This window comes from Streptomyces sp. NPDC007162, assembly GCF_040634175.1.
In the GTDB taxonomy this organism is placed as follows: domain Bacteria; phylum Actinomycetota; class Actinomycetes; order Streptomycetales; family Streptomycetaceae; genus Streptomyces.
In genome coordinates, this window is record NZ_JBEYFC010000002.1 from 1 (window position 1) to 57,671 (window position 57,671).

The 57,671-nt window shown below is 69.6% G+C and carries 47 protein-coding genes and 5 pseudogenes; 24 read left to right on the forward strand and 28 right to left on the reverse strand.

The features are described 5' to 3' along the window. Positions 1-573: 573 nt before the first annotated feature. On the reverse strand, positions 574-1,923 hold the full coding sequence (locus ABZ646_RS00340) for an aldehyde dehydrogenase family protein (RefSeq protein ID WP_360511365.1): 1,350 nt from the start codon (positions 1,921-1,923) through the stop codon (positions 574-576). Between the two features lie 169 nt (positions 1,924-2,092). Between ABZ646_RS00340 and ABZ646_RS00345 the strand changes: the two genes are divergently transcribed. Further along, entirely contained in the window at positions 2,093-2,446 is a 354-nt protein-coding gene (locus ABZ646_RS00345; RefSeq protein WP_360511367.1) for a helix-turn-helix transcriptional regulator, read from the forward strand. Here the strand turns inward: ABZ646_RS00345 and ABZ646_RS00350 are convergent. Both ABZ646_RS00350 and ABZ646_RS00355 read right to left on the reverse strand, forming a co-directional pair. Then, positions 2,422-2,790, reverse strand: coding sequence for a hypothetical protein (locus ABZ646_RS00350; RefSeq protein WP_360511369.1), 369 nt, complete (start codon positions 2,788-2,790; stop codon positions 2,422-2,424). The genes ABZ646_RS00345 and ABZ646_RS00350 overlap by 25 nt on opposite strands. A 345-nt stretch (positions 2,791-3,135) precedes the next feature. Beyond that, a pseudogene (locus tag ABZ646_RS00355) lies at positions 3,136-3,533 on the reverse strand (hypothetical protein). A gap of 394 nt (positions 3,534-3,927) precedes the next feature. Between ABZ646_RS00355 and ABZ646_RS00360 the strand changes: the two are divergent. Further along, positions 3,928-5,643: a CocE/NonD family hydrolase gene (locus ABZ646_RS00360; protein WP_360511371.1), complete on the forward strand. Its 1,716-nt coding sequence runs from the start codon at positions 3,928-3,930 to the stop codon at positions 5,641-5,643. A gap of 204 nt (positions 5,644-5,847) precedes the next feature. On the opposite strand, the gene ABZ646_RS00365 is transcribed toward ABZ646_RS00360, so the two are convergent. Next, positions 5,848-6,678, reverse strand: a complete 831-nt coding sequence (locus ABZ646_RS00365) for an IS5 family transposase (RefSeq protein WP_360511373.1) — start codon at positions 6,676-6,678, stop codon at positions 5,848-5,850. 880 nt (positions 6,679-7,558) lie between these two features. Between ABZ646_RS00365 and ABZ646_RS00370 the strand changes: the two genes are divergently transcribed. The 4 genes from ABZ646_RS00370 to ABZ646_RS00385 all read left to right on the forward strand — a co-directional run bounded on the left by ABZ646_RS00370 (position 7,559) and on the right by ABZ646_RS00385 (position 11,982). Further along, the gene (locus tag ABZ646_RS00370) at positions 7,559-8,506 is read left to right on the forward strand and encodes an SGNH/GDSL hydrolase family protein (protein ID WP_360511375.1); all 948 of its coding nucleotides are present in this window, start codon (positions 7,559-7,561) and stop codon (positions 8,504-8,506) included. 118 nt (positions 8,507-8,624) lie between these two features. Further along, positions 8,625-9,380 (forward strand): response regulator transcription factor, encoded by a 756-nt coding sequence (locus ABZ646_RS00375; RefSeq protein ID WP_360511377.1) that lies wholly within the window; start codon positions 8,625-8,627, stop codon positions 9,378-9,380. A 755-nt stretch (positions 9,381-10,135) separates the two neighbouring features. After that, positions 10,136-11,329, forward strand: coding sequence for a histidine kinase (locus tag ABZ646_RS00380; RefSeq protein WP_360511379.1), 1,194 nt, complete (start codon positions 10,136-10,138; stop codon positions 11,327-11,329). Next, the gene (locus ABZ646_RS00385; protein ID WP_360511381.1) at positions 11,326-11,982 is read left to right on the forward strand and encodes a response regulator transcription factor; all 657 of its coding nucleotides are present in this window, start codon (positions 11,326-11,328) and stop codon (positions 11,980-11,982) included. Before ABZ646_RS00380 ends, ABZ646_RS00385 begins: the two co-directional genes overlap by 4 nt. On the opposite strand, the gene ABZ646_RS00390 is transcribed toward ABZ646_RS00385, so the two are convergent. After that, positions 11,952-12,632 carry a DedA family protein gene (locus ABZ646_RS00390; RefSeq protein ID WP_360511383.1) on the reverse strand — a complete coding sequence of 227 codons (681 nt, stop codon included), beginning with the start codon at positions 12,630-12,632 and terminating at the stop codon, positions 11,952-11,954. The genes ABZ646_RS00385 and ABZ646_RS00390 overlap by 31 nt on opposite strands. After that, complete coding sequence (locus tag ABZ646_RS00395; protein WP_360511385.1) at positions 12,629-13,354, reverse strand: methyltransferase domain-containing protein; 726 nt, start codon at positions 13,352-13,354, stop codon at positions 12,629-12,631. The genes ABZ646_RS00390 and ABZ646_RS00395 overlap by 4 nt, the downstream gene beginning before the upstream one ends. A gap of 131 nt (positions 13,355-13,485) precedes the next feature. On the opposite strand from ABZ646_RS00395, the gene ABZ646_RS00400 reads away from it, so the two are divergent. The 4 genes from ABZ646_RS00400 to ABZ646_RS00415 all read left to right on the forward strand — a co-directional run bounded on the left by ABZ646_RS00400 (position 13,486) and on the right by ABZ646_RS00415 (position 17,501). Next, positions 13,486-14,631, forward strand: a complete 1,146-nt coding sequence (locus ABZ646_RS00400; RefSeq protein ID WP_360511387.1) for a histidine kinase — start codon at positions 13,486-13,488, stop codon at positions 14,629-14,631. Continuing rightward, positions 14,628-15,278, forward strand: a complete 651-nt coding sequence (locus ABZ646_RS00405) for a response regulator transcription factor (RefSeq protein ID WP_360511389.1) — start codon at positions 14,628-14,630, stop codon at positions 15,276-15,278. Before ABZ646_RS00400 ends, ABZ646_RS00405 begins: the two co-directional genes overlap by 4 nt. 615 nt (positions 15,279-15,893) lie before the next feature. Continuing rightward, complete coding sequence (locus ABZ646_RS00410; protein ID WP_360511391.1) at positions 15,894-17,249, forward strand: thioredoxin family protein; 1,356 nt, start codon at positions 15,894-15,896, stop codon at positions 17,247-17,249. Positions 17,250-17,297: 48 nt separating this feature from the next. Then, positions 17,298-17,501, forward strand: coding sequence for a hypothetical protein (locus ABZ646_RS00415; RefSeq protein ID WP_350962262.1), 204 nt, complete (start codon positions 17,298-17,300; stop codon positions 17,499-17,501). Positions 17,502-17,633: 132 nt separating this feature from the next. Here ABZ646_RS00415 and ABZ646_RS00420 read toward each other — a convergent pair whose 3' ends face one another. The 4 genes from ABZ646_RS00420 to ABZ646_RS00435 all read right to left on the reverse strand — a co-directional run bounded on the left by ABZ646_RS00420 (position 17,634) and on the right by ABZ646_RS00435 (position 22,033). Then, positions 17,634-18,014 (reverse strand): hypothetical protein, encoded by a 381-nt coding sequence (locus tag ABZ646_RS00420; protein ID WP_360511393.1) that lies wholly within the window; start codon positions 18,012-18,014, stop codon positions 17,634-17,636. Continuing rightward, positions 18,011-19,369 (reverse strand): pitrilysin family protein, encoded by a 1,359-nt coding sequence (locus ABZ646_RS00425; protein ID WP_360511395.1) that lies wholly within the window; start codon positions 19,367-19,369, stop codon positions 18,011-18,013. Before ABZ646_RS00425 ends, ABZ646_RS00420 begins: the two co-directional genes overlap by 4 nt. Next, positions 19,366-20,652, reverse strand: coding sequence for a pitrilysin family protein (locus tag ABZ646_RS00430; protein ID WP_360511397.1), 1,287 nt, complete (start codon positions 20,650-20,652; stop codon positions 19,366-19,368). The genes ABZ646_RS00425 and ABZ646_RS00430 overlap by 4 nt, the downstream gene beginning before the upstream one ends. Before the next feature lie 67 nt (positions 20,653-20,719). Further along, complete coding sequence (locus ABZ646_RS00435) at positions 20,720-22,033, reverse strand: hypothetical protein (protein ID WP_360511399.1); 1,314 nt, start codon at positions 22,031-22,033, stop codon at positions 20,720-20,722. Positions 22,034-22,320: 287 nt separating this feature from the next. On the opposite strand from ABZ646_RS00435, the gene ABZ646_RS00440 reads away from it, so the two are divergent. The 6 genes from ABZ646_RS00440 (at position 22,321) to ABZ646_RS00465 (ending at position 33,132) form a co-directional block, all read left to right on the forward strand. Then, positions 22,321-22,758: a hypothetical protein gene (locus ABZ646_RS00440; protein WP_360511401.1), complete on the forward strand. Its 438-nt coding sequence runs from the start codon at positions 22,321-22,323 to the stop codon at positions 22,756-22,758. Further along, positions 22,755-25,013 carry an MFS transporter gene (locus tag ABZ646_RS00445; RefSeq protein WP_360511403.1) on the forward strand — a complete coding sequence of 753 codons (2,259 nt, stop codon included), beginning with the start codon at positions 22,755-22,757 and terminating at the stop codon, positions 25,011-25,013. The genes ABZ646_RS00440 and ABZ646_RS00445 overlap by 4 nt, the downstream gene beginning before the upstream one ends. Next, on the forward strand, positions 25,010-27,964 hold the full coding sequence (locus ABZ646_RS00450; RefSeq protein ID WP_360511405.1) for a branched-chain amino acid ABC transporter permease/ATP-binding protein: 2,955 nt from the start codon (positions 25,010-25,012) through the stop codon (positions 27,962-27,964). Before ABZ646_RS00445 ends, ABZ646_RS00450 begins: the two co-directional genes overlap by 4 nt. A gap of 37 nt (positions 27,965-28,001) precedes the next feature. Continuing rightward, complete coding sequence (locus tag ABZ646_RS00455) at positions 28,002-29,384, forward strand: thioredoxin domain-containing protein (RefSeq protein ID WP_360511407.1); 1,383 nt, start codon at positions 28,002-28,004, stop codon at positions 29,382-29,384. 245 nt (positions 29,385-29,629) lie between these two features. Beyond that, positions 29,630-30,373, forward strand: a complete 744-nt coding sequence (locus ABZ646_RS00460) for a GntR family transcriptional regulator (protein ID WP_360511409.1) — start codon at positions 29,630-29,632, stop codon at positions 30,371-30,373. Between the two features lie 416 nt (positions 30,374-30,789). Next, positions 30,790-33,132, forward strand: a complete 2,343-nt coding sequence (locus tag ABZ646_RS00465; protein WP_360511411.1) for an alpha-L-fucosidase — start codon at positions 30,790-30,792, stop codon at positions 33,130-33,132. Positions 33,133-33,411: 279 nt separating this feature from the next. Here ABZ646_RS00465 and ABZ646_RS00470 read toward each other — a convergent pair whose 3' ends face one another. The 5 genes from ABZ646_RS00470 to ABZ646_RS00490 all read right to left on the reverse strand — a co-directional run bounded on the left by ABZ646_RS00470 (position 33,412) and on the right by ABZ646_RS00490 (position 39,232). After that, on the reverse strand, positions 33,412-34,884 hold the full coding sequence (locus ABZ646_RS00470) for an MFS transporter (RefSeq protein WP_360511413.1): 1,473 nt from the start codon (positions 34,882-34,884) through the stop codon (positions 33,412-33,414). 130 nt (positions 34,885-35,014) lie between these two features. Further along, positions 35,015-36,190, reverse strand: coding sequence for an FAD-dependent oxidoreductase (locus ABZ646_RS00475; protein ID WP_360511415.1), 1,176 nt, complete (start codon positions 36,188-36,190; stop codon positions 35,015-35,017). Further along, positions 36,187-36,384 (reverse strand): ferredoxin, encoded by a 198-nt coding sequence (locus ABZ646_RS00480; RefSeq protein ID WP_360511417.1) that lies wholly within the window; start codon positions 36,382-36,384, stop codon positions 36,187-36,189. The genes ABZ646_RS00475 and ABZ646_RS00480 overlap by 4 nt, the downstream gene beginning before the upstream one ends. A 78-nt stretch (positions 36,385-36,462) precedes the next feature. Next, positions 36,463-37,692 carry a cytochrome P450 gene (locus tag ABZ646_RS00485; RefSeq protein ID WP_360511419.1) on the reverse strand — a complete coding sequence of 410 codons (1,230 nt, stop codon included), beginning with the start codon at positions 37,690-37,692 and terminating at the stop codon, positions 36,463-36,465. A gap of 334 nt (positions 37,693-38,026) precedes the next feature. Next, entirely contained in the window at positions 38,027-39,232 is a 1,206-nt protein-coding gene (locus tag ABZ646_RS00490) for a cytochrome P450 (protein WP_360511421.1), read from the reverse strand. 238 nt (positions 39,233-39,470) lie between these two features. Between ABZ646_RS00490 and ABZ646_RS00495 the strand changes: the two genes are divergently transcribed. The 4 genes and pseudogenes from ABZ646_RS00495 to ABZ646_RS00510 form a co-directional block, all read left to right on the forward strand. Next, a complete protein-coding gene (locus ABZ646_RS00495; protein WP_360511423.1) occupies positions 39,471-40,100 on the forward strand; it encodes a helix-turn-helix domain-containing protein in 630 nt (209 codons plus the stop codon). A 403-nt stretch (positions 40,101-40,503) separates the two neighbouring features. Then, positions 40,504-41,226, forward strand: coding sequence for a methyltransferase domain-containing protein (locus ABZ646_RS00500; protein ID WP_360511425.1), 723 nt, complete (start codon positions 40,504-40,506; stop codon positions 41,224-41,226). Positions 41,227-41,231: 5 nt separating this feature from the next. Continuing rightward, positions 41,232-43,052, forward strand: a complete 1,821-nt coding sequence (locus ABZ646_RS00505; protein WP_360511463.1) for a phosphatidylglycerol lysyltransferase domain-containing protein — start codon at positions 41,232-41,234, stop codon at positions 43,050-43,052. Between the two features lie 136 nt (positions 43,053-43,188). After that, positions 43,189-43,399, forward strand: a pseudogene (locus ABZ646_RS00510) (Tn3 family transposase); the annotation flags it as partial. A gap of 185 nt (positions 43,400-43,584) precedes the next feature. On the opposite strand, the gene ABZ646_RS00515 reads toward ABZ646_RS00510, so the two are convergent. Continuing rightward, positions 43,585-44,028: an Lrp/AsnC family transcriptional regulator gene (locus ABZ646_RS00515; RefSeq protein WP_360511427.1), complete on the reverse strand. Its 444-nt coding sequence runs from the start codon at positions 44,026-44,028 to the stop codon at positions 43,585-43,587. Positions 44,029-44,193: 165 nt separating this feature from the next. Between ABZ646_RS00515 and ABZ646_RS00520 the strand changes: the two genes are divergently transcribed. After that, positions 44,194-45,468 (forward strand): ArgE/DapE family deacylase, encoded by a 1,275-nt coding sequence (locus ABZ646_RS00520; RefSeq protein WP_360511429.1) that lies wholly within the window; start codon positions 44,194-44,196, stop codon positions 45,466-45,468. A gap of 124 nt (positions 45,469-45,592) precedes the next feature. On the opposite strand, the gene ABZ646_RS00525 is transcribed toward ABZ646_RS00520, so the two are convergent. Then, entirely contained in the window at positions 45,593-46,189 is a 597-nt protein-coding gene (locus ABZ646_RS00525; protein WP_360511431.1) for a site-specific integrase, read from the reverse strand. A 182-nt stretch (positions 46,190-46,371) separates the two neighbouring features. Here ABZ646_RS00525 and ABZ646_RS00530 point away from each other — a divergent pair, with 182 nt between their 5' ends. After that, entirely contained in the window at positions 46,372-47,604 is a 1,233-nt protein-coding gene (locus ABZ646_RS00530) for an IS4 family transposase (RefSeq protein WP_360511433.1), read from the forward strand. Positions 47,605-47,826: 222 nt separating this feature from the next. Here ABZ646_RS00530 and ABZ646_RS00535 read toward each other — a convergent pair. The 9 genes and pseudogenes from ABZ646_RS00535 to ABZ646_RS00575 form a co-directional block, all read right to left on the reverse strand. Next, positions 47,827-47,937: pseudogene (locus tag ABZ646_RS00535) on the reverse strand (site-specific integrase); the annotation flags it as partial. A gap of 3 nt (positions 47,938-47,940) precedes the next feature. Next, on the reverse strand, positions 47,941-48,447 hold the full coding sequence (locus ABZ646_RS00540) for a nitroreductase family deazaflavin-dependent oxidoreductase (protein ID WP_360511435.1): 507 nt from the start codon (positions 48,445-48,447) through the stop codon (positions 47,941-47,943). 498 nt (positions 48,448-48,945) lie between these two features. Continuing rightward, a pseudogene (locus ABZ646_RS00545) lies at positions 48,946-49,411 on the reverse strand (ISAzo13 family transposase); the annotation flags it as partial. A 54-nt stretch (positions 49,412-49,465) separates the two neighbouring features. Further along, the gene (locus tag ABZ646_RS00550) at positions 49,466-49,924 is read right to left on the reverse strand and encodes an SMI1/KNR4 family protein (protein WP_360511437.1); all 459 of its coding nucleotides are present in this window, start codon (positions 49,922-49,924) and stop codon (positions 49,466-49,468) included. An 81-nt stretch (positions 49,925-50,005) separates the two neighbouring features. Next, positions 50,006-50,359, reverse strand: a pseudogene (locus ABZ646_RS00555) (transposase); the annotation flags it as partial. 8 nt (positions 50,360-50,367) lie between these two features. After that, the gene (locus ABZ646_RS00560; RefSeq protein WP_360511439.1) at positions 50,368-51,846 is read right to left on the reverse strand and encodes a UvrD-helicase domain-containing protein; all 1,479 of its coding nucleotides are present in this window, start codon (positions 51,844-51,846) and stop codon (positions 50,368-50,370) included. After that, positions 51,843-52,322, reverse strand: coding sequence for a hypothetical protein (locus ABZ646_RS00565; RefSeq protein ID WP_360511441.1), 480 nt, complete (start codon positions 52,320-52,322; stop codon positions 51,843-51,845). Before ABZ646_RS00565 ends, ABZ646_RS00560 begins: the two co-directional genes overlap by 4 nt. Continuing rightward, a complete protein-coding gene (locus ABZ646_RS00570) occupies positions 52,319-53,191 on the reverse strand; it encodes a DUF6083 domain-containing protein (protein ID WP_360511443.1) in 873 nt (290 codons plus the stop codon). The genes ABZ646_RS00565 and ABZ646_RS00570 overlap by 4 nt, the downstream gene beginning before the upstream one ends. Positions 53,192-53,366: 175 nt before the next feature. Further along, positions 53,367-53,630: a helix-turn-helix transcriptional regulator gene (locus tag ABZ646_RS00575; RefSeq protein WP_360511445.1), complete on the reverse strand. Its 264-nt coding sequence runs from the start codon at positions 53,628-53,630 to the stop codon at positions 53,367-53,369. A gap of 177 nt (positions 53,631-53,807) precedes the next feature. Here ABZ646_RS00575 and ABZ646_RS00580 point away from each other — a divergent pair, with 177 nt between their 5' ends. Then, positions 53,808-54,839 carry a hypothetical protein gene (locus ABZ646_RS00580; RefSeq protein ID WP_360511447.1) on the forward strand — a complete coding sequence of 344 codons (1,032 nt, stop codon included), beginning with the start codon at positions 53,808-53,810 and terminating at the stop codon, positions 54,837-54,839. 193 nt (positions 54,840-55,032) lie between these two features. Further along, positions 55,033-55,641, forward strand: a complete 609-nt coding sequence (locus tag ABZ646_RS00585) for a hypothetical protein (RefSeq protein WP_360511449.1) — start codon at positions 55,033-55,035, stop codon at positions 55,639-55,641. A gap of 685 nt (positions 55,642-56,326) precedes the next feature. On the opposite strand, the gene ABZ646_RS00590 is transcribed toward ABZ646_RS00585, so the two are convergent. Further along, positions 56,327-57,010 carry a restriction endonuclease gene (locus ABZ646_RS00590; protein WP_360511451.1) on the reverse strand — a complete coding sequence of 228 codons (684 nt, stop codon included), beginning with the start codon at positions 57,008-57,010 and terminating at the stop codon, positions 56,327-56,329. Then, positions 57,007-57,315 carry a hypothetical protein gene (locus ABZ646_RS00595; RefSeq protein WP_360511453.1) on the reverse strand — a complete coding sequence of 103 codons (309 nt, stop codon included), beginning with the start codon at positions 57,313-57,315 and terminating at the stop codon, positions 57,007-57,009. The genes ABZ646_RS00590 and ABZ646_RS00595 overlap by 4 nt, the downstream gene beginning before the upstream one ends. Positions 57,316-57,671: the final 356 nt, after the last annotated feature.

The following is a 57,671-nucleotide window of genomic DNA, read 5'->3' on the forward strand; positions in this document are numbered from 1 at the left end:
GGTCAGTTGCGCACGCGTCACACCAGAGTCCTACCGGACCGACACCCCGCCCGGGGCCAGAACCCGGGTTTGATCACAACTGAAGACAGTCCCTAGGGCGGGAAACGGGATGAAGGTCTGCGGGGCAGGGGGTCCACGCCGTCCCGGCGCAGGCGCGGATGCAGTCCTCGGGCAGGCGCGGGCCCGCTGACGGTGACGCGGTTGACAGGACCGCGATCGGGTGGGGGTGGTGTTGGCGGCAAACGCAGTGAGAGCCTCATGCCGTCGGCGCCGGTGTCGACGCCGACAGCATGTGCAACTACCCGCCGGAGTACGGGAGTTCGCTCCTTGCGCACGATCAGCAGGCGGCCAGGTGGTTGCCGCGCCGGGGTCGGTACGGATCGGTGTCTGCGGGTCGAACGCCGCGACTGACTCCCTCGACGCGCCCCCGCGAAGAGGACCGATACACGGCTTCACCTGGAACGCGCTTGGGGCGATGGGGGGAACAGCGGTCTCAGCGATCCTCATTCTCGGCCTGAGGCACTTCCGCCGGCCGATCACCCATCGGACAGCCTGCTCCACGCAGGCGCGGGCCTAGCTGAGCGGCACGTCCGCGACGGCCTTGAGGTGGCTGAACGTCTCGAGGGTGTACCGGCCGTGGTAGCGGCCCATGCCGCTTGCGCCGACGCCACCGAAGGGCAGGCCGGGCATGAGCAGTTGCATCGCCGGCTGGCCCCAGGCGACGCCGCCGGAGGACGTCTCGTTCACCAGGCGCGCCTTGACGGCTTCGGACTCGGTGAAGGCGTAGAGGGCGAGGGGCTTGTCGCGTTCGTTGATGAAGGCGATGGCGGCATCGAGGTCTGAGACTTCGACGACGGCGAGGATCGGGCCGAAGATCTCCTCCTGCATGATGGTCGATGCGGGGTCGACATCGGTGAGTACCGTCGGTGCGATGAACAGGTCGTCGCGGTCGTGCTGGCCTCCCACCGCCGCCCGGCCGGAGTCCAGCAGACGGGTGAGCCGGTCGAAGTGCCGCTCGTTGATGATCCGGCCGAAGTCGGGAGAGGTCTGCGGGTTGGAGCCGAACTGGGCTTCGACCGCCGTGCGCAGGGCGGGGACCAGTGCGGCGGCGGTGGCAGGATCGGCCAGGACGTAGTCGGGGGCTATGCACATCTGCCCCGCGTTGCCGAACTTGCCGCCGACCAGCCGCTTCGCGGTCTCCTCCACGTCGGCGTCGGGGGCTACGAAGACCGGATTCTTGCCTCCGAGTTCGAGCGTGACCGGGGTGAGGTTCTTGGCGGCTGCGGCCATGACGATCCGGGCGACCGTGCCGTTGCCGGTGTAGAAGATGTGGTCGAAACGCTGTGCCAGCAGGGCCGTGGTCTCCTCGACGCCCCCCTCGACGACGGTGAGCACGTCAGGGTCGAAGTACTCGCGCAGGAGGCGTGAAGTGACCGCCGAGGTGTGCACCGCGATCTCGCTCGGCTTGGCCACCACGGTGTTCCCGGCGGCCAGCGCGCCGATGATGGGGTCGATGAGAAGGTGCAGCGGGGCATTCCACGGAACGATCACCAGGACGACCCCGAGCGGGTCGTACGTGGTGTACGCCGTTGTCGCGGGACCACCGAAGTGGGCGGGAACCTCTACCGGGCGGGGCTGAAGCCAGTTCTCGAGGTTCGCCAGTGCCTCGTCGATGTCACCAATGGTGAAGTCGATCTCGTGCGCCTTGGCCTCGGCGGCGTTCTTCCTCAGATCCTTCCAGAGCGCTTCGATCAGCTCCTGCTCGTTCTCGACCAGCAGGGCCCGCAGCCGCTGCAGCTGGTCGATGCGCCAGTCCAGTGTGCGGGTGACGCCGGTGTTGAACGTCGCACGGAGGCGGCCGATCACCTCCGCGGCCGTTTCGCTCTGGCGCGTCCTCGACTCGGTCGCCTGTGTTGTGGTCATGGGGTGTGCTCCGTTCTTGATGCAGGCCGCGCCGTCAAAGGCGTTAAGGGCATGCCGTGATACCGGTGATGGGCAACCCGGTGGATGACGGATGAAGGGTCAATCCGTGCCCTCACTGTAACCCATGTTCGCATCGACGCGAACATGAGACAGGGGTTATCCTTCCCTCATGGCCAGTCGCACCGCGTCACCCCTCGTCCACCCCGACACGGACGACCTCGACCTCTTCAAGATCATGAGCGCGCTGACCGACGAGACCCGGCTCACCATCGTCGTCACCCTCTCCGTCTCCCCCGGTCTGGCCTGCAGCGGCTTCACCCAGGACGTCACCGCGTCCGTACTCACCCGCCACTTCCGCGTCCTGCGCGAGGCCGGTCTCATCCGGCAGCACGATGTCGGCACCCGCCGTTTCAACACCCTGCGCAAGGAAGATCTGGACCAGCGCTTCCCCGGACTGCTCGACCTCGTCCTCAAGGAGAGCGTCGGCCGCGTGGAGCCCTACGTGAACGGCGAGTGCGCCTGACCCTCCGGGGCGCCCCTCCGTACCGCGACGAACCGGACCCACCACAGCCAGGTGACCAGCTTGCGGCCGGCTTCGATCACCTCGAACGACACCCCGGGTACAACGTCGACCAGGTCACGGCCGAGCCGACGAGGCCGGCCTCCGCCCGCCGAGTGGCCGTAACCCGTGCACCAGCAAGGCGATAGGCCACCCACCCCGCCGTAATGCGGAGTGGACCGGATCGACTCCATCGGCACGAAGACCTGGATCTCGATGGTCTTCGCCGTGTGCAGCGGCAGCTCCCGCAGCAGGTGGCGCGGCACTTTCCAGGACTGCGAGCTGAGCGGGGCGGCGACAATCGTCACCCCTGGCTATCCTTAGTTCCTTCGCGGGTCGGATACCGGCTCACCCCTCTCGGCGAAGGGCTGTGCGACATCCTCAATGCCATGGCTGGCTGAGCCATGGCAGTCCCCGACGACGAACCAGCACGCACCGTGTCACCGTCGGGGTCACCTGACAAGCACACCCGTCCGCTACAGACAGCTCCCCTCCCACACGGGGGGGATCCCGACCCCGCCTGCGTCAACCCTGCGCACCCGCATCCCATCTGCCTGGCCCTGGGTCAGGAGCGCTCGTCCGCGTGCGAGCCGGCCCGACAGCCGAAGACCCCGGCGGATCATCCGCCGGGGCCCTTGTGCGTGCGACCGGTCTCAGATGGTCGCGTTGTCGATCGCGAACCGGTTTTGCACATCGCTCGCCAGCACCCGCTCGTACGCCTCGTTGATCTCGGAGGCGGCGATCCGCTCGATCTCCGCGCCGATCCCGTGCGCGGCACAGAAGTCCAGCATCTCCTGGGTCTCGGGGATGCCGCCGATCATCGATCCGGCGAGGATCTCATTGCCGAGTACGAGGGAGATCGGGTGGAAGGTGACGGGCTCCTCCGGGACGCACCCCAGCCCTCGCGGACCAGGGGGATGTCGGTGTGGCAGATACCGGCGAACTCGATGTCGATCAGCACGTCGAACTCGCGGACCGCGCGGCGCTCGATGGTGGTGCGCTCCAGCGGCGCTTTCGCAGCGGGGGCGGTGTACGCAGCGACAGTGGTCATGCCGTGGTTCTCCTAGCGGGGGTTGCGCGCCCGGCTGCCTTCTTCCTGCCGGGTGCGGTTTTCACTGGACCCATGTTCGCGTCAGCGCGAACATGGGTTACAGTGGCCCTACCCTGACGGCCGCGGGGAGACGTCGGCGGCGACCAGCCTCCGTCGCCGACACCGTTGCCTGCGGCGAATCACCAGAGGTCAGCCCTCTCGCGGTAATTCCCAGCGTACGACCGCACCTCCTAACGCACCCGCTCTTCTCACCTCCGGGGCGGTGAGGGGGCCGGAGTGTTGTCGCGCGTGGGCTGTCTCGTGCCATCGACGATGCCGATGGCAGACCGCCGACGAGTCTGTGGCGTAACCCAGCCTCGCCACCTCCGCCCTCAACGCCCTGAAGGAAGTCGAAATGTCCGATATCCTCATCGAATACGACGCCGAAGTGCCCATGTCCGACGGCACGATCCTGCGCGCGGACGTGTACCGGCCCGGAACAGGCCAAGGCCCCTGGCCCGTCGTGGTGCAGCGCACTCCCTACGGCAAACGTGAGCCCGTCAGCATGACCTTTATCGACGTGCTCAGCGTCGTGGCACACGGCTACATCGTGGTGCTGCAGGACACCCGCGGCCGCTTCGCATCGGAGGGCACCTGGAAGCCGTGGGACTTCGAGGTCTCCGATGGCCGCGACACCGTTGAATGGGCCGCGAAGATTCCCGGCAGTAATGGGCTCGTCGGCATGTTCGGGATGAGTTACACCGGCAGCACACAGTGGACCGCCGCGATCTCCGGCGCACCCGCGCTGCGGGCCATCACACCCGCGATGACGTGGTCGGAGCCCATGGACGGCCTCCACCAGCGAGGCGGCGCGACCGAGTTGGGGCTCAACGCGGTCTGGACGCTGATCACCGGTGCGAGTCACCTGCCGCGCCTGCATTCCGGTATGGAATTGGGGGCGGCGTTCCACTCACTCTTCGCCGACTTCGACGGGCTGCGGGATCGCGGCTATTGGGAACTCCCCACCGGAAAACTGCCGCTCATCGACCGCTACGGCGGTCCGGATATCGGCACCCAGGCCGCCGTGGCCGATCCCGGTGCGGATTTTCCGCACCGCGTCCGCGGCAAGCATCATGACATCGCTGTTCCCTCGCTCACCGTCGCCGGCTGGTACGACGTCTTCCTGCAGGGCACGCTCGACAACCACGTCGACAACCTGGCAGCGGGCAACACCGCCAAGTTGGTGATCGGGCCCTGGCAGCACACCGGCCTGAACACCTCCGGCACCGGCGTGACCGGTGAGGTCAGCTACGGCCTGAGTGCCGCACCGACGGCCATGTTCGGCACATCCCTCACCGACCTGGAGGTGCGGTGGTTCGACCACTGGCTGAAGGACCGTGACACCGGCATACTCGAGGAGCCACCGGTCAAGATCTTCGTGATGGGCACGAACGTGTGGCGCGATGAAAACGAATGGCCGCTCAGCCGGGCCGTGGACACGCCGTGGTTCCTGCAGCCCGGCGGCGGCCTCGCGACCAATGAACCGGCGCCCGAACTGGGCGAGACGCCCGACGACTACACCTACGACCCCGCCGATCCGGTGATCACGCGCGGCGGCAACCTGCTCATGTCCCCCGAGTTCCCGGCGGGACCGTTCGACCAGGCCGCAGCGGAGGCCCGGGACGACGTCCTGGTGTACACCAGCGAACCGCTCACCACCGACCTCGAGGTCACGGGCCGAATCCGCATGCGGCTGTACGCCGCCACCGACGCCCCGTCCACGGACTGGGTCGTGCGGCTGTGCGACGTCGACGAGAAGGGCGTGTCCCGCAATCTCGCCGACGGCATCATCCGAATCCAGGCGGAACCCGATTCCGTCGGCGCCTACGACATCGACCTGTGGTCCACCAGCAATGTCTTCCTTGCCGGGCACCGCATCCGGGTGCACGTCACCTCGAGCAACTTCCCACGGTGGGACCGCAATCCCAACACCGGCGAACCCGCCCACGAGGCGACCACCTTCCGCACCGCCCACCAGCGGATCTTCCGCGACCACGTGCGACCGTCCCACATCGTCTTGCCGGTGATCCCCCAGGGCCCGGGCCTCGGTGATTCAGCTGTCATCGACTGATCTTGTTGAAGATCGAGAAAGGGTGCACCCGGCCTGCAAGGATCTGAGTGTCTACGTCAGAATCTCTGCAGAATTGGGTGCACCCTTTCGGCGTCGAAGACTGACGGACGGGACCGGCGGCTGGCCGTGTCCGCACAGAGATCTGCCGGTCGCGGACCTCCAGACGTGCCAGCAGGGCACCGAGAGTCTGCTGTGGGTCGCCGCTCATGCACCGCGCCAGGACTGGGTGGAGGTGCCGGTCAGTCGACGGGTCATCACATCGCTCATCGCCCAGTACACCCGGGACTCGGAGCTGGCCGGGCGGTGTTCGTAGTCGCGGACCAGCCTGCGGTGCAGCATCAAGATCCCGTTGGTCTGCTCGACTCTCCAGCGGATCGGCTGCGGGACGAAGCCGTGGTCGGCCGGGTTGCGCTCGACGACCTCCACCGCGATGCCCAGGCCGGCGCCGTGGTCGACCACGGTCTTCTTGAACCCCTGGTCCACCAGCGCCTTTGTCACCGTGGAGGTCCCCGCGGCGACCTCGTCCAGCAACGCGATACCGAAGGCGTTGTCGTGCACCGAAGCGGCCAGCACCACCACGGCGATCACCAGGCCCAGCACGTCAACGGCCAGCCCCCGCTTGCGACCCGCCACCTTCTTGGCCGCGTCCCGCCCAGTCGTGGCCGCCGGTACCCCCGCAGCGGCATGCAGACTCTGGGTGTCGAGCACCACCAGGCTCGGGTCGGCTAATCGTCCCCGGCTCTCACGCACCTGCCAGCACAGCAGGTCATGGATGACCTCGTCGGTGCCGTCGTCGCGCCATTTGTAGAAGTAGTACTTCACCGCTCCGGGCGGTGGCAGGTCGTGGGGCAGGTAGTCCCATTGGCAGCCGGTCCGGGACTGGTACAGGAGCGCGTTGACGATCTCTCGCATCTCGTAGCTGCCCTGGTGGCCGCTGACGGACGGGTGCTTCGCCTTCCATGCCGTGGTCACCGGCTCGATCAGCGCCCAGCGTTCGTCGGATAAATCGGTCTTGTAGGGCTTGCGGTCGCTCACCCCGTCACTCCGCACGGCCAAGCCCATCGACCTGCTGGGAGTTCCCACAGTCATACGATCAGGCTATACCGAACCGGACATCAGGTCACGTACCGCCCTCTCATACCCAACACGCCGGTCACCTCGGCTGAAAAGCAACCCGGTTGACACTGTCCGCATCGCCGGAGCCCAGCCCGGCCTGACCGTCGTCGGCGAGGCCGCGGCCTCAGCGAAGCCGTCCCCCCACCGCTGCCGACCGCATCGAGACCATCCGGCACATCGTCGAGCCCAGCGGCCGCCTGCTGGTCCGGCTGATGCCCCTCGGACTGCACGGACACGCCGCCGCGCGCCGGAGCCATCTGCCTGCCGCTCAAGCGCGCCCGATCGCTCGAACTCCTCGCGGGGACCAGGGCGGACGCGCGCGGCGACGCCGTGGTCACATCTGTATGCCTCGCGGTCTGCTGGAAGCCTCAGCGTGCAGATGGCCGTGTCCGGGCCGGGCACCGGCCCTACGTGCGCCGGGCTTGCCTGCCCGGCACCTGCGTGCGACTCCGGCCGGTGTCGCCGCCTGGTCACGATCGGCGTACGACTCACGACAGGGAACTCGTCGGCCGATCTGACCGCGTCTCCACCTGGCGTAGGTGCAGCTTCCTACCGCGGTACTACTCAAGGCCGCCGTATTCGGTCCCTCGGTGCCGATGACATGCGCGTTTCCCCGCCTAGTTTGACAGCAGGTTCGCACACGCCCTCGTCCCCGCTGTGATCCGGGCAAGCCTGCTGCCTCCCCGAGCCGGCCCTGCCGGTTTCGCTCCGGGCACCGCCGCCCATCGCCCCGCAGTCCCCTGCGCCGCGGTGCCCGCCCAGCACTTGGTCAACGGTGACGACGACAGGAGAAAAGCCCATGGGAGCGTATGCACGCGCAGGTCTGGCAGTGATCGTGAGCTGTGGAGTTCTGCTCACCGCCGTCCTCATCGGTCGGCCGGACGGCGCCGGCAACGACGACAGTGCCAAGGACGAGCGGGCCCAGCCGGGGCCTTACGTCGCTCTCGGCGACTCCTACACGTCCGGCCCGAAGATCCCCCGGCAGTCCGGGACACCGGCCGGCTGCGACCGCTCCGACCGCAACTATCCCGCGCTGGTGGCCCGCCAACTCGGCGTCGCGGCTGCCGACTTCCGTGACGTCAGCTGCAGCGGCGCCACCATCACCGACCTCACCGCGGCGCAGGAGACGTCCAACGGCACCAATCCCGCCCAGTTTTCGGCCCTCTCGACGCGGACGCGGCTAGTCACCCTCGGCATCGGCGGCAACGACATCGGCTTCGGCTCCACCGTCACGCAGTGCGTCACGATGGGGGCGTTGTACCGCGCGACCGGCAGCGGCCGTCTCTTCTCCGGCGAGGACAAGGCGCCCTGCAAGAAGCAGTACGTCGACGGCGGCGCCGACGACGTGGCACAGAAGATCCAGGCGACCGGCCGGCAGCTCTCCGCGGAGCTGGCCGAGATCGAACGGCGTGCGCCGAAGGCGCGGGTCTACGTCGTCGGCTATCCGGCGATCGTGCCCGCCGAAGGGAAGGGCTGCGGCAGGGAGCTGCCCCTGGCGCCCGGTGACGCGACCTACCTTCTCGACAAGGAGAAGCAGCTCAACACCATGCTGCGCGGGCAGGCCGAGGCGGCCGGGGCGACGTACGTCGACACCTACTCCCCCTCTGTCGGGCACGACGCCTGCTCCGCGGAGAAGACCCGCTGGATCGAGCCTCTCCAGCCCAGCAGCCCGGCCGCCGCCGTCCATCCGAACGCGCACGGCGAGCAGGGCATGGCCGACGCCGTGCTGCACGCGATGGGCCACTGAACGCCGGCCGGAGACAGGGGACTTCCCACCGCCGGCGACCGGTCCGTCGGATCCACCCGCACTCGCCCGACGCGCTCGTCGCCGGCACTCCCCCACACCCAGGAAGAGTCCCGGCAGCATGCCCACCGTGCTCATCGTCAACGACCAGAAGCTGCAACGCCTCGGCTACCGCCTCCTGCTGGATTCCGAGCCGGACCTGAGCCCGGTCGGTGAGGCGGCCGACGCAGCCGAGGCGGTCCGCATGACCACCGCGCTGCGACCGGACGTCGTCCTCATACACATCCTCAAGCCCGGCACGGACTCGATCGACACCGTCCGCCGCATCGCACGCGGCAGCCCGCCCCCTCCCCGCATACTGGTGGTCGCCCCCATCAGGCCCGAAGGTGATGCCTGGGCCGCGCTGGCAGCAGGCGCTGACGCACTGCTCCCGGACGACACCGCCCCGCACGAGCTGACCGCGGCCATCCGCGCGGTGGCGGCCGGAGGCGCCGTCCTTGCGCCGGAGCTCACCCGCAGGCTCATCGACACCATCCGGCGACGGCCGCCCGCCGTCGCGGCCCTCCCGGCACAGCGGCTCGGCGCACTGACCGAACGGGAACGCCAGGTCCTCGCAGCCGTGGCCTCCGGCTGGAGCACCATCGAGATCGCCGAACACCTGCTCATCGCCCCGACCACAGTCAAGGCCCACGTCAGCCGCATCCTCACCAAGATCGGCGCACGCAGCCGCGTCCAGGCCATCGCCTTCGCCTACGAGTCGGGCCTGAGGGCACCACCCACCACCCGCTCACCGCTCCCGTCACCCGGCCCTGCCCGCTCAAGACCCTCAAGTCAGAGCGTGCACCGTCGTCGCAGCCGCGAGGAGGAGGAACCCTAGTACTCCGGTACTAGTCGGCACCGCCGCATTCCCGCCCGCAGTGCCGTACCCGCAGTCGAGACCACTTCTAGGTTGAAGCCCGGGCCTAGTCAGGCCCGTCCGCGCACAGACCTCTTTCCTGGCGGGAGCAGATTCCGTGGCCACCGTCCCTCACCGACCCGAGCCGTTCGCCGTGTCCCTCACGACCACCGTTGGGCACCTCGTGGATCACCGTTTCGGCATCCGCGATCCCCAGCGGCTCGGCGCCGACGCCCTGGCGGGCCGTGATGGCAGTCCTGAAACCCGCCGGGGCCTCGCACTGCGCCCCGCCCTTGCCGTGTCCGAGGTCGAGAAGCCGCACCGTGCACGCGAAGCCCAGCAGGCCCCCCACCCCGCGGCTGTCCTCCCTCCGAGTCCGGCCCCCGGCTGCGGCGGCACGGACGCCGCCCGGGCCAGGACGACCGCAGACCCCGAGCCGCTGTCAGCCGTACGATCGCGGAAGAGCGGCCGCCCCCGGCCGACGCTCTTCCCCGCTCACCGCTCGTCCGTCCAACCCCCCGAGAGCGTCGAGCGGCTCGCCTGCACCGCGAAGGGCACAGACCTTGACCCCCACACCCCCACAGGGTTCCCGGACCGGCCGGCACGTCCCCGGCCGGCCGGAGCTGCCCGAGGCACTGACGAACGATGCTGAGCAGCATGTGACGGTGTCGATCATCGCGCGGCTGTCTTCCTGGCGGTGGGCGGACCGGGCCCACCCCCGGGTCAGGCGATGGGGCGTGCCACTGTTCTGCGCCGCCGTGAACCTGCCGTCCATACTCCGCCCGGCCGGCGGATCCAGGCTCACCGAAGAGCTGGCTCTCACGGCCGCCCTGGCCGTGCCCCTGGTGTGGCGGGAGCGCAGACCGATGCTGGTCTTCGTACTCACCGCCGCCACCGCCGCGCTGACGGCCTACGCCGGGTCCCTTCACGGCGCCGACGCCAGCGCCGACGTCGCCCGCGTCGTGGCCCTGTTCAACGTCGGCCGCTTCGGCACACCCCGCCAACTGCTCATCGCCGTCGTCATCGCCCTGACGCAACTGGTCGCCTGGGCCACCACACTCTGGAACGACGGTCAGCTGAGGTTCGCCACGAACCCGGAACCCGTCATGCTCCTGGGGATCGTGACGGTGACAGCCGTGGCCGGCCTCGGCCTGGCCACCCGCCTAGTCAATGTCGTCATCGCCGCCCTGCAGAAGGAAAAGGACCAGCAGGCACGCCTCGCCGTCGCCCAGGAACGCGCCCGCGTCTCCAAGGAGATGCACGACATCCTCGGACACACCCTCGCCGTCATGGTCAGCCTCGCCGACGGTGCCGCCGGCCTGACCGAAAGCAAGCCTCAGCGCGGCGCCGAGACCCTGCGGATCATCGCCGACAGCGGCCGCGGCGCGCTCGCCGAACTGCGCCGCCTGCTCGCCGTCATCGGCGACGACAACGACCGGCCGCACGATGCCCCGCTCGCCCCGCAGCCCGGACTCGCGGACCTCGATCCGCTGATCGAACGCGTCCGCGCCGCCGGGCCGAACGTCACCCTCGACACCGACGGCGACCTCACCGCACTGGCCCCCGGCCTCCAGCTCGCCGTCTACCGCATCGTCCAGGAAGCCCTCACCAACACCCTCAAGTACGCCGCCGCCGGCACGTCCATCAGCGTCCGGGTGGCCGTCGCCTCCCAGACGGTCCATGTGGACGTCGAGGACAGCGGCCCCCTGCGCGCTCCCCGCTCCCGGAAACCAAGCGCCGGAAGCGGCCGCGGTCTGGTCGGCATGCGCGAGCGCGCGGCCATCTACCAGGGCCGGGTCACCGCCGGGCCCAACCGCGAAGGCGGCTGGAGCGTCCACGCCCGTCTCCTCACCACCCCGCCCTCCGCTTTCGGCTCCGCCCGGCCGGATAGCCCCCCAGCCACGACCAGAACGGACAGCCCCCGCGCATGACCACCGTGCTCATCGTCGACGACCAGGCCCTGCAACGCCTCGGCTTCAGCATGCTCCTGGAACAGCATCCCGACCTCACCCTCATCGGCGAAGCCACCCACGGCGCCGAAGCCGTCCGCAAGGCCGCCGAGCTGAAGCCCGACGTCGTCCTCATGGACGTCCGCATGCCCGGCATGGACGGCATCGAGGCCACCAGACGGATCGTCGAGTCCGGCGGCCGCTCCCGCATCCTGGTGCTGACCACCTTCGACCTCGACGAATACGCCTACGCCGCCCTGCGCGCCGGAGCGTCCGGGTTCCTGCTCAAAGACGCGCTCCCCGACGAACTCGTCGCCGGTATTCGCGCGGTGGCCGCCGGAGACGCCGTCATCTCGCCCGGTCTGACCCGCAAACTGATCGACGCCTTCAGCAGCCGCCTGCCCGGCCACACGCCCGAACAGCAACGGCAGCTGGCCCGCCTCACCAACCGGGAACGCGAAGTACTCACCGCCATCGCGACCGGCTGGAGCAACCCCGAGATCGCGACACGCCTCTCTCTGGCCGAGTCCACTGTCAAGTCCCACGTGAGCAGCATCCTCACCAAGATCGGGGTCCGGGACCGGGTCCAGGCCGTGATCTTTGCCTACGACACCGGCCTCGTCAGACCTGCGTGAACATGACCGGACGACTCCGCAGCAGGCTCAGGCGCCGGTTCCTGTACGTCAGGAACATGGCGGCGCGTGCGTCGCCACAGCAGCGCGCCCCCGAGCACCGTCAGAGCGACGACGGCGACGGCGGGGCCGCCCAGCGTGAGGACGCGCTGGAGGGAGGTCGCGGCGGCGTATCCGACCCCTGCTTCCGCTGTGGCCCACATGCAGGCGGCGGCGATGCTGTACGGGGCGATGCGCCGGTAGGGCAGGCGGGTGGCGCCCGCGGAGTGCGGGGCGAGGGTGCGCACCACCGGCAGGAAGCGGGCCAGGAAGACCGCGCGGCCGCCGTGGCGCGTCATCAGTGTCTCGGCCCGTCCCCACGCGGCGTCCGGAACGCGGCGGGCCAGGTGGCCGGCGCGCAGCCGGTCCCCGAGGTACCTGCCGGTGCGGTGGGCGAGGAAGTCTCCCGCCACCACGGCTCCGGCCGCGGCGGCGATGACGAGGGGAAGGCTGACCTGGCCGGTGCGGGCCAGCGCGCCGGCGGTCAGGAGCAGGGTCAGCGTCGGGACGAAGGCGCCGATCAGAAGGACCGACTCGGCCAGGACCGCAATGGCGACCACCGTGTACGCCGCGGCCGGCGGGAGGTGGCCGAGGAGGTCGGAAAGCACGTTCATCGCCGCGCCTCGACGGACTGCGGCTCGGGCTGTTCCGCGCAGGCGAGGGGGCGTCGCAGGTGCCAGACGTAGGCGGGGGGAAGGTTGGCCCACACCGTCCAGCGGCCTGTGGCGTAGGTGCGCTGGTAGGCGGCCATGATCTCGTCCACGGCGGCGTGGCGGCGGGCTTCTGCCCGCGATGCCGTCAGGGCGCGGGCTTTGCGGGTGCCGAGGTAGGCGAAGTAGGTGAGGGTGCCGCCGGGGTGGAGGAGTTCCATGTAGCGGGCCATGATCCGGTCGACCTGCGCGGGCGTGAAGTTGGTCAGGGGCAGCCCGGAGACGATGACGTCGTAACGCTGGTCGGTGTCGAGCTCCTCGACGTACGTCTGATGCACGTTCACCTGCGCAGACGTCGCCGTCAAGTGCGGGTGCGCGGTGACGAGATCCTGCAGTCGCGCGGCGAAACGCGGGTTGGCCTCGACGATGTCCAGACGGCTGCCCCGGGACAGCTGCGGTATCAGAGCCCGGGTGACCGGGCCGGTGCCGGCGCCTGCTTCCAGGACTGCCAGCGGGTGGGGCGCCTGAGCCCGTACGGGGTCGGTGAGCAGGCGGGCCAGGGACCTGCCGCTGGGGGCTATGGCGCCCGTGGTGCGCAGATCACGGGCCGCTTCGATCAGGAACATCCAGCCTTCGGCATGGCGCTGCGCAAGGACACGGTTGTGGGAGGTGGTCCGGTCGTTCATGGAAACGACGCTAGAAAGCCGCGCCCGGCATGAAATCCGTCGTTCTGCGACGGCGTCCCCCTACGAAAGTAGGGGATGGACATCGTCGATCGTCAGACGGAACAGCGCACCGGGCTGCCTAGCATGGCCAGGTGAGCAGCAGAGAAAACCGCAGATGGGCGGCCTACGGGCGGGGGGCTTTGGTGGCCCTGTGCGCACTGGATGCCGTACTCAACAACGTGGCGGCCCAAGGTCGCTATCTGGCCCCCATCGTGGTCACGGTCCTGGTGTGCGGAGCGGCCCTGCTCGTGCCCCGGCTGCGATGGCCGGCTTCGCCGCTGCTGGTCACCGTGGCCACGGCATGGTGGGGAACACTGCTGCTGCCCATGCTCGTAGTCGTCCTGTACGACCTGGCCGTGGACCGCCGGGCGCGCATCGCGGTGGGCTGTGCGGTCGCCGCGCTGGGCGCCAACCTGCTCGGCTACCGGCCCACCTCCCTGTGGACGGGCCAGTCCTACGCCTCCACGCTGCTCCTGCCGGTACTGGCCGTGCTCGTCGGACTGTGGCTGGGCAGCCGGCGCCGCCTGGTCCACGCACTGGCAGCCGACGTCGAGCACCTGCGCGTCGAGGCGCAGCTGCGCGAGGAAGCGGCCCGCACCGCGGAACGGTCCCGTATCGCCGCCGAGATGCACGACGTCCTGGCCCACCGCCTGAGCCTGATCGCCCTGCACACCGGCGTGCTGGCCACCAAGAGCGACAAGCTGCCCGCACCGGTGGCCGAACGCCTCGGACTGCTGCGCACGACGTCCGTCGAGGCACTCACCGACCTGCGTGACGTTCTCGGTGTGCTGCGTGACTCCGACGCCGCGCAGACGAGTCCCGCACTCACCCCGGTCATGAGAGACGTACGGGAACTGGCCGACGAGGCCCGCGCCGCCGGCCAGCACATCGGACTGACCATCGAGGGGCGTCCCGAGGACGCTCCCACCACCCACCGACTGGCCGTGTACCGCATCGTCCAGGAGGCACTGACCAACGCCCGCAAGCATGCCGACGGCGCCGTGGTGACCGTACGCATCGACTACCGGCCGCCCGCCACACTCGTCGAGGTCACCAACCCCCCTGGTACTCCCCGCACGGACGCCGTCGGCAGCGGCTACGGCCTCGTCGGCCTGCGGGAACGCGTCACCGCGCTCGGCGGCCAGCTCACCGCCGGCCCGGCCGGCGCGGGCTCCTGGCGGCTGGCCGCCCGCATCCCCCACCCCGCTGCCCTCGAACAGAACGGCACCCGCACATGATCCGCGCCATGATCGTCGACGATGACGCCCTGGTCCGCCTCGGTCTGGCCGACCTCCTGGACGGCGACCCCGGCATCGAGGTCGTCGCCCAGGCCCCCGACGGTCTGCAGGCCGTCGAACAGGCCACCGCCCACCGCGTCGACGTCGCCCTCGTCGACGTCCGCATGCCCCGCATGGACGGCATCGCCGCCACCACCCGGCTGCGAGCCCTGCCCCACCCTCCGAAGGTGATCATCCTCACCACCTTCGACCTCGACGAGTACGTCTACAACGCCCTCGCCGCCGGAGCCGACGGGTTCCTGCTCAAGGACACCGACCCCGCCGAGATACTGCGCGCGGTCCACCTGGTGGCCGCCGGCTCGGCGATGCTCCACCCCACTGCGGCCCGCCGCCTCATCGACCGCTACCACGCCACCAACCAACCCGAGGCAACCGCGGCCAGGGCCCGGCTGGACCGGCTCACCCCCCGCGAACGCGACGTGCTCACCCTGCTCGCCCAAGGCGACACCAACGCCGACATTGCCACCCGCCTCGCCATGCGCGAGAGCACCGTCAAGGCCCACGTCAGCCGCATCCTGACCGCCCTGGACGTCACCAACCGCGTCCAGGCCGCCCTCCTGGCCCGCGACGCGGGTCTCACAGCCTGACGGGCGCAGACGGGAACCACGGAAAGCAAGGTCCGACAGCCTCGACGCGGCGCCGTCCGCGGCCGTGTCTCGCCGCCCTGCTGGTCCGTGGACGCGGCATGGGTGGAGGACCGCGGGCAGCCCGTTGCGAAGGCAGCGTCGGTCGCCTCGGCGTGATCCCCTGACACGCCTGGCGACCCCCGACTTTCGTAGGGGGGTGGCATCACACAACGGCCGATCCAATTGCGGCCATGCATTCCTAGCGTCGGCATCGTGAACACTCGCATTACCGACGCTCATGAACGCGTCATGGTCCGGCGTCCCGCCGGGGGCTGCCCATTCCTGATCGCAGCCGGCCGCTGTCCACGGGCCACGAGCATGATCGCTCCCGCGTGGCACGGCTTCCGCCTGTGCCTCGCGCGAGCCCGCCCGGGGACCAAGAGCCGTGGCAGACGCCGGCGCACCGTGCAGCTCCGGTGCCGCGCGCCCGCCGCCGGAGAGCAAACCCACGCAGGTGGTGAGCACCCACCCGCCGCCTGAAGGGGACTTGGACGGCCGTCAGCCGCCCTGCCGCCGAACGATCGTCCCCGGCTCGCCAAGGGCTCCCCCGTCACCAAGGAACCTCAAGGATGCACCGTGCCCCTCACTACCACCGTCACCGAGCACGAGCTCGATGACGCCCTCGCCGCCTCGCCGGTTCCGGTCGTGCTGTACGTCTACGCCGACTGGTGCGGGCCCTGCAAGGCCCTCGAGCCGGTCGTGGAGGAAGTCTCCGCCGAGCTCGGCGACAGGGTGCGCATACTGAAACTCGACTACGACCAGGCCGAGCGGGCCCGTGGGAAGTACGCCGTCGACGCCGTCCCGGCGCTTGTTGTGACCGTTGGCGGTGTGCCGGTTGCGAGGATCCTCGGCGCCCTGGAGAAGGACGAACTGCTCGCCAAGCTCCGCCCGCTGCTCAGTGTGTGCTCGGTCGGTGAGGGCACACCGGCGGCTCCTCGGGAACCCGAGGTCGTCGACCCGACACCTGAGGGCTGGACCTCCCGCGGCCCGCGCTTGCTCACCTTCCCCGACACGTTGTCGGGCCGGATCGGTGTCTTTCCGGGCTGGATCCCCGACCAGAAACTGGTGGGCCCTGCATACGGCACCGTGCAGGTGCCCGCCGGTCAGATCGTCTGGCTCTTCGTCAGCCAGACCCGGGCAGATCCCGTGGACCTGCGATTCCTGCGGCAGCTGCCGGCCGACGGCGTAGACAGGCTGACGGTCCGGGCCTCGGCCGTCACCGGGTCCGGGCTGGCCGACCTCGCGCACCTGACCGGTCTGAGCAGGCTCTCCGTTCACGCGAAACGGCTGACCCAACCCGCCTCCTACGCAGGCGAGTTGGCCGGGCTCCGGGAGGTCGACGAGCTCAGGCTGGACCTTCCGGAAGCCGACGACAGGATGGTCACCGACGTGGTGGCCCTGCCCCGGCTGCGCGAGCTGTACCTGTGCTCGCAGGCCGTCACCGATGCCGGGGTTGCCCGACTCGCCGGGGCCAGGGCCTTGCGCAGCCTGTACCTGGACACGCACCTGGCCACTGATGCGGCGCTGGCCGAGCTTGCCTGCGCGGACCTTCCCGGACTCACCGATCTCGGAATCTGTCTGCCCGAGACGACGGACACCGGGCTCGGCCGCCTGGCCACGCTCACCGGACTGCGGTCGCTGACCGTCACCGCGCCGAAGGTCACCTCCGCGGGCCTGCGGCTCCTGGCACAGTTGCGGAATCTGACCTCCCTCAGCCTGTACAACACGCCCGTCGACGACGGCGTCCTGGACGCTCTCGGTGCGCTCCGCGCACTCACCTCCCTGACCATCGTGCACGACACCGAAGAGGTCACCTCGCAGGTCAGCGATGCCGCTTGGCTACGGCTGCGCACGGCGGCGCCGGACATCACGATCAACGGTGTCTGGCTGGCACCGCAGGCGGTGCGGCACATCCTGCGCACCGCCGTCTGACCCGTCACACGGAAACCCCCGCCCCATCAGGTCCCGGAAGGTGCGAACATGACGACTTCCCCCGCCCCGTTTCCCGGCCCGGCCGGCCCGGACGACGCGCCCGTGGCAGACGTGGTGCCCATCAGTCGTCGCGCCGAGGGCAGGGCGCCGTGCCGGCGCATCCAGCCGTGGCGGACGCAGGGACGGCTGGCATGCCTGTCCGACTTCGACTGCGATCCGGACAAGCTCTGTGTGGACGGCGAATGCGTCTGACCCGGCCAGGGTGTGAGCAGCGGCCGGGCCCGGCCGCTGCTCACACCCTGACGCCTCCCGGCTGCCGCTCGCGACGCGGGCACCGGACCGGCCTTCACCGCGCGCGGACTTCGGGACCGCTCCTTTCACTCACTACTGGCCCGGGACTGCGTCCGGGGCCGTGACTGCGGCTGTCAACCGCAGCGTCCCCGGGGCTTCGCAGATGACCTTGTTGCAGGCCTGCACGGCGAGGACGAGCGTGACCTCCGGGTCGGCCGTGGACAGCTCGGCCTCCACGGTGAGGCTTCCGGACAGCAGGCCGTCGGCGGTCTGCGGGAACCGGACGTTCTCGGCCTCATGACCGCGTTCGCCGTCGGCGGTGAGTGCGAGCGGCTTCCCCTCGGACGAGTCGGGGCCGTACACGTGCCATCCGGGGTCGACCGAGACCTCGACCGTGGCCCGGACGCGGCCCGGCGCCGTGCGGACGGCTCGCAGCGTGGCGTGCACGTGGTCCGAACCGCGCGGTCTCGTCATGCGGAGATCACCTTGGCTTCGCGGCCTGCGGCGGAGCTCAGCGCGGAGCCGATGACTGCCGCGTCGCCGGCCACGACAAGGGTGAGCTCGGCGGGGTCGACGTGGTCGCGGAACGCGGCAGCGGCGCTGGCCGGGGTCACGGCCCGCAGCGCGTCCTGAAGGTCGTCCAGGTAGCCGTCACCGAGGTGGAATGCGGCCTGCATCGCGGCCGACGCGGCTATCGCCCGGGCCGTCTCGTGCCGTAGCGGGTGGACGCCGGTCATGTAGTCGACGGCTTCGGCGCACTCGGCCGGGGTCGGGCCGTCCACGTAGAACTTCTCGCTCACCGCGAGGACTTCGGCTACGGCGAGTGCCGTCGCGTCGGTCTGCACGGCGGTGTCGACGGTGAACAGACCGTCCCGTCGGAACGACGTGAAGCCGGCGTAGATGCCGTAGGTGTAGCCCTTGTCCTCGCGCAGCGACGCGGACAGCCGGGAGCTGACGCCGCCGCCGAGGGCTCGCGCGGCGACCAGCAGATCCGCCCAGTAGGGCGCGCGCCGGTCCGGGGCCTTCAGGCCGAAGGCGAGTTGGCTCTGTACCGCGCCCGGACGGTCGGCGATGACGAGACTCGCCGCGGCGGCGCGCGGGTGCTGGTCCGGGACGGGGGCGGCCGAAGCCTTCGTGCTCCAGGCGCCGAAGGCGCTCTCCACCGCGCTTTCGACGTCGACCCCCTGGAAGTCGCCGGCCAGCACGAGGGTGGCACGCTCAGGGGCGACCCACCGGAGGTAGAACAGCTCGACGGCGTCCCGCTCGATCCTGCGCACCGTCTCGGCGCGACCGCCGACCGGGCGCGCGTACCTGCTGTCCCGCTCGAAGCACGCCGCCAGCCGCTCCGTCCCGGCCAGGCTCGAGGCGACCGCCCGCTCCTGCTCCAGCTCCCCCAGACGCTGCTGGACGTGCCGCTCGACCTCGGCGGCCGGGAACGTCGGCTCGGCGGCCGCCTCGGCGAGCAGGCATAGGGCGGGGCCGAAGAACCGGGCCGGGGCCTCCAGGTTCAGTTGGATGCCCGCGGTGTTCACCGACGCCGAGTACGAGGCGCCGAGCCGGTCTGTTTCCGCGGCGAAGGCGGAGCCGTCGCGGCGTGCGGTCCCCTCGTCGAGGACGCGGGACATGATGGTCGCTATGCCCTCACGGTCCTCCGGTTCGATCTCCGGTGGCACGTCCAGCACGAGAGCGGCGGCCGCCAGGAGCTGGCCGGGCAGGTCGTAGCGGACGACCCGCAGGCCGGAGCGCAGAGCGCTGCGATGGGCGGCGGGGAACTTCCATGCTGCCGCCGGCCCCGAGACCGGGCGCGGCACCCGGGCCGACAGGGTCATGACTGCTCCTTGCGGTAGATGAGCTGGGCCCGCTGGTGGGGGCGCAGCCAGGTCCGGGTGACGGAGCGGACCTGCTCCGGTGTGACGGCCCGGATCCGTGCGACGGCACCGGAGACGCGGTCGGCGGTGCCGAACAGACACGCGGCCCGGGAGACCTCGTCGGCCAGGCCGGCGAGAGTCGCGGTGCTCTCCAGCCACTCCCGCTCGGCCTGCGCCAGGGCCGCCGTGAACTCCGCCTCGTTCGGGCCTTCCGTGGCGAAGCGCTCCAGCTCGGCGTCCAGGATCGTCTCGATCTCGGCCACGGAGGCGTCCTGCTGCGCCGCCACGACCAGCATGGCGACGGCCGTCCCGCCGGTGAGGTCGTTAGGGAAGGCGTTGATCGACTGAGCCAGCCTGCTGCGTCGTGTCAGACGCTCGACCAGCCGGCTGCTCGCGCCGCCGCCGAGGATCCGCAGCGCGATCGTGGCCGCGTCGAAGTCCTCGGTGCCGTCTGCGGGGATACGCCACCCGCACCAGAGCGCGTCCGCGGGGACCCGGCTGCTCACATCAGCGCGGATCTGCTGGTCCAGGGGCTCCAGAGCCGGCAGGTCGGCAGTCTGTCCACGGTGCCAGCGGTCTCCCGCGTCGACCGCGTCGAAGTAGAGGGCCGCCTTGTCGAGTGCCTCGCGGGTGCGGACGTTGCCCGCGATGGTCAGGACGGCGTTGGCCGGCGCGTAGTGCTGGTGGAAGAAGGCGCGGACGTCGTCCAGCGACGCGGCGGCCAGATCCTCCATCGACCCGATGGGCATGTGGTGATAGCCGTGACCCACCGGGAACAGCAGCCTCTGCATGCGCTCGAAGGCGTCACCGTAGGGCTGATTGTCCATGCGCTCGCGCCGCTCGTTGCGTACGACGTCCCGCTGGCTGTCCAGGTTCTTCTGGTCCAGAGCGTCCGGCAGGCCGCCCATCCGGTCCGCCTCCAGCCACAGCGCCAGTTCGAATGCCCTGGTCGGCACGGTCTGGAAGTAGTTGGTCCGGTCGAACGAGGTGGTCGCGTTGAGATCGGCGCCGAACGACTCGAGCAGGGCCATGTGCTCCCCGGCGCCCACGTTCTGCGACCCCTGGAACATCAGGTGCTCGAACAGATGGGCCAGGCCCGTCCGGCCCGGGCTCTCGTCCCGCGAGCCGACTGCATACCAGAGGTTGACGGCGACGGCGTCGACCGTGGGGTTCTCGGCGACGAGCACCCGCAGTCCGTTGTCCAGCCGTTCCTCGACGATTTCCCCGGCTGCGGCCTCAGCCATGTGTCATCACCGACAGGTTCCCTTTCTGGAGATACCACACTACATATCTGAACATACTAGAACTCCTTCATCCTGAGATCGGGAGATTCGGCCCGGTGTACCGGAAGCACTTGCACGACGGCTGGTAGACGGACTTGCGCAGGGCGAGGGCCCCGTCGTGCCGGCCAGGCCCGAACCCGCTGCGGAAGGTCGTGACCGAGTCGAAGGTGCCGAGCTTCTCCACGCCCGCAATGAAGGCCTGGGCGTTGACGTACTTGCTGCCGCTGCCCTCGATCGCCTGCTTGAGCAGGTTGAGCGCGTCACACAGCCGCAGCGCGGTGCTCGCGTTCTGAGCGAGGTCCAGGTGCGCCCTGGTCAGGATCGACAGGCACTTGGCGGCCGCCGGGTTCGAGGCCAGCAGTTGCTGCTGCGCAGCGGCCGGGACGCCGAAGTCGGTCAGGCTCCATGCGTAACCGGTGACGGCCGCCTGCATGGTCGGCGTGACGCCGTTGCCGGCGGGAATCGCCGAATACGGCCACGCGTACCGGGCGTCCAGTCCCTGCTTGGCGCCGGTGATCGCGATCGGTCCGAGAGAGCCGGATCCGAAGAACACGACCCGGTCGATGCCGGCCTGCTTGAGCTTCAGCACGATGCTCAGCGCCTGGGCCTGGAGCGCTTTCTGGTCGCTCGAGGTGGTGTCGTACGTGAACAGCTGGGGTGTCGAGCCGGCGGCTTTCTCCAGCGCGGGGAGGAACGTGCTCGCGGCGATCCTGTCGTCGTCGCCGACGCCGTCGGAGACCACGGCGATCTTGCTGGTGTCCTGGAGGAATCCGGTGCTCTTGAGCAGGGCGGGCCAGGCGGTGGCCAGCCGCTTGTTGGTGAGCGCGCCGGGGCCGACGGTGAACGGGGCCTCCTGGAACATGCTCGCGTCGACGACGCTGCCGGACCACGCCTGAACGACCGTGCCCTGCTCGTTCAGGCACGAGTTGAGCTTGACGGAGCCGGTCACGTCGTTCAGCACGGCGAAGACCCTGTCCTTGCGCTGCTTGTAGGCCAGGCATATCGCCTGGTCCTGCTCGGCCTGGGTGGCGGTGGCCGACACGTTGGCCTGGGCCTGATCGGCCCGCACGAGCTTGCGGCCGGCGATCCCGCCGGCCGCGTTGTAGGCGTCGAAGACGGCCTTGTCCACCGGCGCCGTCGCGTCGAAGTAGTAGTTGTCCACGACGGTGATGCTGTCGGCGGTCACCCCGGGGCCGTTCTGCGCCGGGATGGCCGTGGCCGCCGTCGGCGACGACGACGAGGACTTCGTGTCGGTACCGGCGGACGTGGCCGAGCAGCCGGCCAGCGAGACGGCGAGGATGCCTGCCGCCAGAGCTTTCTGCAGTGACCTGCGTGTTCTCACGGTTCCTCCTGGATCGTGTCCCCGCTGCCGGGGTTCGGCGGCGGCAGTCGGCTCCCCGGCCCGACAGGGATCGAAGGTGCTAAGACCAGCAGGTGAAACTGAGAAGAACAAGTCTTGACTCTGAACTTCACAGTCATGCAGCATGGCGTGCCGCCTGGACCGATCGCTGCCTGTTCAGGCTTCGAACGTCCAGGAAGAGATCTGGAGGGCACGTGGCGATACGACTTCGCGTACTACTCGCGCTGGGCTGCGCACTGCTCACTGCGGGGTGTGCCAGTGGTTCCGAGATGACCTTCCGGCAGGACAAGCGGCTGACGATCGTGAGCCCGGGCACCGGCGCGACGGTGCGACTGCCGGTCAAGGTCTCCTGGACGATGCGCGACTTCACCGCGGTCCGCCCCGGCAGTCCGGTACGGGCAGCCACGGGGTACTACGCGATCTTTCTGGACAAGTACCCGATGGCTCCCGGCAAGGGCCTGGGCTCACTGGTCACGAACGGTGACTGCGCCGGCGTGACCGGATGTCCGGACGCCGCCTACCTGGCCGAGCGCCTGAACATCTTCGTCACCTCCCGAACGAGCTACACCATCAACACCGTCCCGTCCTCGGGGACGTTGGGGAGCAGCTCGCACTACCTGACGATCATCCTCGTCGACGGGGCCGGCCGGCGGATCGGCGACTCCTCTTGGACGACCACCTTCACCGTCGCGGGAGCCGCGTCATGACCGCCACGGAACAGGGTCCCGAGAGCCCCGGAAAGGCCACCACGTTCTCGGTGGCGGGCTTCACCGAGGAGATCGAGCGGTCGACCGCGGCGATGGCCGAACAGGGCAGGGACATCGCCGGAGTGAACGGCGAGGTCGACAAGCGTTCCCTGCTGCGCATGCTCCGGGAGGAGAAAGCGCCGCTGTACCCGATGGTCGCGCTGTTCCTGCTCAGTCTGAGCGACCTGCTCCACGGTCAGGCGTTCGGCGTATACCAGCCGGACATCGCCCGCACCTTCGGGCTCGGCCCGCAGTTCTTCACCACCGTCAGCCTGATCACGCAGGTCATCGCGCTGGTCGTACCACTGTCCGTGGCCCGGTATGTGCAGAACAGGGCCGCGCGGGCCCTGGTGATGCTGGTGTCGGCGGGACTGTGGTGCGTGCTGACCGGCTACACGGCCGTCGTTCCCGGCTCGTTGATGCTCACCGGGGTGATCCTGCTGGACGCCGCGACCACGTCGGCGAACGGAACGGTGAGCGGGTCGCTGATGGTCGACCTGTACCCGCCTCGGGCGCGCGTGCGGGTGCTCTCCGTGCTGTCCATGGGGGCGATCGCCGCCGGGCTGGTGGCTCCCGGGATCGTGTTCCTGCTGTCCGGGCCGCTGGCTCTGACCTGGCGGGGAGCGTTCCTCGTGCTGGCGGCGCTGGCCCTGCTCTGTTTCCTGCTGTCGTTGGGACTGCGGGACCCGGGATACGGCACCAGGGACACCGAACTGATCCGTGCTGCGGTCCGGGAGAACGCCGGCGCCGTCGATGGCGCACGCGCCGTCGAGCCGCCCAGGCTGACGGTCTTCGAAGCGCTGCGCCGCATCCTGGCGATCAGGTCGATGCGGCTGCTCTTCATCTCGGGCATGGTCGGTGCGATCGCCACGCCGATCTCCACCTACCTGGTCTTCTACTACACCGACCGCTTCAATCTGGACGCGGCTCAGCGGGCCCTGCTGCAGGGTTCTACCTCGGTGGTCGGTCTGCTGTCCTTCGTCCTCCTGGCTCCCGTCGGCGACCGGCTGTACCAGCGTGACCCCAAGCTCATCTTCTACGCCTCCGGCGCGATCTCGCTGCTGGGCATCGTCCTGTCCGCAGGGCAGGTGTTCGCTCCGACGCTCGCTCTGATGGTGCTCCTCAGCCTGGCCGGCACGGCGCTCGGCGGCCTGAGCGGCCCGGCGATGGCAGTCGGGACAATGTCGCTGGTACCAGCGAACCTGCGCGCGCACGTCGGTGCGGTCACGGCGCTGTTCTCGCTCGGCGGGGTCGCGATCGGCACCGTCCTGATCGGCGGACTGGCCAGCAGTGTGGGCATCCCGCTGGCGGTCGCCATCGGCGCGGTGCCGTCGGCGATCGGCGTCCTGCTCACCATGCGCGCCGGACGCCACGTCCGCGCGGACCTCGACAGCATGATCGAGGGAGTGATCGAGGAGGAGACGGTCCAGCGGATCCACGCGGGCGGCGGACGGCTGCCCACCCTGGCCTGCCGGGGGATCGACTACTCCTACGGCCAGACCCAGGTGCTGTTCGGCGTCGACTTCGCCGTCGACGAAGGCGAAATGGTGGCCCTGCTCGGCGTGAACGGCGCGGGCAAATCGACCCTCCTGCGGGCCATCAGCGGCCTGGGCCTGCCGGACCGGGGCAGCGTCCGATTCCAGGGCCATGACATCACCTACATCGACGCCGAGCGCCGGACCGAACTGGGGATCACTCAGATCCCCGGCGGAAAGGCCGTCTTCGGCGACCTGACCGTGGCCGACAACCTCCGCTGCTTCGGCTACACCGCGGGCCGGTCCCGCCGAAACCGCGAAGCGATCATCGACCAGGTCTTCGCCGGTTTCCCGCAACTGGCCGAACTGCGCAACCAGAAGGCCGGCACCCTGTCCGGCGGCCAGCAGCAGATGCTCGGCATGGGCAAGGCGCTCATCCTGCGCCCGAAACTGCTCCTGATCGACGAACTGTCGCTGGGCCTCGCGCCGGTGGTGGTCGGCGAACTCCTGGACATGGTCCGCGCGATCAACGCGGCCGGCACCGCGGTGGTTCTCGTCGAGCAGTCCGTCAACGTCGCGCTGAACCTGGCCGAACACGCCTACTTCATGGAGAAGGGCCAGATCAGGTTCGACGGCAGCAGCCGCGACCTGCTGGCGAAGACGGACCTGCTCCGCGCGGTCTTCCTGTCCGGCGCGAGCGCCGGCGACGTGCCGGGCGTGGACACCGAGGAGCGCTCATGACATCGCGGGACACCATGGCAGGGCTGCTGCGGCGCCTGCCCGCCCGGTCACGCCTACCGCTCGGCTGCGGCGCCGTCCTGGCACTGGGACTGCCCTTCGCCCACGCACTCGGGTACGCGACACCCCCGTACGTGGTGGTCCTGGGCGCGATCATCGGCATCGGCTACGGCCTGCTCGGCGTGTGCCTGGTCCTGGTGTTCCGCACCAGCCGGGTCATCAACTTCGCCCTTCCGCAGATAGGGATCTTCGCCGCGGCATCGTTGCCGGTCTTCGTGCAAGTGGCCGGACTGCCGTACTGGCCGGCGTTCGCGCTCAGCGCCGTGGTCGGCTTCGCGGCCAGCGCCCTGGTGAACCTGGGTGTGGTGCGCCGGCTCGCGAAGGCGCCGCGCGGCATGGTGACCGCGGCCACCATCGGCGCCGGCGTACTGCTGTCCGACGGGGCCGGCCAACTGCTGCAGTTCACCTACGACGCCGGCGGCAACCTGCGAGAGCCGACACTGCCGGCCGGCCTTCCCCAGTTCAGCATCGGCCCGCTGCTGGTCACCCAGAGCTACACCGGGCTGCTGGTCATCGGCCCGCTGCTGGTGGCGGCGCTCACCGTGTTCCTGACCCGCAGCCGGTACGGCGTCGCCATCCGCGCCGTCGCGTGCAATCCCGACGCTGCCCGCATGGCGGGCATCTCCGAGGTCCGCATGTCCACCCTGGCCTGGGGAATTGCAGGATCGATCGCGGCCGTCACCACGATCCTCACCGCGGCCCCTTCGGCCAACGGCAATACGACAGCCCCGGTCCTGCTGCTTCCCGCCCTGGGCGCTGCGGTGGTCGGCGCCATGCAGAACCTGTCGCGCGCGATGGCCGCCGGGATCTTCCTCGGCATGGTCCAGCAGGTCGTGCTGTGGAAGGACCCGAGTTCACACGCGGCCGAGGTCGTCGTCTTCGTCGTCCTGCTCGTCGCCCTGATGATGCAACCGCGCACCGGCGGGCGTACCGAGGCCAAGGGCAGTTGGGTCGGCGTCGCGGCGATGCCGCCGCTGCCGCCCGACCTGGCCCGGCTGTGGCCGGTGCGCCACGGCCCGAAGCTTGTGCTGCTCGCCGTCGCCGGTGCCGTGATCGGGTTCGGGCTGACCTCCGGGGCGCAGGCGGTGAACGTCACCGTGATCCTTTCCGGAGCCATGGTCGCGGCCTCCGCCGGCATCCTGACCAGCTTGGCCGGCGAACTGACCCTCGGGCAGTACGCCGTCGCGGGCGTCGGAGGGGTGGCGTCCTACTACGTCGTCGAGCACACCGCGAGCTTCCCGCTCGGTCTGCTGGCCGCAGCTGCGGCGGCTGGCGCCTGCGCGCTGGTGCTGGGCTTGCCCGCGCTGCGCACCCGGGGCCTGATGGTCACGGTCACCACGCTCGGCTTCGCCATGCTGGCCTCGGACGTGATCCTGCCGCACTCGTGGCTGCTCGGCGACGGCGTCACCCCGGCCCAGCCGATCGTCGCCGGTCACACACTCTCCGCCGGGCAGCCGTACCTGTGGTACGCGGCGCTCGTGTTCTGCCTCGTGCTGCTGCTGGCCCACAACGTGTGGCGGGGCGGCTTCGGGCGGCTCCTGCGCGCCGTGCGCGACAACGAGTCGGCGGCGCGGACGTTCACGGTGCGTCCGACCCGCGTCCGGATCCAGGCGTTCGTCGTCGCCGGTCTGCTGGCCGGACTCGGCGGCGCCGTCTACGCGCACTTTCAGCTCACCCTCGACGCCGCCACCTTCCCGCCTGAGCTGTCCGTCGGTGTCGCCCTCGCGCTGATCGTGGGCGGGCTCTCCTCCTTCAGCGGCGCGCTCATCGGCAGCCTCTGGGTGATCGGCGCCCCCCTGCTCCTGCCGTCCTCCGGCCTGGCGAGCACCGCCACCACGACCGGCGTCCTCGTCGTGGCACTGTGCCTGCCCGGAGGTCTGGTGTCGCTGCTGCGCCCGGTCCGCGACTGGACGGCCGGCCGGATCGGGCGCATGTACGGCATCCCGCTCGCCACCGCCCCGGCCCGCCGCCACACCGAGCAGACAGATGACGGCCAGCGGACCGCCCTGTCCGAACGGCCGCCGGCATCGCGGCGTCCTCAGCCGCCCGTGCTGAGGAGGCCCGACGTGGCGGACCGCGTACCTGGGCAGGTGCTGCTCAGGGCAGACGGTCTGGTCAAGAGCTTCGGCGGAGTCAGCGCCGTGCAAGGCGTCACCCTGGACGTCGTCGAAGGCGAGACCCTGGGCCTGATCGGGCCGAACGGAGCGGGCAAGACCACCACCTTCGAGATGCTCAGCGGCTTCGTCGTACCGGACGGCGGGACCGTGCACTTCGCCGGCTCCGATGTCACCGGCCTGGCCCCCGAACAGCGCGCCCGACGCGGACTGATCCGGTCGTTCCAGGACTCCTCGCTCTTCCCGACCATGACCGTGCGGGAGGTCCTCGCGCTCACCCTCGAACGGCAGCACCAAACCCCCGTGACCGCCTCGGTGCTGGGCATGGACCGTACCGCCCGCAGGCGCCAGGCCGTGGCCGACGAGCTGATCGACTACTTCGGTCTCGGCGACTACCGAGGCAGGACCATCCACGAACTGTCCACGGGAACCCGCCGTATCACCGAGCTGGCTTGCATGATGTCGCTCCGCCCTCGCCTGCTGCTGCTCGACGAGCCGTCAGCCGGCATCGCGCAGCGCGAGACGGAGGCTCTCGGCGTCATGCTGCGGAACCTCAAGAAGGACTTCGACTTCACGCTCGTGGTCATCGAACACGACATCCCGCTGGTGATGGCTCTCGCCGATCGCATCGCGGTGATGGTCGACGGACAGGTCATGTGCTGCGGCACCGGACCGGAGATCCGCGCCGACCAGCGCGTCGCGGACGCCTACCTCGGCGGCAGCGTGACCGCCATCGAACGCAGCGAGCACACCCTTCCGACCTCCTCCACGACCAGCTGACACCCATCTGACAACCCCCCGCCCCTGGAGAACCCGCATGTCGAACCCAACCGCCATCCCCCTGATCGACGAGAACTCACTCGACGACATCATGGGTGCGTCCCAAGTTCCCGTCCTGGTGTACGTCTGGGCCGAGTGGTGCGGGCCGTGCCAGTACCTCGGCCCGCACCTGGAGCAGGTCACCGCCGAGCTCGGCGACAGCCTGCACGTAGTCAAGATCGACTTCGACACATCGCCGCAGACGCAGGAGAAGTACGGCATCAGCGGCATCCCCGAACTGCTCCTGTTCACGGGCGGCGAACTGGTGGCCAGGCTCGTCGGAGGCCGTGACGCCGACGACCTGCGATCGCAGCTCCGCCCGTTGCTTCAAGTGCGCTCGACGGGAGAAGCCACCGCGGTCGCTCCCCGTGACGAAGACGGCCCTGAACCCCGGGTCCCCGCCGGCTGGACCCCGCGCGGTCCGCGCATCCTGACTTTCCCCGACGACCTGCCCGGCAAGCTCGCCATCTTCGACGGATGGATACCCGACCGCGGCGAGAGCGAGATCGTTGCGGCGCAGGGCACGATCGAGGTCGCCGAGGACCGGGTTGTGTGGCTCATGCTCCAGCAGCCCGGCAACGAGGAGAACCCGGATGCACCGGCCAACCCGGTCGACCTCGGCTTCCTGCGCCAACTCCCAGCGGACGGCATCGACAAGCTGCTGATCGCGGCACCGGCCATCAGCTCGGCCGGCCTGGCCGACATCGCGCACCTGACCGGGCTGACCAGGCTCTCGGTGAACGCCCAGACGCTGGTCGGATCCACCGCCGAGGCAGCCGCCGCCCTGGCGGGTCTGACGCGGCTCGACGAGGTGCACCTGACCATTCCCGAGGCAGACGACGCATTCGTCACGCAGGTCGCCGGCCTGTCACAGCTCCAGGAGCTCTGGGTGACCGCCGACGGGGTCACCGACTCCGGGGTGGCGCAGCTGGCCCGTGCCCGCGGTCTGCGCTGCCTGATGCTCAACACGCCCTCGGTCTCCGATGCGGGGCTGGCCGAGCTCGCCGAGGCCGACCTCCCGGAGTTGACCACCTTGTGGCTTCACATGCCGGAGACGACCGACGAAGGACTCGTCCACGTGGCGAAGCTGACAGGCCTCAGGATCCTGAGCATCACCGCGCCGAAGGCCACGCCCGCCGGACTTCGCCGACTGACGGCACTGTCGGGTCTGACCACCCTCGGCTTCGGCGACACCCCCGTCGACGACGAGGTGGTCACCGCCCTGGCGTCACTCACCGAACTGCAGTCGCTGGGCCTTGAAGGCGAGGCGAACGTCAGCGAAGCCGCATATCTCCACCTGCGCAGCGCACTGCCCTCCCTCAAGATCAACGGCGTCTGGGTCGCACCGCAAGCGGTACGGCACGCGTTGGACGCCGACTGACCGGAATACCGGAGTGCCCGCCTCATCGGGTCCTTCAGGCCTGTTCCGGCGCCATGCGACGGATTTCAGGCTGCGCCCGGACGGACTTCCCCAGGCGGGGAGCATCAGACTCCTGGAGGGGTGCCGGAACGACCTCGGCCCCTCTCGGGGTCTCCCCCCGGCACAGCGGGTCCGACATCACGATCTCGCGATAAAGTCTGACCCAAGCAGAATCGCGTGCTGCTCATACTAGAAGGAGAGCCTGCATGGACTCGGGTAGCGGCAGCGGCTCGATGAGCGATCGCGCGGTCAGCGAGATCCGCCAGCGCGTCATCCACGGCGATCTGGCGCCCGGCGCCTCCTTCTCCGAGGCGGACATCGCCCAGCGGCTCCAGATGAGCAAGGCACCCGTACGCGAGGCCCTGGCAGTGCTGCGCAGGCTGGGCTGGGTGGAGGTCATCCCGCGTTCGGGCTACCGGGTCCCACCGGTCACCCTGCGCGGGATGCAGGATCTGTTCGAGCTGCGCCTGTGGCTCGAACCGGAGGCAGCAGCCCTCGCCGCCCGGCACGGCGCACGCCGGCCCGAGCAGATCGCGGCGCTGCAGGAGTTCTGCGCCCGCGAGGAGGAGCGTGGTGCGGAGGATCCGGCCGCCTGGCTCACCGACCACTACCGGGCGCACCGCCGCATCGCTGTCCTCAGCGGGAATGCCGAGCTCGAGCGGGTACTCGACGAGGTCCTGCTCAAGATGGAGCGCTACCACGCCCTCGACGTGATCGGTTCTGCGGCGGGATCCGGCGGCAACGAGTCGGCCCATCGGCGCCTCGTTGAGGCGATCGCCGCCGGGGATTCCGCGGCTGCCAGAGATCTGGCCACCCTTCATGTACGGCAAGCGCGCGACCGCGCGGTCGCCGCCGTCCTGGACAGCGAGGCGCTGCGCGCCGTCGACCTGACCTCACTGGGCCCGCCGCACGACCTGCCCAATGCGGAATCGCGGCTGCGCTCCGCATAGCCAGGACCTGAAGGCACGGGCTTGCCGGGTTCGCCCCGCCCGGCTCCGGACCCGTCGAGTACATGGCAGCCGGCCTGCCCTTCCTTCACCGGCGCGTTGGTCAGCCACCCGCACAGGTCCGGTCCCTCTTGGCCGATCAGCTCGCCTTCGGCAAGAAGCCGCGGCCCAGCCGACGGGGGCCAGCGTGCGACCGGCGGGATGGGAACGGCCCGGTTCAGCCCGCCCGGACGCAGGACCTTCCGTCATGGCGCACGGTGGTGCGACTGAGATCCACCAGGAACTGTCCGAACAGGACATACAGTCGAGCCGCCCTGCATGCCATCCGATGATTTTCTCCAACTCTCCTCTCTGTCCGTACCGTTGACAGGATCGTGACTCCCTTCAATCATCAGACATCCGATGTATTGGAGCCGCTCATGGGTACGTATCCGAGACGTCAGGTCCTGGGCGCCGCAGCCGGAGTCGCCGCAGCAGCCCTCCCCCTCACCTCAACCACCGCACACGCCGCCGAACCACTCACCGAGCACGCGGGGCAGTGGGCTCCCGTCCCCGACCCCGTCCCTGTCCCGCTCGACTCCCTGTACGACAACGACGGCGTCGACACCGCCTCCGCGCGCGGCGGTGACTTCGACGGTTCGGGCTACACGTTCCCGGGCGAGGAACTTCCCACGGGACGTGTCGAAGTCGACGGCACGCCCTTCGTCTTCCCGACCTCGAATACCGGCGCGAAGAACAATGTCGTCGCACTCGGCCAGCGCGTCGAACTGCCCAAAGGCCGCTACCTCTCGGCCGTCTTCCTCACCGCGGGCAGCTATGGCAACGCCTCCGGCAGAGCCACGGTCCACTACGCGGACGGCTCGACCACGACCGCCACCCTCGGCGGATCCGACTGGTATGCCACGGGCGGTTCCCTGTCGGTGCCGTACCGCTACGCACCGGACGGCACCAAGGACGAACACCGCGTAGGGATCGGCACGTCCGAGCTGTGGCTCGACCCACAGCGCGACGCCGTGGCAATCACGCTCCCGGTGACCAACCCGGCACAGGCGAACAAGGCTTCGCTCCACGTGTTCGCGCTGTCCCTGCAACCTGCCGCTCAGGGACGCGCGCTGGCCCTGCGCGCGGCCCGGTCCACGAACTCGCTCCTGGAGTCGTCCGGCGCCCAGAGCATTGAAGCCACCGTCGTCAACGCGGGGACGGTGGCCGTCCTGGCCGCGGACGGCGTGTCGGTGCGCGTCGAGGTTCCGGGAGCGCGCACCGTCGAGGCCGCGCGTGTCCGCCGCCTGGACCCCGGAGAGCAGGCCCGCATCCGCGTCGGCATCCGCAACCGTGCGGGCACCGCGCCCGGCACTGCCCGGGACGGCTCGGTGATCGTCACCGGACGCGGAGCCCAAGTCGCCTCGCAGAAGCGCCGGTTGACCCTCGGCGTCGCCGACTACCAGCCCACTGCGGCTTCTCTCTCCGGCCACCAGGCTCCGTACTGGTTCCAGGGCGCCAAGTTCGGCATCTTCATCCACTGGGGCGTCTACTCGGTGCCCGCCTGGTCGCCGGTCGGAAAGCAGTATGCCGAGTGGTACTGGAACCACATGCAGGATCCCGGGAACGCTGTCTTCGCGTACCACCGCGAGAAGTACGGCGAGGACTTCGCCTACGACGACTTCATCCCGATGTTCACGGCGGAGAAGTTCGATCCGCGCGCCTGGGTCGAACTGTTCCGGGACGCGGGAGCGGAGTACCACGTGTTGACCTCGAAGCACCACGAAGGCTTCGCCCTGTGGGACACGAAGGTCTCCGACCGCAACTCCGTGAAGATGGGCCCGCAACGGGACCTCATCAAGGAACTCTTCGATGCGTCCCGCCGCTACACACCCGAACTCCACCGCGGGCTCTACTTCTCCATGCCCGAGTGGTTCAACCCGGACAATCCCTGGATGGGTCATGCCCCGCGCAACCCGTACACCCAGGAGCCGGAGCCGTACACGGGTTACACCGCGGGCAAGGACTTCGTGAAGGACTACCAGGCGCCGCAGATGCTGGAGCTGATCCAGGGCTACGACCCGGAGCTCATCTGGTGCGACATCGGCGGCGCCAACGACAGCCTGAACGTCCTGGCCGAGTACTTCAACCACGCGAAGAACCGTGCCCGGCCCATCGAGGTCACCGTCAACGACCGTTCGGGCATCGCCTTCCACGACTTCACAACCCCCGAGTACGCGACGTACGACAACACGGTCGTCGCCAAGTGGGAGTCCAGCCGCGGCCTGGACCCCTTCAGCTACGGCTACAACCAGGCGACTCCGGACGACGCCTACATGACGACCGAACAGGTCGTGCACAGCCTCGTCGACATCGTCTCCAAGAACGGCAACTTCCTCCTCGACATCGGCCCGCGTGCCGACGGCACCATCCCCGAGATCATGCAGACCCGGCTGCGTGAGACGGGCCGCTGGCTGCGTACCAACGGAGAGGCGATCTACGACACCACGTACTGGTCCCGGATGGCCGAACTGGGCGAGGACCTGCGCTTCACCGTCCGCCCGGACGAAGCCTTCTACATCCACTCTCTGGCCGAACCGAGCACCAAGCTCACCGTCGAAGCACCTATCCCGATCCGCAGCGGCGACAAGGTGACGATGCTCGGCCACGGCCGGCCCCTGACATGGACCCTCAGCAACGGGGCCCTGGTGATCGACGTCCCCGAAGCCGCACGCAAGGCGGGACAGCACGCGTGGGTGTTCAAAGTGCATTGGCGTGCCTGAGACTCGACGGACACCCTGAGCACGACCGGAGGTCGCGACGGCATGACGCCGTTCGTGACACCGACGGGCACAGGTCCGACACGGCAGGGGCGTGGGTTGTCACGGAAGCGCGGTCACCGCCGTCTGTCGTACTCAGTGGCAGTAGGCGGTGGAATCGGACCGGCTGACGATCCGAATCGGTCGTCGCGGTAGTCCATCGGGTCGGTCGGCTCCGCGCCGAGCGCGGGGCCGACCGACCTTCACGTGGCCGTCGGCCGGATGTCGGCTGAAACATACGTCCTACTCCGCACCCGTGGCCTTCACGGCGTCCGGCTCCGCCGGGGCGGTGATATCCGCCTGCGGCCTGCGGGGGATGAAGCAGGCGAAGGCGAAGGTGAGGGCACCGGCGCCGACGCCCAGGGCCAGGACGGCGCGCAGGCCGTTCTCCGTCGGGATGTGCATTCCGTGGAAGTCGGTGGTCATGTGGGCCAGGATGAGGCCGGCGACGGCACTGGAGCAGGTCGTGCCGATGGAGCGCATGAGGGCGTTGAGGCCGTTGGCGGCGGCGGTCTCGGACACCGGCACGGCTTCCATGATCAGCGCGGGCAGCGCGCCGTAGGCGAAGCCCACTCCGGTCGCCACGACGCAGGAGGCCACGATGACCTGCCAGATGCCGGACATCATCACCATGGTGAGGAGATAGCCCGCTCCCACGATCACGGATCCGGTCATGAGGGTCGCCTTCGGCCCCTTGCTCTTGGTGATGCGCGCTCCGTACGGGGAGACCGCCATCATCGTCAGACCCTGCGGAGCCATGACCAGGCCGGTGACGACCAGGGACTTGCCCAGACCGTAGCCGGTGGCCTCAGGCATCGTGAGCAGCTGTGGCAGCACCAGGTTCATCGCGAACAGGGCGAGGCCGAGCGCCAGTCCGGCGAGGTTGGTGAGCAGTACCTGTGGTTGTGCGGTGGTGCGCAGGTCCACCATGGGCTGCGGGGCGCGCAGTTCGAACCAGCCCCACAGCACCAGCACGATCACGGCCACGGCGAACAGGGAGAGGACCGTACCGCTTCCCCATCCCCAGTCGGCGCCCTTGGAGACCGCCAGCAGCAGGCAGACCAGGCCCACCGCCATGCCGACCGCGCCCGGCAGATCGAAGCGCCCGCCCGTGCGCACCTTCGACTCGGGCACCAGCAGGAACACGAGCCCGGCGGCGACCGCGCCGAGAGCCGCGGACACCCAGAACAGCATGTGCCAGTCGAAGTTGTCGGCGATGACCGCGGCGCCGGGCAGGCCCAGGGCTGCGCCGACGCCGAGGGAGCCGAGCATCGCAGCCGTCGCCGCGGGCAGTTTCTCGGCGGGCAGTACGTCACGCATGATGCTCACGCCCAGCGGCACCACGCCCGCCGCCAGTCCCTGCAGCGCCCGTCCGACGAGCAGCGGAGCAAGGGAGTCGCTCAGCCCGCAGATCACCGAGCCCAGCACGAGCAGGCCGACACCGGTCAGGAGCATGCGCCGCTTGCCGTACATATCGCCGAGCCGGCCCGTCACGGGTGTGGAGACAGCGCCGCACAGCAGCGTGGCCGTGACGGCCCAGGCGGTGTCCGAGGCCTGGGCGTCCAGCAGTCGGGGCAGGAGGGGGACGATCGGGATCACCAGGGTCTGCGTCATCGCGCCGGCGATCCCGGTGAAGGCGAGAGTCGCCACCACGACACCCAGCCGTAGTGACGGGGGATTCTGCGCCCGGGCGGTCGGCGGGTGTGTTCTGGACATGAGTGAGCCTTCCCTGTGGGGGTGCGGGCTGAGAACGGCCGCAACGGAATGGGCTGACGTCAGTGGGATCAGAAAGCCGCAGGAGCAGGTGGGGGTTGCTCATTGGGGCGGTGAGCCTGTGCGCGCTGGTCTATTGCGCGTTGGTGACCCGTGCGTCGTGCCAGGGAGTGCCGACGGCGATGGCCTGGCGCCACGAGCGGATGGCCTTGGGCGGCATGCCGACGGCGAGGACTCCGGTGAGCGTCCTGCCGGTGCGGTATGCCGCCACGAACCGGCGCTCGGTCAAGTCGCCTTCTATGATGGCCATTTCGTCGTGGCCGCGTAGATATCCGTACGCCTGGATCTTCATGTCGTACTGGTCGGACCAGAAGTAGGGAACCGGTGCGAACGGCTTGCGGGTCTCGGGGTGGAGCAGGTTGCGGGCGGCGGCTATGCCCTGTTCGGCCGCGTTGGTGCGGTGCTCGATCCGCATCGGTGTGCCGAAGAGCGGGTGGTGCCAGCGGGCGACGTCCCCGGCCGCGTACACGTTCGGCGCGGCACGGCAGTACTCGTCGCAGAGCAGGCCGTCGGCCACCGGTAGTCCACTGCCGCCCAGCCAATCGGTGTTGGGAAGCGATCCGATGGCCACCAACACCAAGTCCCCGTGCACCAGTTCGCCGTCGGCCAAGCGCACACCGCGCCCGGTCACCTCGGTCACGGTGGCCGAGGTGCGCAGGTCCACACCATGGTCGTGATGAGCTTGCGAAAGTACCCTCCCGACCTCGATGCCGACCGCATGGGCCAACGGCACCGGGGCGGGCTCCAACAGGACGACCTCCACGCCGAGCCGGCACGCCACAGCCGCGGCCTCGGCGCCGAGGAATCCGGCGCCGACGACCACCAGGCGGCTGCCCGGCTTCAGCCTCTCCCGCAGGGCGAGCGCGTCGTCGAGGGTGCGCAGGACGTGGGCGTTATGGTCACCGGGAAGGCGCCGTGGCCGTACACCGGTCGCGATGACCAGCCGGTCGTACGGCACCGTCCTGCCGTCCGCCAGCCGCACCACACGCGTGACAGGGTCGAGGCGGGTCGCGGCCACGCCGAGCCGCAGGTCGAGGCCGAGGGCAGCGAGGTCCTCCTGGGTGCGCACGGCCGTCATGTCGGCGTCCCACTCCCCCGACAGGACCTGTTTGGACAGCGGGGGCCGGTCGTAGGGTGGGTGGGGTTCGTCGCCTATCAGGGTCAGGGTGCCGTCGTAGCCCTCCCGGCGCAGTGTCTCGGCCGCGGCCAGACCGGCGGCCGAGGCGCCGACGACCACGATCCGTTTCACAGCTCGGTCAGGCGGATCGCCGCGGCCGGGCAGACGGCCACGGCCTCCCGCACGCTGTCGAGGAGTTCGGAGGCGGGATGCTCTGCCAACACTACTGCGACGCCGTCCTCGTCCCGTTGGTCGAACACGTTGGGGGCGGCCACTACACACTGCCCGGCCGCGACGCATTTCGGTTCGTCCAGCTCCACACGCATGGTTTTTGTCCTCGGTTCTTCAGGGGGTGGTGAAATCAGGCTTCGGAACGTGGTTCCTCAGGAGTTGCAGCCCTGCATCTACCAGGCGACCGGCAGCTCGTGCACGCCGTAGACCACCATGTCGTGGCGGAAACGCACCTCTTCCAGCGGTACGGCCAGACGCAGGCCCGGCAGCCTGCGCAGCAGCGCGGGCAGCGCCTCCTGCAGTTCCACGCGGGCGAGGGACTGTCCGAGGCACTGGTGGACGCCGTATCCGAAGGCCACGTGTCCGCGGGCGTCGCGGTCGAGGTCCAGGGCGTCGGCGCTCTCGAAGACGCTGTTGTCCCGGTTGGCGGAGGGCAACCCGGAGACCAGCATCTCGCCCTCCCGTACGAGGTGACCGCCGACGTCAAGGTCCTCGGTCGCCACGCGTACGAGCATGTCCTGGGCGATCGTCAGGTACCGCAGCAGTTCCTCGACGGCGGCGGCGACCGCCTTGGGATCATCGGTGTCCCGGATCCGGTCGGCCTGCCGGGGGTTCTCCATCAGGGCCAGCGTGCCCAGCGCGATCATGTTGGCCGTGGTCTCATGTCCTGCGTGCAGAATGACCATGCTGTTCATGGCGACGTCGCGATGGGTGAGCTCTCCGGTGACCACCCGCTCGGTGGCCAGCCGGCTGATGAGGTCGTCCCCCGGCTCACGCTCCTTGCGCTTCACCAGGTCCAGGAGGTAGCCGAACAATTCACCGCTCGCCGCTTGCCTCTCCTCCTGCGGGGCTTGCTTGCGCATCAGCGTGGCGCTGCGTGTCTGGAAGAAGGTGTGGTCGTCGTAGGGCACCCCGAGCAGCGTCGAGATCACCAGGGAGGGAATCGGCAGGGCGTACGCGCGCACCAGGTCCGCCGGCGACCCTGCGGCGATCATCTCCTCCAGGAACCGGTTGACCAGCGACTGGACGTGCGGCCGCAGCGCCTCGACCCGCTTGACCGTGAACTCGCCGGTGAGGGTGCGCCGGATGCGGGAGTGCTCGGGGTCGTCCATCCGCGGGAACGCCTGCGGCTGACCGTGGTTCTGGGTTTCCATCAGCTGCGGGTAGCGATGTCCGTCGGCACTGAGCCGCGGATCGCCCAGTAGCTGCTTGACATCGTCGTACCGGGTGACCGCCCAGGCGGCGTGGCCGTTGCCCAGCCGCACCTGGGTCAGCCCGTCGGTGCGCCGCCAACCGGCCTGTACAGGGGGCGGGTCGAAGGGGCAGCGGGGAGAACGGCTGCCGGGGTAGTCGGGAAGGCAGGTGCCGTCGTTCGGCTGGGTCTGGTCGGTCGCCGTACTCATGGTTACTCCTGTGAGGTGTGAGGACGAGCGGTGGTGCGCCGGAGCAGGCCGTGCGAGGCGGCTTGCGGGTATGGGGCTTCGCCATCACCAGGGCCGCCGTATCGACGGAGCGGCCGCACGTGCCGCCGCTCTGTGCGGTCGCCGGGGAAGCCGCGAGTGCCGGTGGCGGCGAACGCGGTGTTGACCCTGATGCCGGGTGCGGCTCCTCCACGAATCGAGCGTGCGGGCCGGGTACGGCCAGCCGGGAGAAGCCGGGGGCTCGGTGGGGGCATGCTCGTTCTCCCGTGGGATGGGGGTACCCGTGATCCTCGTGCGGCAGGTCGCTCGGGTCGTGTCACCAGGCGATCGGCAGCGCGTGGACGCCGTAGATGCTCATGTCGTTGCGGAACCTGATCTCCTCCGGTGGCACCGCTAGCCGCAGGCCGGGCAGCCGGCGCAGGAGCACGGGCAGGGCGATCTCGAGTTCGGCACGGGCCAGGACCTGTCCGAGGCACTGGTGCACGCCGTGTCCGAAGGCCACGTGTCCGCGGGCGTCGCGGTCGATGTCGAGGCGGTCGGGGTCGCTGACGAAGCCGGGATCCCGGTTGGCTGCGGAGAGGTTCATGACCAGGAGATCACCAGCGCGGACGAGCTGGCCGCCGATCTCGATGTCCTCTCTGGCCACGCGGGTGACCAGGCTGTGCACGACCGTGAGGTGGCGCAGGAGTTCCTCCACCGCCCCCGAGATCACCTTCGGGTCGTCCGTGTCGCGGATCCGCGCGAGCGCGTCCGGGTTCTCCAGCAGCGTGAGGGTGCCCAGCGCGATCATGTTCGCGGATGTCTCGTGCCCGGCGTTGAGGAGGATGAAGCTGTTCATCGCCAAGGTCTCACGGCTCAGCTGCCCTTCCTGAAGGTGCTCGCGCGTGACGCGGCTGATCAGGGCGTCGTCCGGTTCGCGTTCCTTCTTTCCGATGAGGTCGAGCAGGTAGCCGAAGATCGACTTTCTGGCCTTCTGCCTCTCCTCGTCCGTGGCGGTGCGGCTCATCAGGACGGAGGTGATGTCCTGGAAGTAGGCGTGGTCGTCGTAGGGCACCCCCAGCAGCATCGAGATGACCAGGGAGGGAATGGGCAGCGCGTACGCCTGGACCAGATCCGCGGGGCTGCCGGAGGCGACCATGGTGTCGATGAAATCGTTCGCCATCTCCTCGATCCGCGGGCGCATGGCCTGGACCCGCTTGACCGTGAAGTCCTTGGTCAGCATGCGGCGCAGCCGGGCGTGTTCGGGGTCGTCCATCCGGACGAACATCTGGGTGGCGGGGCCCATGCTGATCTGCTGCATCGGGACCTCGGCGCTGATCCGCGGATCCGTCATCGCGGCCGTGACGTGCTCGTGTCGGCTCACGGCCCAGGCGGCGTGGCCCCTGAAGTTCACCCGGCGCAGATCGCCCCTCTCACGCCATTCCCGGTACTCGGGGGCGGGGGCCAGAGGGCAGCGTGGGTCGCGGTCAGCGGGAAATTCTGGAAGACCGATGACGTCATCGGTTCCGGTCGTGGTGGACAAGAAACCTCCTGGAGCGTCGTGGGGGAAGCCGCCGAGGCGGTGGTGAGTGAGCCGTCCTGACCGCTCGGCGAACGCAGAGGCACTACACGTCTCGTGGACCGCGGACAGCGCAGCTCCGAGTCCGCCACTCATCGGATCATCCGCTTGCCGACGTGCAGCAGTAACTGGCAGTTGACTGCCACTTCCATGGTGCCCCTCATGCAAGTGGCAGTCAACTGCCGCTTGATATTCTGTCCTCGTGGCCACCGATTCCGAGCGACTCCTGCGGACCGATGCAGCCCGCAACGCCGAGCGGATCCTGCGCTCCGCCCGCGAGGTCTTCGCCGAGAGCGGCCCCGACGCGCAACTGGACGAGATCGCCCAGCACGCCGGAGTGGGCATCAGAACGCTCTACCGGCGCTTTCCCAGCAAGGCCGTCCTCGCCAAGGCCGCCTTAGAGCAGGGCATCGCCGAGTACATCGCTCCCGCCATCGAAGAGGCACTCCTCGATGACGACCCGCTGCGCGCCCTCACCTTTGTCATCGACGCCGCCATGTCGATGGCCGCCCGCGAGCACCACACCCTGGCCGCCGCGAGGAACGCCGGCGCCGTCATCTCGGACGCCATCGGCCCTTACTACGCGTCGCTGACCCTTCTCACCCGTCGCGCCCAGGAGGCCGGACGCATCCGCGCCGACCTCGTGCCGGACGACATGCCCAGGATCATGGCCATGCTCTTCAGCCTGCTGTGGACCATGGACCCGGCCAGCGACGGCTGGCGCCGCTACCTCTCCCTCATCCTCGACGGGTTGTCACCGGCGGCGGCGACTCCTCTTCCGGAGTCCGTTCCGCTGCGGCCGTCATCGCAACCCCGGAGCTGGCCGATCTGACGCAAGCACCGAAGGGAGCCCTTCGGTGGAGTCGCGGATGGGCGGTGTGCCCTACGAGCCCGTCGTGAACTCGCGGTGGCCTTCACCTCCTCAGGGACGCGGATGCCCGACGAGGAGCCGGGCGCCTCCATGGGGGGGTAACGCGAGGCCTCGCGGGCGGCTGCGGTCCGGCACGAGGGCTTTCATCGCTGGCACGGCGAGATGTCCCGGGTACGTCGAGCGCCACGAGGTGCCAGATCAGCAACGCCTCGGAGCAGCTTGATCGACGACGGCCCGCACGCGGGAGGAACCGCCGCGGCACCTTGTCCGGCATCTGCCCTGCCGGTGGCCCCTACTTTCGTAGGGGGTCAACGTCGCAGAACGACGGATCCGATGCGAAACACCAGCTTCTACCGTCGAACCCATGAACGGCTGGACCACCTCCCACGACCGAGTCCTGGCGCAGCGTCACGCAGAAGGCTGGATGTTCCTGATCGAAACGGCCCGCGATCTGCGGCCCACCAGCGCTTGCGCCTCAAGCGGAAACGCGCTGGCCAGAGCCCTGACCGAACCCGTGCGGATCCAGGCACCCCGCCCGCTGGCAGTGCTGGAAGCCGGCGCTGGCACCGGAGCGGTCACTCGCTCCCTCATGTCCCAACTGCCCCGGGGCAGCCGCCTGGACGTCGTCGAAGCCGATCCGCGCTCCGCCACGCAACTGCGCCACCTCGTTGCCACGAACCCCGCCCCGGCAGGCGGGCCGCGGCCCGTGACCGTGCACCAGACGTGCGTCGAGGACCTCGACACTGACGACCGCTATGACGTGATCGTCTCCGGGCTGCCGCTGACCAGGTTCACGCCGGTACAGGTCGAGCGCATCATGGCCCGCTCCATGGAACTGCTGCATCCGGGGGGCACTCTGACCTATTTCACCCACGTCGGCACGCGCGGAGTCCGTGCCCTGACCGCGTCACGCACCGAAGCGCACCGCTACGCCGCGGTGAACGAAATCATGTCCGCCTACCAGCGCAGTTACGCCACCGGCCGCTGGACCGTGTGGGCCAACCTGCCTCCAGCCAACGTCTGGCGCCTGCAACGGCCCTGCGTTTCCCCCGATGACCAGGGGCAGCAGGACGGAGTGGGCCCGTGAACGGTCTGTCCCACATTCTCGCCGCGTGCAGGCCGCATCCCCGGCTGCGGCGGTTGCCCCTCGGCCCGCGCCCCGACGCCGTTCCCTCTCTGATCGCGAAAGCCTGTGCGTTCATCGGACTGCTGGATGTGCTGGCCGGCGTCTTCGCGCGCTTCCGGCACAGCCGTGCGCACACCGTCGCCGAGGTACTGCCCGGCGCGCTCGGCCCGTTCGCCGCCGCCCTCTCCCTCAGCACCGGTCTGCTGCTGCTCCTGCTCGCACACGGGCTGCGCCGCCGCAAGCGCCGCGCCTGGCGGGCCGCCGTCGTACTGCTTCCGGCCGGCGCCGTGTCGCAGTTCACCTACCGGCACTCGGCCTTCGGCATGCTCATCTCCCTGGCCATGCTGACGCTCCTGATCCGCCACCGAGGTGAGTTCGCTGCGCTGCCCGACCCGCGCAGCCGCTGGCGCGCCCTTTCCAACTTCCTTTTGTGGGGTACCGCTTCGATCCTGATCGGTCTGGTCATCGTCAGCGTCCACGGCCAGCGGATGGTCGGCGATCCGAGCCTCGCGGATCGCATCACGCACGTGCTGTACGGGCTGTTCGGCTTCGAGGGCCCCGTCGACTACACCGGATCCACCACCTCCTGGACCGTGGGCTTCTCCCTCGGCGCCCTCGGCCTGCTCACCGCCGTCACCACCATCTACCTCGCCTTCCGGCCCGAGCACCCGGCGGCGCGCCTGACGCAGGACGACGAGGCACGCCTGCGGGCACTGCTGGACAGCCACGGCCGCCGCGACTCTCTCGGCCACTTCGCCCTGCGACGCGACAAGGCCGTGGTCTTCTCGCCCAGCGGCAAGGCGGCGGTCACCTACCGCGTCGTGTCCGGCGTGATGCTCGCCAGCGGTGACCCGATCGGCGACGTCGAGGCCTGGCCGGGCGCCATCGAGCGCTTCATGGACGAGGCCAAGGCCCACTCCTGGACCCCGGCCGTCATGGGCTGCTCGGAGACGGGCGGCGAGGTGTGGACGCGCGAGACCGGCCTGGACGCGCTCGAACTGGGCGACGAGGCGGTGGTCGACGTGGCGGATTTCTCGCTCGCCGGACGCGCGATGCGCAATGTGCGCCAGATGGTCAAGCGCATCGAGCGGGCCGGTTACGAAACCCGGGTACGACGTGTCCGTGACCTCGGCGAGGCGGAACTGGAGCGTATCCGGCAGGCGGCCGAGGACTGGCGCGGCACGGACACCGAGCGCGGCTTCTCCATGGCCCTGGGCCGGATCGGCGACCCCGCCGACGGCGACTGCCTGATCGCCACCGCCCACAAGGCCGATCCCGAGCCGGGTCCCTACGGCGACCTGAAGGCGATCCTGCACTTCGTGCCCTGGGGCACGGACGGCGCCTCCCTCGATCTGATGCGCCGCGACCGCTCGGCCGACCCCGGCATGAACGAACTGCTCATCGTCGCCGCCCTCCAGGCCGCCCCGAAGCTCGGCATCACGCGCGTCTCGCTCAACTTCGCGATGTTCCGCTCGGCGCTCGCCCGCGGCGAGAAGATCGGCGCGGGCCCCGTGCTGCGCGCCTGGCGCGGACTGCTGGTGTTCCTCTCCCGCTGGTTCCAGATCGAGTCGCTGTACAAGTTCAACGCCAAGTTCCAGCCCCGCTGGGAGCCGCGCTTCGTCGTCTACCGGGCCTCCGCGGACCTGCCCCGCATCGGCTTCGCCGCCATGCAGGCCGAAGGCTTCGTCAACCTCGCCCTGCCCCTGCCGTGCTTCCTGCGCCGCCGCCAGAAGCCGGCACGCGAGTGTGCACACTCGGTCGGAGAGCGGGACATAAGCGCGGCGTAGGAATCCGCACAGCCTCATCGGCGGACCCGAGCGGGGAGACCCTACCCCTCTGGCCCTCTCTCCTCGCTCGGGCCACAGAGCGGCCGTCACGGCTCCGACGCGACCGGCTTGACCCCGCGCGGCAGGCGGCGAAACCCACGCCGTCGTCCTTTTCAACACGAGGTACAGGGATGCCGCCGTCAACCAGCTACGGGCGGACGGCTTCGACACCCGCGACGAGGACGTCGCCCGCCTCTCCCCGTCCTCGCGTCACCACATCAATCTGTCGGCCGGTACTCCTTCCGGCTCCCGACCCGCCCGGCGACCTGCGTCCGTTGCGTGCCTCGGACGCCACCGGCGACGATTGAGCAACCGCCTGGGGCACCGTTGGACGGGGCGAGGAGTGTGACGACCTCGCCGGCTTAGTGAGGCAGGCCTGACCGCTTGGCCTGGCCACGCGCAAACCAATAGCCAGCAGCCCGGCCGTCTCGCTGTCAACAGAAGGGTCCGTCGGGCTCCGACCGGAATCCGGTGGCGGTCCAGTCGACGGCGGTCACAGATGCGGCCGTTTGATCAGCCGGGACAAAACGATAACGCTCTCCGTGCGCTCGACCGGCTCGGTCGCGCGGACCCGCTGGATGGCCTGTTCCAGATGCGTGATGCTCTCGGCGAGAAGGTGGAGCACAGCGTCCGCGGCGCCCGAAACGGTACATGCCTCGACGACCTCCGGGACGTCCTCCAGAGCTCGGCGCAGCTCCGCGGGGGTGGGGTTGCCTCGGCAGTAGACCTCGACGAACGCTTCGGTCCGCCATGCGAGCACCTGTGGATCGAGAACGGCCGTGAAGCCGCGGATCGCTCCGGTGGCGACGAGCCGGTCCAGTCGTCGTTTGGCTGTCGACGCCGACAGGTTGGCGGCTTTGCCGATCTCGGCGTACGTGGCCCGCGCGTTTTGCTGCACGCAGCGGATGACCGCTTCATCGATGGGGTCCAAGGGCACCTCCGGAGTATCCAGCAACCGATCGAGAGCGCAATGATCCACCAGAACACCCCTAATATTGCAAGTAATTGCTGGTGGAAAGGAGGAAATGGAGATTGTTTGCGCCGGAAGGCGGCCATAGTGTCCGGATCGACCTGACGTCGATCTGCCAGGAGCAGTACTGCCATGACCGCATCCCTGAGCGACGCCGAAGCCGCCGCGCTGGCCGCGGTGGACGAAGCCGCCGTCGCCCGGACGCTGCTGGAACTGATAGCTGTGCCGAGCGTGACGGGCAGCGCTGCCGAATCCGAGCTGCAGCACCTGTTGGCCCGGCATCTCCAGCGACTGGACCTCGACGTCGACCTGTGGTCCATGAACCTGCCCGAACTGCGCGCGGACCCCGCCTACCCGGGCGCCGAGGCCCCGCGGGACGAGGCGTGGGGGCTGGTGGGAAGCACACGCGACTTCGGCGACGGGCCGAGCCTCGTCCTGCAGGGCCATGTCGACGTCGTGCCGCCCGGCGACCGGGCGCGCTGGGCGGGCGATCCGTTCGTGCCCCGGGTCACGGGCGACACTGTCCACGGCCGCGGCGCCTGTGACATGAAGGCCGGGCTGGCGGCCGTGCTCGCGGCCCTGACTGCCATCCGCACCACCGGGGTGAGACTGCGCGGCCGTCTCGCGGCCCACTTCGTCGTCAGCGAGGAGGACGGCGGACTCGGCGCGTTCGGCACCCTCCGGCGCGGCCATGCCGCCGACGCCTGCATCATCGCCGAGCCGACCAGCGGCACACTGATGACAGCGAACGCAGGAGCCCTGACCTTCCGCATCGAGGTCCCCGGCCGGGCAACCCACGGCAGCACCCGCTACGCAGGGGTCAGCGCCCTCGACGCCTACCTTCCCCTCCACCGCGCACTGGCCCGTCTGGAAACCGCCCGCAACTGCGATCCCCACCCGCTGATGGCCGCCTACCCCATCCCCTACCCGCTGTCAGTCGGCACGCTCCACGCCGGCGACTGGGCCAGCAGCGTCCCCGACCTCCTCGTGGCCGAAGGACGACTGGGCGTCCGGCTGGACGAGGACCCGGCCGACGCCCGCACGGAACTGGAGAACTGCATCGCCCAAGCCTGCGCCGCCGACCCCTGGCTGCGAGCCCACCCGGCTACCGTGACCTGGCCCGGCGGTCAGTTCGCCAGCGGACGGATGTCGGACGGCCACCCCCTGGCGGCGCTGGTCGGTCACGCCCACGCCGACATCACCGGCAGCAGGCCGGCGGGTGAGCAGGGCGCGCCATACGGCAGCGACCTACGGCTGTACAGCGCGCAGGGTATCCCCACGCTCCAGTACGGGCCCGGCGAAGTGCGGTGGGCACACGGGCCGCAGGAACAGGTGCGTCTCGCCGAGGTCATCACCGTCACCCGCACGCTGGTCCTGGCCGCGCTGCGGACAGTCGGCACAAAGTAACCCCACAGTCCCTGGCACCCCACCCGCAACGCTGTCCGCCCAGGCCAACTGGCAGGAAGACCCCTGCCGCCCTGGCCCGCACCGCCAAACCGCCAAGACGCGGTCAACCACTCAGCGCCCGCTATCACCGGGCGAGCAGGCCGTGACTTCGGCGATTCACCTCCGCCAATGGGTGGAAGTAGCGCCGTACGTTCTCCGGCTTCTTGTGCCGCGACTTGACCGTGAGCATCGGCAGGCCGGCCCCGGCCTCGCCGAGGTGGGTGAGGCCGGAGTGCCTCCATTCGTGCAGGCCCCAGCCCGTGCCCGGGCACCCCGCCGACGGCCGTCGGTCGAGGACGGCGCGGGCCTGCCCGTACGACAGCCGGGCCGGCCCGCTGTCAGCGCAGACGCCGCGTGGGCTGACGACAGTTCCGGGGCCGGGGCGGCGGCAGGTAACGAACACCGGCCCGCAGGTGCGGCCTTGGTCAGCGGGGCAGCAGGCAGGCGGGGCCGGCGCCCAATATTGGGGCTCCATCACGAACTCCTTGCGCGGGGCACCGCGGCGGCGCGTAGGGGGTCGGGCGCCCTTCTCCTTCACCGAGGCCCGGCGGTCGGCCACGTCCAGCTCCTCGATGTTGCCGAGGATCTCCTCCGCCCGCGCGACCGTCTCGTACAGCATCCGCCACAGCGTCTTCACCCGGCGGTGGGCATCGCGGCGAGCGATCGGCCGGTCGATCGCCATCTTCGAGCAGGCCGGGGTCCCCGAGTCCGGCGGAGCAGCCGCTTCACCAAGCCGGAGCCGCCGTGCCGTCGTACACTCGCTCGCCACACCAGCCCAGCCAGAACAGCACCGACACCCCGGCGAGCATTCCAGGTATGGACCAATACCGGTAACTTAGGGGCAATCCGGTCGTTGTTGTTGGCGTGGCAAGAGCGGGTCAGTTGAAGTCATCTGGTGAGCGGTTGTCGGACCGGGTCGCGGTCGGGGTGCTGACCCAGGCGTTTCCTCAGTCGCTTGTGGACGAGGTGTTGGCGGAGACGGGTCGGGTGCAGCAGCGCAACCGGCTGTTACCGGCCCGGCTGGTGGTCTACTTCGTGCTGGCGATGTGCCTGTTCTCCGGGCAGAGCTATGAGGAGGTCGCCCGGCTGCTGACCGCGGGTCTGCAGGATGCCCGGCGTTGGCGCACGTCGTGGGTGGTGCCGAGTACGGCGGCGATCTGGAAGGCCAGGTCCCGGCTGGGGGTGGCGCCGCTGCGGCAACTGTTCGCGCGGGTGTGCCGTCCGGTTGCCACACCGGGCACTCAGGGCGCCTTCTACCGCGACTGGCGGCTGACCGCGATCGACGGCACCACATTCGACCTGCCCGACACGAAGGCGAACGTGGAGGCGTTCGGCCGTCCGCCCCGCTCCGGGCGTGGTGAACAGGACGTCGGCTACCCGCAGTTGCGCATGGTCGGCCTGGTGGAGTGCGGCACCCACGCCGTCTTCGGTACTGCGATCGGAGCTCTGCGCACCGGAGAACAGGCTCTGGCCCGGGCGGTCCTGGTGTCCTTGCAGCCGGGAATGCTGCTGCTGGCCGACCGCGGCTTCTACAGCGTGGACCTGTGGCGCGCAGCCGCGGCCACGGGGGCGGACCTGCTGTGGCGAGTCCGCAAAGACCTCGTGCTGCCGGTGGTCGAGCAGTTGCCGGACGGCTCCTACCTCACCGAGATCTTCGATCGGAGCGACATCCACCACACCCGTCATGGAGTGCCAGTACGCGCAGTGGAATACACCATCGCCGGCCACGAGGGCGTCTACCGGCTCATCACCACGATCCTCGACCCGGAGGCGGCCCCGGCCGCGGAACTGGCCGCCCTCTACGCCCAGCGATGGGAGTTCGAGTCCACCCTCGACGAGATCAAGACCCACCTCGGCGGGCCGCACCTGGTACTGCGTTCGCAGCACCCTGACGGGGCCGAGCAGGAACTCTACGGCTTCCTGCTCGTCCATCACGCCATCCGGCACCTGATGCACCAGGCCGCACGACAAGCCGACCGGGACCCCGACCGGATCTCCTTCACCCGCTCACTGCGCGTCGTGCGCCGCCAGGTCACCGACCAGGCGGCATTTTCCCCCCGGCCGACTCGCCCGCGCGGTCAAAGCCACCCACGCTGAACTCCTCGAACGCCTCCTGCCACGGCGACGCCGCCGGGCCAACCCCCGCGTCATCAAACGCAAAGTCGCCAGCTGGCCCCTCAAACGCGCCGCCCACCGCGTTGCAGACCGCCCAAGTGTCCCGGCCGTCACCATCGTTGGTGCCACCAAACCCAAACGGGTCAAGCGAACACCAAAACCATAAGTTACCGGTATTGAGGTATGGACCGCCGTTTCGCCTCACACGAGTTCACGTGCCTCGCCAATCTCGTCGTCTGCGACCGACACGAGCAGGCGGCCTTCATCAAGGCGCTCGACGGTCTGGCCGACGCCGCTCCCGTATGAGCGAAGTGTCGCCTACGGGGCCGGCTCGCAGATGACAACCGGGATCTGCCGAGCTGTCCACGCCTGGTATTGGTCAAAGTCGGCGTACATAGCTACAAGCCGCGGCCACAGCGCTGCACGTTCGGCAGGTTCGGCTGTGCGGGCGAGCATGCGACGCACACTGCTGCGGATCTGGACGGTGATCTGCGGATCTGCTTGAAGATTCCTATACCACAAGGGGTTCTTCGGCAGCCCGCCCTGTGATGCCACGAGAACCACACGATCTCCATCCCGCAGAAAGAGCAGGGGCAGGGTCCGCGGTAAGCCGCTCTTGCGCCCCCTGGTGGTCACGAGGCAGACGGGCACGCCTCGGGGAAAGGCGCTTCCGATCCTCCACTTGCCGCCGATCCGCCCGCCAGTGGCGCGATAGACGGCGACATTGATCCGGGATGCGAGTTTGATGATCTTCGGCACGATGGGCGAATCCAGCCCTTGTGGGCGGTCGAAGGGCGTCGGCGTGGTGGGTGGGGTGTCGGTCATGTCATCTCACTCTCCTACTGGTGGGAGGCAGGTTCCGCGAAGAGGCTCACGCCTCCACGCCTCTTGCTGAGCCCGTGCCGTCCCCCGGAACGGGAACGGGACCCGGTGTGTCTCCTACCGCGCGTCGACAGCACGGCTTGCACCCTGGTCAGCGGTCGAGTCTTCTCCTGGCAAGGGCCGTTGAAGCTGGGCTCCCTCAGAGACAACCAAAGAAATGCGGCACCCATCGCGACTGCTCCTTCGGCGTGACCGCGCAGCACAGGCACGCACGATGGGGTGTGCTGATCGGCAGTGGGAAACCAAGAACCAGAAGACGCGCACAGTGAAATGGACGGCAGCAAAGACCGCAAGAGGCGTGCCAATGGTCAAGGGCGGCACCACAGATTCGTAGTCGAGCCTCTGGCCGACGTAAGGCAGCCGTCGAGAACGTGGCGGCGGTGCCGGGGCCTGAGGCTGCGTAGGTCCTGTGGGACGAGCGAGCACCGTCCCGGGTGTGGTCATGGTCTTGGCGTTGGCCTGCAGACTGAAGCCCTCCTCGCGCAGCAGGCCGGCGACGGTGTCGGCACTGACCCGGTGTCCGGCCCGGGTCAGCTCCCGCGCAAGCGAGCGGGTCGACTTCACCGTCCACCGCAGGGGCGACATCGGATCACCCCGCACATCCGGCTCCACCAGCGCCAACAGCGCCGGCCGCAGCCCCGGATCCAGATCCGCGACCCGCTTACGGCCTCCACCCGGACGCCGCACCCGCCCCAGCGGGGCCTCACCGCCCTCCAGCTCGAACACGCCCTTTGGGGACCGTGGTCTCGCTGACCTCAGCCGCCCGCGCGACAGCCCGAACGCCGCCATGCCCCAGAGCACGCGCCTCCGCGGCCATCAACAGCCGCCGCTGCCGCTCGTCCAAATGCGGCAACAACACCGCGAGCTTCACAGCGAGTTGGTCACGTGTCTCGTCCGGGATGCGCATACCACACCAACGATCCCCAGAACGGGAAGCAACACCTTGATTCCCTGCAAGCCATTACAGGTGTCCGGGATCGCCGTCGGCGTTGAACCTTGTCAGGGAGCGCTCCAGCAGCTCCAGAAACTGTCGGAGGTCATCGGCCACCTTGTCGAACTCCGGTTCGTCCAGCGACGCCGTCCGCGTCCGGTAAACGGCCCCATCGGGCCCCGCGACGTAGATCAGGCCGCCGCCGTTCGAGCCGATTACCAGGCCACGGGTCTTTCGGTCCGTGCCGACGTCGACAACGCCGTGCTCCTGGAGCCGCAGCAGGACGTCGGCGGCCGGATCGAGGAAGTAGCCGTTGCCGACGTCCGCCCAGATGACATCGCCGATACTCTCGTAGAAGGTGACCAGGTCAGCTGGTGTAGGGGTGACTTGGGCGAGCGTGTGAGCCGCGGCTTGATCGTCGTGGTCGGCCGGCCGGACCTGGTTGGTCCCAGAGGGGAAGCCATGCCGATGCTCGAACTCGCCTGTCATGGCTGTGAGAGTCCCGGAAACTCTGTCTGTCCACGAGGCCAGCCAGGCAGGCGAAAGCGATCGGTCACTCATGAGGCCGGATCATGGCATGACCCACGGACATCCATGGAGTGCCCAGCGGTTCCGGTGTAAGCGCAATGCCCTGAGCTGCCGATTGGTGATGAGGCAGCAGGCGAGTTTGAGCAACGCTTCGTGGAGGTCGGCTCGCCGTTCCCAGCGGATGCGCAGGCGACGGAAGCCGTGCAGGCAGGCAGAACTCCTCTCCATGAGCCAGCGGTAGGTGCCCAGTCCGGTGACGTGCAGGGTGCCGCGGCGGGCGATCGCGGGCACGATGCCGCGGGCGCGGACCTGATCCCGGTAGATGTCGTGGTCGTACCCGCGGTCGGCGAACAGTGAGTCCGGCTTCCGGCGAGGATGACCAACCCGGCCGCGGACCATGTGTGTTAGCCGCTGTAACTGGGCGGGCTGCCATCGGGGTGATCGTGGATCCAGGACAGGCCGCCCAGGTCGAGGCGTTGACGGGTCCGGGTGACGGCTACGTAGGCCAGGCGGGCTTCGGCGTCGTCGATAGGGTCGAGGGGCGTCGCGGTCTCTGTCCGCTCGTTGGCGGCGTTGCCCCTGGAACGGGCGAAGTCACCTGCGATGAGCACGCAGGGCCATTCGCGTCCCTTGGCCTTGTGAGCGGTGGAGACGGTGACTTGGGCCTGGGGTTCTGGTGCGAGGTGGGCGAGGGCGGTGAGGATGGCGTCGGGGCCGTGGGTGTCGATGAGGTTGACCAGGGGCTGCAGGTCGCGGCCGGCCGGGTCGTGGGCGGCGTAGTCCTGCAGGTCGCCCCAGCAGGGGAAGAGGATCAGTTCGGGGTGGTGGGTGTGGCGGCCTTCTTTCAGGTCGCGGGCTGCGAGGGCCAGGGCCTGCAGGCTGTCGCCTCCGCCGGCGAGGGCGACCTGGTAGCCGGTGGCCATGAGGGTCATGACGTGGGCCATGGCGCCGACGTTGGTGCGGCACAGCACGGCGTCCGGCTGGGTGACGGTGCCGAGTTCGGTGCGTACGGACGCTGTTCCTGTCAGGCGGATGGGGGCGTCGGCCAGGTGGAGCCAGCGGTTGGCCTCGTGGGCGAGGTCCGGTCCGAAGCGGAAGGACTGCGACAAGGCCATGTGGGTGCCGTCGAAGCCGGTCATGATGTCCTTGGCGCCGCGCCAGTGGTAGATGGCCTGGGCGGAGTCGCCGACCATGACCAGCTGGGCGTGGTCACGCTGGCTGAGGAAGATCTGTTCGACGACGGGGTTGGTGTCCTGGGCCTCGTCCAGGAGCAGGAAGTCGGCGTCGATGCGGGGGCGGGTGAGGGCCCAGATTTTCAGGTAGTGGTCGTGGTCGAAGCGGACGGCGCCGTCGTCGGGGTGCTGCAGGTCCGTCCAGGCTTTGCGGGCGAACGGAACGAGGTGGGCGGTGAGTTCGGCATGCAGGGCGGGGTCGTCCAGGCCGCGCAGTGGGGGCACATGGTGGGGGGTGATGGCCTCGTCGGCGGTGTGGCAGAAGCGGGTGACGGTGCGCAGGACAGTGTTGGACAGGGCGCGTTGGGAGACTTCGCGGTCGCCGATGCGCAGGTGTTTGGTGATGCCGAGGGCTTGGCCTGTCTGCCAGGCGGGGCGGCGGGGTGCGTTCAGGCGGCGGGTGTAACGGTGGCCGACGGCCGCGTAGGCGAGTGCGTGGGCGGTCTTGCACTGGACGGTGTTGGGGAAGCGGGTGCGGGCGTCCTGGGCGATGGCCCGGTTGTAGGCGAAGTAGCGGCCGCGGCGTGTAGTGGTGCAGGCGAGGAGGGCGAGGGTGGTGGTCTTTCCGGTGCCGGCACCGGCCTGCAGGGCCAGGTGGTCGCCGGCGTGGAAGGCGTCGGCGGCGGCCGCCTGTTCGTCTGTGGGGTTCACGGGATGCGTCCTTTTAGGGGGCGGGTGAGGGCGTGCCCGACGGCCGACAGCAGGTGCGCGGGATTGGTGCTGTCGAGGAGTTGGCGTACGGCGTGGTCGAGTCGGTCGGCTTCCCGGTCGGCGTGCTCGGCCAGGGCGCGGTGGAGGGCGTCTCGTACGAAGCGTTCAGGGGTCAGGCCTGCGCGGCGGGCGTTTTGTTGCAGGGTGGTGTGGGCGTCGGGCGGGAAGTCGACGTTGAGCAGGACGCGGCCGTGGGCGTCCGGGTAGTGGGTGGTGATCACGTCGATGGGCAGGTGGCCGGTGAGCCGCTGATGCAGGCGGTGGACGGCCCGTTCAGGGGATCTGCCGCCTGCCACAGTCATGAGGCGGCTGGTGTCGTGGTTGGCTGCGAGCGGCCAGTCCTGGGCGGCACGGCGCAGCTCGGCCGCCGTCAGGGGTCGTGTCAGCACGATTTCCAGGGCGTGGTATGTCGTCACCGATCTCTCCGCCGGTGTGCCGGGGTATGGGGCAGGCGGGCGTGGATGTGTACCGCGTGCAGGAGGGGGTCGAAGACCTGCCAGTCGGCGAGAGCGAGATCGGGAGCGGTTCCACTCACGTGGGTGGGGCAGTGCTGGGCGCGCCAGCGCAATTGGTGGGCGTAGGGCAGGTGGCTGAGGTCGTAGACGGCCATCGTGGTGTCGGGGAGGGTGAGTTGGCCGCGGCTGGGGCCTGCGGGCAGGAGTCTCCAGCGGCCCGCCAGGTGGTGGCCTGGGGCGAGGACGGTGAGGGTGCAGCGGCGGCGTTGGCGGGTCTGGGCGACGCAGCGGATGTCTTCCAGGGGGCTGCGGCCGAGGTAGGGGACGAGGAGGATCCGGACGACAGGACGGATGGGCTGTCCGGCCTCGTCGGCTGGCGCGGCTGCAGGAGCTTTGGGGCAGGGCTGGGGGGTGAAGGCGCCGGTGTCGATGAGGCGGCGGGAGTGCACGGCGAGGTCGCGGCGCAGCCAGGTGAGCCGGGTGTGGCCGGTGTGGGAGCGGGGCGACTGCTGGGGGCAGAGGGCGGCGTGGGGGATGCGGCACCATGCGCTGCCGTCGTCGTGAGGATGGGCGATGCCGCCGCCGATGTGCCAGCGGCAGGACGCGGGAGTGCCGACGACGGAGACTTCTACGGGGTGCAGGGCGATGGGGCGGTCGTCGTGGCGGGGGTACCAGTCGATGCGGTTTCCGCAGTGGCGGCAGCGGCCGCTCTGCCCGGCGCGCAGGAGCCGGCTGGGGCTGGTCGGGGTGATCTGTAGACCGCGGCGGCGGGGAACGCGGCGGGGGCTGCCGTCCCAGTGGCGGTCGGTGGGCACGGGGTAGGGGCGCATGGCGGTGACCGTGCCAGGTGACGCGCCGAGAGCCGGTGGCGGCTTTCGGTGATGTCACACGATCAGCCCCACCCTTGGGAACACCTGCCCGAGGTGCGGATCAGTCGTTCGATGCCGTCTCGCCCGGGCGGGTGGTTCTTTCCGCGTCCGGTGAGCGGCTGGCGGTGCGGCCGGGTCAGGGCTGAGGCGTGCCCGGGACGGGGTGTCCCTCACACAGGGCGGTGAGGAAGCGTTCGATGGGGACGTCGAAAGCGTGGGCCAGCGCGTGCCAGGTGGTGATGTTCCCGGTGCTGCGGCCGTGTTCGAGGTCGATGAGGGTACGCCGGGCGAGGTTGCTGCGTTCAGCGAGTTCGTCGTAGGTCCATCCGCGCTCGCCCCGCAGCCGCACGAGTTCGACGCGCAGCGCATTCAGGTTGGGGTCGGGCGGGATGATCGTCACCCCACCATCCGACGGTGCAGACCTCTGCCCCGTCAGTGCGGGTTTCTGCACTTTCTTCCCGGGGGAGGATCGCGCGCCCCTGGTGCAGGGATCTGCACTAGCGTGCGTCCGTCCGGAACGCCTGACCGTAGGCGTTCCGGCCCTATGGCACGGACAGGGCAGGAGGACGGTCGGCCGATGAGGCTCGGCGGTGCCGCGGTGCGGCGCATCTGGACGGTGGAACTGCACTCGCGGGCAGGCAGGCCCAACCTGGTCTGCGCACAGTGCACCGCCCGCACGCCCGCATGCGAGGCCGCCTCCGCACGGTCCGCCGCCCTGGCCCATCTGGCCTGCCACGCGCGCGCCGACGCACTGCCCGGGCATCTGCGCACCTGCCAGTGCCGGGCCCAGGGCTGCCGCTGGCATCCACGCCACCGCGGCTGCGCGGGCCCGGTCCTGCTCGCCCTCACCCAGGGCCGCGGCGGCCGCGTCTGGCGGCTCGCCGACGCCTGCGCGGCCTGCGCGGCCGCGACCAGCCACACCGCCGTCGTCCCCGACACGCAACTCGGCAGCCCCCACTCCCCCACCCCGCCGGCGCCTGTGCGTGGCCCGCACCGGCTCGGGGCCGAGGAACACCTGCGGGTACGGGAGGCGCTCACCTACCTCGCCGCTGCGCTTCCTCAGTTCACCTCCCCCGCGGCCCGCCTCCTCGCCGTCCAGTGCACACTGCGCGCCGACGCCCGCGGTCACGCCCGGCTGCCCGCGGGCCTGCTGCGCGGCATGCGCCTGCGCGGACGCAGGGAGGTCTGGGAGGAACTCGCCCAGGGAGCCTGGCTCAGGTGTCCCGACCTCAGGCCCCCACAGGTGGAGGTAGAACTGCTCGACGCCACCGTCCTGGACCAAGTGCCCGGCAGACGTGCGCGCTGCAGGGCCGCCCAGTGGGCGCTTCGGCCTGCTCCGTTGCATCTGCCCACGGCTTTGCCGCCTGCGCTGCGGTTGATCGCTCTGATCCTCGCCACGCACATCACCGGCCCTGCCCCACGCGCCGTCGACATGGAGGTGCTCACCCGCCTCAGCGGTCACTCTCGGCAGCAGATCGCCGAGTTGCTCGACCGGCTGGTCGCTCTACGGGTGCTGACGGCTTGGCGTCAACACTGGGACACCGAGGATGTTCTCTGGGAACTCATCACGTCCCGGACGGCGGCAGAGGCAGAGCCGCGGCACACATGACCAGGCATCTCTTGACGGCACTCTCCTGCCGGCCTCATGCACCCCGGAGCAGAACGTGTCGTCCGCACAGAGAAATCAGGGTTTCCCACCCGTAATATCGCTACACCGGGGCACACAGCGGGCGATGTTTCTTTCCGAACCTGCCGCAGTGTGTCCGCAAGATTCGATCCGGCCACGCCCCGAGGAGACGGACATGCCCGAAAGCACGGCTCATAGCACCGAGTTGACGTCGCAGTACATCAGCCAAGTGGCCAACGACCTCGACCGCAACGTCAAGGAGCAGGAACGTGTCACCGAGGAACTCGCTGCACTGCAAGAGCAGTTGACCGCTCTGCAGCGAGACCACACCGTGCTGGTCAACATGCAGCAGGCACTCGGCGCCCTGACCACGGCTCCCGAACCGGTCCGCACCGACAGCGCCGTAGTGCCCTCCCCCAGGAAGAAAGCCGCCCCCGCATCCGGCGGCCGCCGGCCGGCGAAGAAGGCACCGGCACAAGGGCTCCAGGGCAAGAAGACGGCCGGGACAACAGCTCAGCCCAAGCTGGTGGATCTCATCCACCAGCATGTGGTCAAGCAGAGTGAGCCGCGCTCCGCTGTGGAGATCGCGGAGGCGCTCCGGCAAGCGCACACCGAGCGTGCCATCGACACGAAGGTGGTGCGCACCACCCTCGAAAACCTGGTGGCCAAGAGCCGTGTTCACCGCACCAAGCAGGGCTCCTCGGTGTTCTACACGGCCGCCGGTGCACCAGGGCATGAGGCAGGTTCTACCGAGAAGGGCCAGCCCGAAACTGCCACGGCATAGGGGCATCGCCTGCTCCGCCACCAGGCCACCGCCGCAGACTCTGTCCACAGACGCCGGAGGCCGCGGCCCGCGGGAGCCGAGCCAGATTGCCAGCAACTGCTTGCATCCAGAGACGGGTGATGCCGGTGGTATTCGTTTGCGGTCACCCAGCGGTCTAGCCCTCTACCATGCCGTGGCTTGCCAACGCAGTGCGATCGCCGACGTCCCGGTGCCCACCTTGGTCAGGCAGCGTGGCGTACGCCGCCAGGTCGTGCACCGGCCGACTCGCGGTCTGCCGAAGTCAGGCGCGCCTTTCGCGCTCTCCGGTGACGAGGAATTTCACGTCACGGCAGAACGCGTCGCATAAGGGCGCTGCGCCGCGCGCGGCGCCCAGGTCGAACTGTGCGGCGACAGACGGCTGGTGCGCGGTCTCCCGGTACGCGCCCGCTGGAACTGTGCTGAGGGCCACTCCTTGGCGCCTCGGATCCACTCTGAACGCGGCGGTTGGAGGATGTACGGCAGTCCGGCTCGGCCGGCCAGCCCGGCCGAGCCGCCGAGGAAACCGGCGAGCGGGAATCACCCATCACCTCAACTCCCCTGGCCTCACCCGATTACGGATAACAGGCTGCACGGTCCCGCCAGCCTTTGCGGACAGCGAGCCCGCAGGGCCTGCGGCGTGTAGCGGTGGCGCCTTCGGTGGATCCGGTCAGGAGAGCGAGGAGGGCCTGCGGGGCGCGGGCAGCGCGGGCAGCAATTCCCACAGGGGTCGGCCCTGAGACGCCCAGGCTCCCAGCAGTTGGCGGTCGACGAGGTGGAGGCGCTGCTGGCGGGCGAAGGTGCGGCCGGGCTGGGTGATCCTGCCGTTGGTGAGCATCACCACCACATCGGCCCTGTGGACGGGGCGGCCCGTGCCGTTGAGGACCTGCAGTTCCGGGGTGCCCACCGCGGCGCCGCGCTCGCCGCCGCGGCGGTGTTTGCACTGGATCACCCAGCGGCGCCCCAGCGGGTCGGTCGCCTTCACGTCCGCGCCCAGGTCTCCCTGCCCGCCGACCTGGATTGCATCTGTGCAGCCGTCTCGGAGCATCAGGTCCCGCACGGCGAACTCGAACTGCCGGTGGGAGAGGGCGTCCAGCTGGGCCAGGCCGTAGCGCAGAGCGCGCGCCCGGGCCTGTTCCCAGCGCATGCGCTCCGCCCGCCGACGCCACCACACGATGCCGGCCGGGACGGCGACAACAGCCGCCACAAGCAGCAGCCACCAGTGCACCAACAGCCAGTGGACAACCGCCACCACGAGAGCGATCCCCCCTGCCGCGATCACCGCCACCAGAACGAACTGGATGTCGTCCTGCTGCTTGCGACGCGACCGGCGGGCGGGCCTGCGCCGGGTCACCGTCCGCTTCCCAGGTGGGAGAAGTCGATCGGGTACGACACGGTCGGCGTGGGCCCCGCCCTGCGTGTGGTGGAGGTGTGGAACCTGATCGGGTACGACACTGTCGGGCTCGGCACGGCACGGCCTTGCTCGCCGGTGGCGGCACGGTCGTAGCGAATCGGGTAGGAGACCTGTGGCTGGGGCCGGGTACCGGATGCGTCACCGGCGTCCGCGCTGTTGCCGTACCCGAGCACCACCAGTGCAGCGAAGGCGAAGATGGTCAGTTCCCGGCGCGCGCCCGGCGCCCACCGGGTATGTCCGCGCACCGGCGTCCCGTCAGAGCGCACGTATGGCCGCACGAACGGCATGTGGTCCCCCCCAGCTTGGTCGTCACGTCCCCTGTCGCACACCATGCTGGTGGCCACCACTGACAACGGCACATCCGAGCGCCCCCAACTAAGGGTCCTTCAGTACCAGTTCACGCCACCCGTACGCACCGTCGGTTTCCGAGCAGTACCCCGGCCGATTGCGCCCGCAGGGCCGGCCCGTCCTTCCCGGTTCTCCCCGAAGGGGGCTATGACCAGATGTGAAGGCGCGCCGGGACCAGTCAGTAAGGTGCGCAGGGAACGTCTTCGCCGCGGCCGGTGACACGGACCGGCGGTGGCGTATTGCGCCAATTTCC

Excerpts from the sequence above, each read along its gene's own strand:
- ABZ646_RS00470 (WP_360511413.1), bottom strand. The coding sequence starts at position 34,884 with ATGTCCAGAACACACCCGCCGACCGCCCGGGCGCAGAATCCCCCGTCA.
- ABZ646_RS00540 (WP_360511435.1), bottom strand. The coding sequence starts at position 48,447 with ATGACCGACACCCCACCCACCACGCCGACGCCCTTCGACCGCCCACAA.
- ABZ646_RS00440 (WP_360511401.1), top strand. The coding sequence starts at position 22,321 with ATGACCTTCCGGCAGGACAAGCGGCTGACGATCGTGAGCCCGGGCACC.
- ABZ646_RS00390 (WP_360511383.1), bottom strand. The coding sequence starts at position 12,632 with ATGAACGTGCTTTCCGACCTCCTCGGCCACCTCCCGCCGGCCGCGGCG.
- ABZ646_RS00580 (WP_360511447.1), top strand. The coding sequence starts at position 53,808 with ATGAGGCTCGGCGGTGCCGCGGTGCGGCGCATCTGGACGGTGGAACTG.
- ABZ646_RS00345 (WP_360511367.1), top strand. The coding sequence starts at position 2,093 with ATGGCCAGTCGCACCGCGTCACCCCTCGTCCACCCCGACACGGACGAC.
- ABZ646_RS00395 (WP_360511385.1), bottom strand. The coding sequence starts at position 13,354 with ATGAACGACCGGACCACCTCCCACAACCGTGTCCTTGCGCAGCGCCAT.
- ABZ646_RS00375 (WP_360511377.1), top strand. The coding sequence starts at position 8,625 with ATGCCCACCGTGCTCATCGTCAACGACCAGAAGCTGCAACGCCTCGGC.
- ABZ646_RS00550 (WP_360511437.1), bottom strand. The coding sequence starts at position 49,924 with ATGACAGGCGAGTTCGAGCATCGGCATGGCTTCCCCTCTGGGACCAAC.
- ABZ646_RS00585 (WP_360511449.1), top strand. The coding sequence starts at position 55,033 with ATGCCCGAAAGCACGGCTCATAGCACCGAGTTGACGTCGCAGTACATC.
- ABZ646_RS00420 (WP_360511393.1), bottom strand. The coding sequence starts at position 18,014 with ATGACGAGACCGCGCGGTTCGGACCACGTGCACGCCACGCTGCGAGCC.
- ABZ646_RS00460 (WP_360511409.1), top strand. The coding sequence starts at position 29,630 with ATGGACTCGGGTAGCGGCAGCGGCTCGATGAGCGATCGCGCGGTCAGC.
- ABZ646_RS00385 (WP_360511381.1), top strand. The coding sequence starts at position 11,326 with ATGACCACCGTGCTCATCGTCGACGACCAGGCCCTGCAACGCCTCGGC.
- ABZ646_RS00415 (WP_350962262.1), top strand. The coding sequence starts at position 17,298 with ATGACGACTTCCCCCGCCCCGTTTCCCGGCCCGGCCGGCCCGGACGAC.
- ABZ646_RS00430 (WP_360511397.1), bottom strand. The coding sequence starts at position 20,652 with ATGGCTGAGGCCGCAGCCGGGGAAATCGTCGAGGAACGGCTGGACAAC.
- ABZ646_RS00525 (WP_360511431.1), bottom strand. The coding sequence starts at position 46,189 with ATGGCGATCGACCGGCCGATCGCTCGCCGCGATGCCCACCGCCGGGTG.
- ABZ646_RS00405 (WP_360511389.1), top strand. The coding sequence starts at position 14,628 with ATGATCCGCGCCATGATCGTCGACGATGACGCCCTGGTCCGCCTCGGT.
- ABZ646_RS00570 (WP_360511443.1), bottom strand. The coding sequence starts at position 53,191 with ATGCGCCCCTACCCCGTGCCCACCGACCGCCACTGGGACGGCAGCCCC.
- ABZ646_RS00445 (WP_360511403.1), top strand. The coding sequence starts at position 22,755 with ATGACCGCCACGGAACAGGGTCCCGAGAGCCCCGGAAAGGCCACCACG.
- ABZ646_RS00465 (WP_360511411.1), top strand. The coding sequence starts at position 30,790 with ATGGGTACGTATCCGAGACGTCAGGTCCTGGGCGCCGCAGCCGGAGTC.
- ABZ646_RS00450 (WP_360511405.1), top strand. The coding sequence starts at position 25,010 with ATGACATCGCGGGACACCATGGCAGGGCTGCTGCGGCGCCTGCCCGCC.
- ABZ646_RS00485 (WP_360511419.1), bottom strand. The coding sequence starts at position 37,692 with ATGAGTACGGCGACCGACCAGACCCAGCCGAACGACGGCACCTGCCTT.
- ABZ646_RS00360 (WP_360511371.1), top strand. The coding sequence starts at position 3,928 with ATGTCCGATATCCTCATCGAATACGACGCCGAAGTGCCCATGTCCGAC.
- ABZ646_RS00455 (WP_360511407.1), top strand. The coding sequence starts at position 28,002 with ATGTCGAACCCAACCGCCATCCCCCTGATCGACGAGAACTCACTCGAC.
- ABZ646_RS00520 (WP_360511429.1), top strand. The coding sequence starts at position 44,194 with ATGACCGCATCCCTGAGCGACGCCGAAGCCGCCGCGCTGGCCGCGGTG.
- ABZ646_RS00370 (WP_360511375.1), top strand. The coding sequence starts at position 7,559 with ATGGGAGCGTATGCACGCGCAGGTCTGGCAGTGATCGTGAGCTGTGGA.
- ABZ646_RS00425 (WP_360511395.1), bottom strand. The coding sequence starts at position 19,369 with ATGACCCTGTCGGCCCGGGTGCCGCGCCCGGTCTCGGGGCCGGCGGCA.
- ABZ646_RS00480 (WP_360511417.1), bottom strand. The coding sequence starts at position 36,384 with ATGCGTGTGGAGCTGGACGAACCGAAATGCGTCGCGGCCGGGCAGTGT.
- ABZ646_RS00340 (WP_360511365.1), bottom strand. The coding sequence starts at position 1,923 with ATGACCACAACACAGGCGACCGAGTCGAGGACGCGCCAGAGCGAAACG.
- ABZ646_RS00500 (WP_360511425.1), top strand. The coding sequence starts at position 40,504 with ATGAACGGCTGGACCACCTCCCACGACCGAGTCCTGGCGCAGCGTCAC.